Here is a 55,551-nt window from a genome sequence, read left to right as displayed (position 1 = left end):
CCATTGCCGCCGTTGTGCGCAAGCTGGAAGAACACGACGCCATGGACCACACCATTGTTGTGGCCGCCGGTGCCGCTGATCCGGCCGCCATGCAGTTCCTGGCCCCGTACGCCGGTACCTCCATGGGTGAATACTTCCGCGACCGCGGCGAAGACGCCCTGATCGTGTTCGACGACCTGTCCAAGCAGGCCGTGGCGTATCGCCAGATCTCCCTGCTGCTGCGTCGTCCGCCGGGCCGTGAAGCCTACCCGGGTGACGTGTTCTACCTGCACTCACGTCTGCTGGAGCGCGCTTCCCGCGTGAACGCGGAATACGTCGAGCAGCTGACCAACGGCGAAGTGAAAGGCCAGACCGGTTCCCTGACGGCGCTGCCGATCATCGAGACCCAGGCGGGTGACGTATCGGCGTTCGTACCGACCAACGTCATCTCCATCACCGACGGTCAGATCTTCCTGGAAACCAACCTGTTCAACTCCGGCATCCGTCCGGCGATGAACGCGGGTATCTCGGTTTCCCGGGTCGGTGGTTCCGCCCAGACCAAGATCATGAAGAAGCTGGGTGGCGGTATCCGTCTGGCCCTGGCCCAGTACCGCGAACTGGCGGCTTTCGCCCAGTTTGCGTCGGACCTGGACGAGGCGACCCGCAAGCAGCTTGAGCATGGTCAGCGGGTAACCGAACTCATGAAGCAGAACCAGTACAGCCCGATGTCCGTGGCTGAAATGGGTACGGTTCTGTATGCAGCGAACGAAGGTTTCCTCGACGACGTTGATGTCAACAAGGTGGTTGCATTCGAAGCCGCCCTGCTGGACTGGATGCGCAGCGAACAGGCTGAGCTCCTGGCCAAGATCAACGAGAAGGGCGATTACAACGACGAGATCGCCTCAGGCCTGAAAGCTGCAATCGAGAAATTCAAGACCACTCAGACCTGGTAAGACGCCGGCCCGCCCCAAGGCGGGCCCAGTCAGTTCAGGCTCGAGTGTCTAACTTGAAAAGGCAGTGAGTTATGGCCGTCGGAAAAGAAATACGTAACCAGATCTCCAGCATCAAGAGCACGCAGAAGATCACCTCCGCCATGGAAATGGTGGCGGCGTCCAAGATGCGTAAGGCTCAGGAACGCATGCAGGCCACGCGCCCGTATGCGGACAAGATGCGGCAGGTCATCGGGCACATCGCACGCGCGAATGCCCAGTATGTGCATCCGTTCATGGTCGAACGCGACGTCAAGCGCGTCGGCTATATCGTGGTGTCCTCAGACCGGGGCCTCTGTGGTGGTTTGAACATCAACCTGTTCAAGACCCTGGTCCGGGATATGCGGCAATGGAAGGAAAAGGGCGTGGACGCCGATCTCTGTGCCATCGGCCAGAAAGGCGCCTCCTTTTTCCGCAACTACGGCGGCAACGTCATCGCAGCACTGACCCAACTGGGGGACACCCCGGGTGCCGACCAGCTGATCGGTAACGTCAAGGTCATGCTCGATGCCTTCGCCGAAGGCAAGATCGATCGTCTGTACCTGGTGTCGAACGAGTTCGAGAACACCATGACGCAGACGCCGAAGGTTGATCAGCTGCTGCCGTTGCCGGCGACTGAAGACACTGATGAAGACGTCAAAAAGAACCAGTGGGATTACATCTACGAGCCAGATGCCCGGCCGATTCTCGATGGTCTTCTGACACGTTATATCGAATCTCAGGTTTATCAGGGTGTGATGGAGAACCTTGCCTGTGAACAGGCGGCGCGGATGATTGCGATGAAGAGCGCCACCGACAACGCGGGCAACATCATCGACGACCTGCAGCTGGCCTATAACAAGGCCCGCCAGGCAGCGATCACCCAGGAGATTTCGGAAATCGTGAGTGGTGCAGCATCGGTCTGATGACCTCACGACCCAACTGGTTTTTGTGACTTTAAGATAACGAGGAACCGAGCATGAGTAGCGGACACATCGTTCAGATCATTGGCGCGGTTATCGACGTGGAATTCCCGCGTGACTCCGTACCCAAAGTATATGACGCGCTGCTGCTTGAAGGTGGCGAAACAACCCTGGAAGTCCAGCAGCAGCTGGGTGACGGTATTGTTCGTACCATCGCCATGGGCAGCACTGAAGGCCTCAAGCGTGGCCTGAAGGCAGAAAACACTGGCAAGGCCATTTCCGTTCCGGTCGGCACCCCGACCCTGGGCCGGATCATGGACGTGCTGGGCCGTCCCATCGACGAAGCCGGCGACATCGGCGAAGAAGAGCGTTGGGAGATTCACCGCAAGGCGCCGGGCTACGCCGACCAGGCCGCTTCCGCCGACCTGCTGGAAACCGGCATCAAGGTCATCGACCTGATCTGCCCGTTCGCCAAGGGTGGTAAGGTTGGCCTCTTCGGGGGCGCGGGTGTTGGTAAGACCGTCAACATGATGGAGCTGATCAACAACATCGCCAAAGAGCACTCCGGCCTGTCCGTATTCGCCGGTGTCGGTGAGCGTACCCGGGAGGGTAACGACTTCTACTACGAAATGAAGGAGTCCAATGTTCTCGACAAGGTGGCGATGGTTTACGGCCAGATGAACGAGCCCCCCGGGAACCGTCTGCGTGTAGCTCTGACCGGCCTGACCATGGCGGAAAAATTCCGTGATGAAGGCCGTGACGTCCTGCTGTTCGTCGACAACATCTACCGTTACACCCTGGCGGGTACCGAAGTATCGGCCCTGCTGGGTCGTATGCCGTCCGCGGTAGGTTACCAGCCGACCCTGGCCGAAGAGATGGGCCAGCTGCAGGAGCGGATCACCTCCACCAAGACCGGCTCCATCACGTCAGTCCAGGCGGTCTACGTACCGGCGGATGACTTGACCGACCCGTCGCCGGCCACCACCTTCTCGCACCTGGATGCGACCGTGGTACTGAGCCGAGACATCGCCTCCAAGGGTATCTACCCGGCGATCGACCCGCTGGATTCCACTTCCCGTCAGCTGGATCCGCTGGTCATCGGTCACGAGCACTACGACGTGGCCCGTGGCGTGCAGACCGTTCTGCAGCGCTTCAAGGAGCTCAAGGACATCATCGCGATCCTGGGTATGGACGAGCTGTCAGAAGAAGACAAACTGACCGTCGCCCGCGCCCGTAAGATCGAGCGTTTCCTGTCCCAGCCGTTCCACGTGGCTGAAGTCTTCACCGGCGCACCGGGTAAATACGTGCCGCTGAAGGAGACCATCAGCAGCTTCAAGGGTATCCTGGACGGTGACTATGACGACATGCCTGAGCAGGCGTTCTACATGGTCGGTACAATTGAAGAAGCCGTTGAGAAAGCGAAGGAAATGAAGGCCAAAGAAAGCTGAGGCCCGATTTCCTAGGAGCCTCTGATTAAGTCTATTGGCGATTCTGCAAGCCTTGTGAGCCTTTCTGGCAAGGCGCGAATCGCCAACAATGGTGGTTCCATTGGCAAGATGAGCAACGCAGACCAGAAAGGCTCACAAGGCTTGCCCGTAAGGGGCTCGCCCTGAAAGCCGGACTCTGCGTTGCGCCTTTTTGAAAGGCAACCAGCCTTCCTGCAAAGCCGCGCCTTGATTCCGGCTTTCAGGGCGAGCCAGAATCACCAATAGACTTGATCAGAGGCTCCCTACTGATCAAAGAGGCTAAGAAATGGCTATGACCATACATTGCGATGTCGTCAGTGCTGAACAGAAAATCTTCTCCGGACTGGTCGAGATGCTGATCGCGGCCGGTTCCGAAGGGGACCTGGGTATTGCACCGGGACACACGCCGCTGCTGACGGCCCTGAAACCGGGGCCGGTTCGCGTGATCAAGCAGGGCGGTGAGGAGGAAATCCTCTACGTGTCCGGGGGCTACCTGGAAGTTCAGTCCAACCTGGTGACCCTTCTGGCGGACACCGCTGAGCGCGCCAAGGACGTGGATGAAGCCGCGGCCCAAGAAGCCCAGCGTGAAGCCGAGAAGGCACTGGCGAACAAGACCAGTGAGTTTGAGTACAGCCGGGCGGCTGCCGAACTGGCAGAAGCCGTGGCCAAGCTGAGAACCATCCAGCAGCTGCGCAAGAGCCGCTAAACAGCGCTCCCGCTGTACTGTAAACTCGAAAGCCGCCTTCCGCTGTAACGGCGCCTCCGGGCCTGTTGCGACGGAACGCGGCTTTTTTCATAACGGCCCGGGCCGATTTTCCCCGGCTCCAGCACAGTGGGTCGAACGCACGGATCATTGATGATGCAAGGAACCGACATTCCATGACATCCCCCCTCCACGTCGTCATTCTCGCCGCGGGTGAAGGCTCGCGCATGAAATCCAGCCTGCCCAAGGTCCTCCATCCGGTGGCCGGCAAACCCATGCTGCATCACGTCATCGATACGGCCCGCTCCCTGGACGCCGCCGGCATCCACGTGGTGATCGGTCATGGCGCGGACAAGGTGCGGGCGTCGATCAGCGACGACAACCTGCACTGGGCGCTGCAGGAACAGCAGCTGGGGACTGGTCATGCCGTGGCCCAGGCGCTGCCGGACGTGCCCGAGGACGCCCGGGTGCTGGTCCTGTACGGCGACGTACCGCTGATTCGCAGCGAAACCCTGAGCCACCTGGCCGGCCAGGTGAGTGAGACGGCGCTGGGGCTGCTGACCGTGGAACTGCCGGATCCCGACGGCTACGGCCGCATCGTGCGGGACGACGGGGGCAATGTGCAGGCGATCGTCGAGCAGAAAGACGCCAGCGACGACCAGAAGCGCATCCGTGAAGTGAACACCGGTATCCTCGGCGTTCACGCCCGCCACCTCAAGGATTGGCTGCCCCAGCTGTCGAACAGCAACGCCCAGGGCGAGTATTATCTGACCGACGTGATCGCCATGGCGGCGAGTCGCGATGTGGCGGTGAAAGTGGCCCATCCGCAAACCGCGTTCGAAGTGCAGGGCGTCAACAACCGCATCCAGCTGGCGGAGCTGGAGCGCTGGCACCAGGCGGAGGAAGCCCGTCGCCTGATGATCGAAGGCGCGACGCTGCTGGATCCGGCGCGGGTGGACGTACGCGGCCGGCTTGACGTCGGGCGCGACGTCGTCATCGACGTTAACGCCGTGTTCGAAGGCGACGTGACCCTCGCCGACGGCGTCGAGATCGGCCCCAACTGCCTGCTGCGCAACGCCCGTCTGGGCCCCGGCACCAGAGTCGAGGCCAACAGCGTGATCGACGGCGCCATCGTCGGCGCCGGTGCCCAGATCGGGCCCTTCGCCCGCCTGCGTCCCGGCACGGAGCTGGCTGATCGCACCAAGGTGGGTAACTTCGTCGAAACCAAGAAAGCCGTGGTCGGCGAAGGCTCCAAGATCAATCATCTCAGCTACGTGGGCGATGCCACGCTGGGGCGGGACGTCAACGTGGGTGCGGGGACCATCACCTGCAACTATGATGGGGTGAACAAGCACGAGACCCGCATCGGCGATGGCGTGTTCGTGGGGTCCAATACCGCGCTGGTGGCGCCGGTCAGCATTGCCGACAACGCCACCGTTGGCGCCGGTTCGACCATCACCCGCAACATCGAGGCGGACGAACTGGCGGTGGCCCGGGGCCGGCAGCGCAACATCCAGAACTGGTCACGCCCGGAAAAGTCGTAATCCGTAACAGCAGCAACATCAGGTACAGGACAGTCACATGTGTGGAATCGTAGGCGCCATATCCGAGCGGGATGTTCCCGCCATTCTCCTGGAAGGGCTCAAGCGCCTGGAATACCGGGGCTACGACTCGGCCGGCATGGCCGTGCTCAATCCGGACGGCGAGCTGCAGCGGGAGCGGGAAGTGGGCAAGGTCAGCGCCCTGGCCGAGGTTCTGGACAAGGCCCATCACCGCGGTGTGATCGGCATCGCCCACACCCGCTGGGCCACCCACGGTGAGCCTTCCCAGCGCAACGCCCACCCGCACATGTCCGGCGAGCGCCTGGCGGTGGTCCACAACGGCATCGTTGAGAACTACCAGGCCCTGCGTGAGCGTCTGAAAGGCGAAGGCTTCGAGTTCAGCTCCCAGACCGACACCGAGGTGGTCGCCCACCTGATCGAATCCTGGTTCCGCAAGCAGGGCGATTTCATCAGCGCGGTGAAAGCCGCCATCGCCGAGCTGGAGGGCGCCTTTGCCCTGGCCGTGCTGCACGCCGACGAGCCCGAACACCTGATCGTGGCCCGCCAGGGCAGCCCGCTGGTGATCGGCGTTGGCATCGGCGAGAACTTCATCGCCTCCGACCAGCTGGCGCTGCTGCCGGTCACCGACCGTTTCATGTTCCTGGAAGAAGGCGACATCGCCGAGATCCGCAAGGACCGGGTGAAGGTCTGGGACGCCGACGACAAGCCGGTGGAGCGCCCGGTCAGCCGTTTCGAGCACAGTCTGGAAGCCGCCGACAAGGGCGAGTACCGGCACTTCATGCTCAAGGAAATCTACGAGCAGCCCAAGGTCATCCAGGCCACCATGGAAGGCCGTCTGACCGAGACCAAAGTGCTGGAACAGGCCCTGGGCACCAGCGCCGGTGATCTGCTGGCCGATGTGCGCCACGTGCAGATCATCGCCTGCGGTACCAGTTACCACGCCGGCATGGTGGCGCGCTACTGGATCGAAGAGCTGGCCGGTATTCCCTGTTCCGTCGAAGTGGCGTCGGAATTCCGCTACCGCAAGCACGTGGTCCAGCCCGACACCCTGTTCCTGACCATCTCCCAGTCCGGCGAAACCGCCGACACCCTGGCGGCCCTGCGCCAGGCCAAGAAAGCCGGCTTCCGCGCCGCCCTGGCGGTGTGCAACGTGCCGGGCAGCTCGCTGGTGCGCGAATCCGACCTCGTGATCATGACCCAGGCTGGCCCGGAAATCGGCGTGGCCTCCACCAAGGCCTTCACCACCCAGCTCACCGCGCTGCTGATCTTCACCCTGGCGCTGGCCCGTCACAACGGCCTGGACGCCGAGCAGGAGGCCGACATCGTGCGTGCCCTGCGCGATGTGCCGCGTCAGACCGAGCAGGTCCTGGCCCTGGACGGCCGCATCGCCGACCTGAGCCGGGCCTTCATGGACAAGAACCACAGCCTGTTCCTGGGCCGTGGCGCCATGTTCCCGGTGGCGTTGGAAGGCGCTCTCAAGCTTAAGGAAATCTCCTACATCCACGCCGAGGCCTACCCGGCCGGTGAACTCAAGCACGGTCCGCTGGCGCTGGTGGACAGCGAAATGCCGGTGGTCACGGTGGCCCCGAACAACGCGCTGATGGAAAAGCTCAAGTCCAACCTGGAGGAAGTCCGGGCCCGGGGCGGCGAGCTGTTCGTCTTCGCCGACAACGATGCCGGCCTGAACGAGGAAGAGGCGGTGCACGTGCTGTCGATTCCGGAAGTGCATCCGATCACCGCGCCCATCGTCTACACCCTGCCGCTGCAGCTGCTGTCCTACCACGTGGCGGTGCTCAAGGGCACCGACGTCGACCAGCCCCGCAACCTGGCCAAGAGTGTGACGGTGGAATAGCGGCGGGTTAATCGCCACGTAACCCGATCCAGCCATCGAGCATAAGTGTTTTCCGAAATAGCTGTCCTTGCTACTATGCGATGAAGGGTGTCCCGCGAGGGACCCTCGTCGCAGCGGGAGAGACTGGTTCAATCCAGCGCCGAAGGAGCAACGACCCCGGAAACTCTCAGGCAAACGGACCGCTGTTACGATCACTTTCCGAAGAGCTGCCGACGCCCCCAATACAGGGCGTGCGGCACACCGAAGGAGCAAGCGGTCTCCGCCCGCGGAGAATTCGTGAATCTCTCAGGTTCCATGACGGAAGGGGTGCTTTCGCCGGAAACGGCGCAGGGAAACCCATTCGACCTGGAGATCTGCATGAAACGCATTGCAGTCATCGGTGGTGGCATTACCGGCATTACCACCGCATACAGTCTGGCCAAGCGCGGCTACGACGTGTCCGTTTTCGAGAAGAACCGTTACGCGGCGATGGAAACGTCCTTTGCCAACGGCGGCCAGCTCTCGGCCTCCAACGCCGAGGTCTGGAACAACTGGCAGACCATCATCAAGGGCCTGAAGTGGATGATGCGCGCCGACGCACCGCTGCTGGTCAACCCCAAGCCCTCCTGGCACAAGCTGAGCTGGTTCGCCGAGTTCATGGGCGCCATTCCCCAGTACGCCGACAACACCACCGAAACCGCCCGCCTGGCCATCACCGCGCGCGACTACCTGTTCCAGTGGGCGCGCGACGAAGGCATCGACTTCGATCTCAAAAAGAAGGGCATCCTGCACATCTATCGCGACAAGGCCGGCTTCGACCACGCCGCGAACGTATCAAAGCTGCTGGCGGCCGGTGGCCTGGAGCGGCGCGCGGTCACGCCGGAGGAGATGCGCTCCATCGAGCCCACCCTGGCGGGGACCTACTACGGCGGTTTCTTCACCGAGAGCGACGCCACCGGCGATATCCACAAGTTCACCTTCGGCCTGGCCCGGGCGGCGGAGCGGTTGGGGATGTCCCCGTTCTACGAGCACGACGTGAAAGATGTGGGCGCCAGCGACAGCCATGCCTGGGTCGTGGCGGACAACGGCGAAGGCGAGCGACGTCATACGTTTGATGGCATCGTGATTTGCGCGGGCACCGGCAGCCGGGCGCTGGCGGCCAAGCTGGGTGATCGCGTGAACGTCTACCCGGTAAAAGGCTACTCCATCACCGTGCAACTGGACGACGAGCGGTCACGGGCCTCTGCGCCGGAAGTGAGCCTGCTGGACGACGAAACCAAGATCGTCACCAGCCGTCTGGGGGACGACCGTTTCCGGGTGGCGGGCACCGCCGAATTCAACGGTTTCAACCGGGACATCCGCGCCGACCGCATCCGCCCGCTGACCGATTGGGTGGAACAGTGTTTCCCCGGCGTGAGCACACGTCGTGTGGTGCCCTGGGCGGGCCTGCGACCGATGCTGCCCAACATGATGCCCAAGGTGGGGCCAGGGCACCTGCCGACGGTGTTCTACAACACCGGCCATGGCCATCTCGGCTGGACCCTGTCCGCGGCCACGGCCGAGCTACTGGCCGACGCGGTGGAAGGTGCGAACGCGGCCGCATCGGTCAGCGTGTCGCACTGATCCGACGCCTGTCGATCCTCGGGGCGGGGCGAGACCGCTCCGCCGTACTTCCGGTATCCCCGTCAGGAGGAGGCCGTCGCAGAGGCGGGTCGACCGCGCGGACGACGCGGGATCGGCTGGCGTTCGTTGCGGGCCTGATTGCGCAGTTTGCGCCAGGCCTGGCACAGGGTGGTGGACGATCCTGCCATCTGGGTCACGGATTCACTCATGGGGCTGCTCCACTGATATCTTCCCACTGGTGAGTCTCTGAAAAGTCCAGACCCTGCCGACCGCACTGTTGGCGGAGTCGCCGCGGCTTGGGCTTTTCAGAAGCTCCCTAGCAGATTGGTCCAGCTCGCCGCAAAAGGCAAATGAAAATTATTATCATTTGATGAGCGGTGCAATGTTTTACCTATCAGCGCTGGCCTCCAGCCAGGAGAGGTCCGTCCGGGCTTCTGCCTTGGTGCCGAAGGGATACGTCTTTAGGCCTCTATTCCCGGCCTGATATGCCATTCATTTGGCCTGTTTGCTAAGATGCCGGACATTTTTCAGACAGGCCGTGCGGGCGATCCTCGCCGCAGCCGGCTGCAGCGAATCAATCGGCCAAGGCTGTCCATCCATGCCAAAGACACTGTTCGGCGGTTTTTCCGCCAATTTCCTGGGCAATGCGCCCAACTGGTACAAGCAGACCATCCTCTTTTTCCTGGTCGCCAACCCGTTGCTCATGCTGTCCGTGGGGCCGGTGGCGACCGGCTGGTGCCTGGTGGCGGAATTCATCTTCACCCTGGCCATGGCCCTCAAGTGCTATCCGCTGCAGCCGGGCGGCCTGCTGGCGGTGGAAGCCCTGCTGATCGGTCTGACGGATTCCGACTCGGTCTATCTGGAAGTGCTGCACAACCTGCCGGTGATCATGCTGCTGATGTTCATGGTGGCGGGGATCTATTTCATGAAGGACCTGCTGCTGGTGACCTTCACCCAGATCCTGGTGGGGGTGCGCTCGAAGACCAAGCTGGCGTTGCTGTTCTCGCTGATGGCGGCGCTGCTCTCGGCGTTCCTCGATGCCCTCACCGTCACCGCCGTGATCATCAGCGTCGCGGTTGGCTTTTACTCGGTCTACCACCGCGTGGCCTCAGGCAAGGGCTATCATCACGACGACCACGATGCCCAGAGCGACCATGAAGTCGTCGAACTGCACCGGGAAGATCTGGCCCAGTTCCGCGCCTTCCTGCGCAGTCTGTTGATGCACGGCGCGGTGGGCACGGCGCTGGGTGGTGTGGCGACCATGGTGGGCGAACCCCAGAACCTGCTGATTGCCAAGGAAGTGGGCTGGGATTTCGTCGCCTTCTTCGAGCGTATGGCGCCGGTTAGCCTGCCGGTGCTGGCGGCGGGCCTGCTGACCTGCCTGCTGCTGGAGAAGACCGGCCGCTTTGGTTACGGCGCACGGTTACCCAAACCGGTACGCCGGGTGCTGGAGGAGTTTGCCGATGACCAGCGCCGCAAGCGCACCCCTGCCGACCGGGCGGCACTCTGCGTCCAGGCGCTGGCGGCCGTGGTTCTGGTGCTGGGGCTGGCGCTGCACGTGGCGGAAGTGGGGCTGATCGGGTTGCTGGTGATCGTGCTGATCACGGCGTTTACCGGCATCACCGATGAACACCAGATTGGCAAGGCGTTTCAGGAGGCCCTGCCGTTTACCGCGCTGCTGGTGGTGTTCTTCGCGGTCGTTGCGGTGATCCACGAACAACACCTGTTCTCGCCCGTGATAAACTACGTGCTGTCGCTACCGGAAGCGCAGCAGCCGGGCATGTTCTTCGTGGCAAACGGGTTGCTGTCGATGATCAGCGACAATGTGTTCGTGGCGACGGTGTACATCGGCGAAATCAAGCAGGCCCTGGATGCGGGCGCGATTTCCCAGGCGCATTTCGAGCAGCTGGCGGTGGCCATCAACACCGGTACCAACCTGCCCAGCGTGGCCACGCCCAACGGACAGGCCGCCTTCCTGTTCCTGCTGACCTCCGCCATCGCACCACTGGTGCGGCTGTCCTACGGCCGCATGGTGATGATGGCTTTCCCCTACACGCTGGTGATGGGGAGCGTCGGGCTGTTGTGTGTCATCCACCTGACGTAATCGACTGGCACAACCAATGCTGAAAACAGACACGGTGCGCAGGCGCCGTGTCTGTTTTCGTATGACATCCCCCAAAGGTTTTTTGCATGTTGAATTCCATCAAGAAAAACTGGTTCTCCAACGCGCGCGCGGATGTGCTCTCCGGCATCGTGGTGGCGCTGGCGTTGATTCCCGAGGCCATCGCGTTCTCGATCATTGCCGGCGTGGACCCGCGGGTGGGCCTCTACGCCTCGTTCTGCATCGCCGTGGTGATTGCCTTTGCCGGCGGCCGGCCGGGCATGATTTCCGCCGCCACCGGCGCCATGGCGCTGCTGATGGTGACCCTGGTCAAGGAGCACGGACTGCAGTATTTAATGGCGGCGACGTTGCTGACCGGTGTGTTCCAGATCATCGCCGGCTACATCCGGCTGGGTTCGCTGATGCGCTTTGTGTCGCGCTCGGTGGTGACCGGCTTCGTCAATGCCCTGGCGATCCTGATCTTCATGGCGCAGTTGCCGGAGCTGACCAACGTCACCTGGCACGTCTACGCCCTGACCGCCGCCGGCCTGGGCATCATCTACCTGTTCCCGCTGATACCGAAAGTGGGCAAGGTGCTGCCGTCGCCGCTGATCTGCATCATCTCCCTGACCATCGTCTCCATCCTGCTGGGTCTGGATGTGCGCACCGTCGGCGACATGGGCGACCTGCCCGACACCCTGCCGGTTTTCCTGTGGCCGGATGTGCCGATGAACCTCGAGACCCTGTGGATCATCCTGCCGTACTCGCTGCCGCTGGCCGTGGTGGGCCTGCTGGAATCGCTGATGACCGCCACCATCGTCGACGACCTGACCGACACGCCCAGTGACCGCAACCGCGAGTGCAAGGGCCAGGGCCTGGCCAACATCGGTTCCGGCCTGTTGGGCGGCATGGCCGGTTGCGCGATGATCGGCCAGACGGTCATCAACGTGAAATCCGGCGGCCGCACCCGGCTGTCCACCCTGGTGGCCGGCTGTTTCCTGCTGTTCATGGTGCTGGTGCTGCAGGACTGGCTGGTGCAGATCCCCATGGCGGCCCTGGTGGCGGTGATGATCATGGTGTCGATCGGGACGTTCAGCTGGGATTCGGTGCGCAATCTGCGCCACTACCCGCTGTCCACCAACCTGGTGATGCTGGTCACCGTGTGTGTGGTGGTGGCCACCCACAACCTGGCGCTGGGCGTGCTGGCCGGCGTGTTGCTGGCGGCGCTGTTCTTTGCCAACAAGATCGGGCACTTCATGGCGGTCACGTCCGAGCTGGATGGCGCAGGCCGTCGCCGCGTCTACACCGTGGTGGGGCAGGTGTTCTTCAGTTCCACCGAGAAGTTCCTGGCCTCGTTCGACTTCAAGGAAGGCGTGGATAACGTGGTCATCGACCTGAGCCGGGCCCATTTCTGGGACATCACCGCCGTCGGCGCGCTGGACAAGGCGGTCATCAAGTTCCGCCGGGAAGGCGCCGATGTGGAAGTGATCGGCCTGAACGAGGCCAGCGCCACCATCGTCGACCGCTTCGGCGTGCACGACAAACCCGGTGCCGTCGACGATCTGATGGGCCACTGATGACGTGGCCCCGTCATTCGGGGCAAACTGGTCGAAACTGCTTTGATCGAACAAGAAAGCCGGACCCACAAGCGAAAGGAATACTGACATGTCCGACGTCGTCGCCTGTATCGATGGTTCCCGTGCCACCACCGCGGTGTGCGATTACGCCGCCTGGGCCAGCCAGCGTCTGGATGCGCCCGTCACCCTGTTCCACGTGCTGGATCAGGAGCGCTACCCGACCGAGCCGGACCTGGCGGGCAGCATCGGGCTGGGCAGTCGCGAGCACCTGCTCGAGGAACTGGCGGACCTGGACCAGCGCCGCAGCAAGCTGGCCCTGGAGCAGGGGCGCCACATGCTGGATGCGGCGGAGTCGCGGATCCGCGAGGACGGCGTCAGCGAGATCCGCCAGCGCCAGCGCCACGGCGACCTGGCGGAAAGCCTGCTGGACATCGAAGACGAAACCCGCCTGCTGGTGATGGGCCTGCACGGCGAGAGCAGCAACGATCGCGATGTTCACATCGGCAGCCAGCTGGAAACCGTGATCCGCACCCTGCATCGGCCCATGCTGTTGGTGCCGGACGAGTATCGCGAGCCGCGCAGCGCCATGCTCGCCTTCGACGCCAGCGAGACCATGCAGAAAGGCGTGGATCTCCTGGCCAACAGCCCGATCTTCCGCAAGGTTCCGCTGCATCTGGTGATGGTCGGCGACGAGACCGATGAACGCCGTGCAGCCCTGGATGACGCCGCGCAGAAGCTGGAAGCGGCCGGTTGCTCGGTGGAGGTGGCGGTGCGGGCTGGAGACGTGGAAAAAACCCTGCACGCCTACCAGGAAGAGCAGGGCATCGACCTGATGGTGATGGGCGCCTACGGCCATTCCCGCATCCGCCAGTTCCTGGTGGGCAGCACCACCACCAGCATGCTCAAGACCAGCGAAACGCCGCTGATCATCCTCCGATAGTAAGTGGTCGCTTACTCTGTTGGGTTCTCATGCCGGCGCCTATCCTGTCAGCGTGAGAGCCGGATGTCCCCGTAGTAGGCTGTGGCGGCCGAGCCGGTATTGTCGCCGTCCGTCATCACGGCAATGCCGGTTATGCGCGGCGGATCCTCGCCGAAGGCGGCGCGGTAGTCCGCCACCAGATCCCGGCTCTCCTCCATCCACTGTCCCGCATGGTCCGATCCGCTCTGCACCGCGATCATCCGCGTTTCCTCACTGAACGGGTTGGGCACGGATTCGCCCCGGGGCAGGCGGTTGGCCCAGATGTAGTTGAGCGCGCTGCCGGGCAGGGCGTCGCCGTGAACCAACTCCACCGCTTTGCGTTTGGCCCGCTCGAAAAAACCCGCCTTGTCCGGTTCGAAGGCAAACGCCACGTAGATCCGGGCCGGATAGTCGTCACCGTCCTTGCGGCGTGCGTCCCCCTTTGCGTAAACGCCGTCCACTTTCCAGCGCCAGTGCAGCACCAGCTTTTCACCGGGCTCGATGTCGACCCGGTGAATCAGTCCCGAGGCGCCGCCGTCGGTGTCCGCGCGCAGCACTTGGGTACCCTGGTCGTCGACCAGTCGGTAGCGGGTGTGGGTATCGATATCGGGGAAGGTCAGCGGGGTCCAGCCGTCGTCCAGGGTCTGCAGGGTGGAGAAGGGCGTCAGCGACTCGGCGGTGGCCGGAACGCTCTGCAGCGCCAGCGCCGCCGCCAGTAGGGATGTGGCCATTCGTATCAACATTGGCTTGTTCCTGTCAGGCTTCATCTATATAGTGCTCTTATCCTTGGTTAGACACCAGATCTAGTGGTTTATCGTTAACCAGCGCACTGCCAACCGGGAGTCGTAAGGCGCTCCCGGCTGCACAGCGCCGTTATCCACAACCTCTGGTGTCCGGGAATCCGGTGAGAATCCGGAACTGACGCGCAGCGGTATTGGGGCACGAGCGTGACACGATGACACTGGCATCTGCTGGGAAGTCGTTACGCGAGGCGAACCGGAACGGTTCAGACCCCTGAGTCCGAAGACCTGCCAGGGAGGTGTGGCCCCACCAATGGGACCACGCGACTGCACCTTCGCGACTCAGGGTGAGCAGCAAACGGCAATGCGACTCCACCCTCCGTGGAGGTCTGCCGTCCTGCGTACGCGAAGGTAAGTTTTTTGACCACGCGTACCCAGGAGAATCATGATGCCCAGCGCTGCTGCCGCTCCAACCGATGCCCAGGAACAGACCCTGGCCCTCCGAGTCATCAAGCGAAACGGCCAGTTGGTCGATTTCGATGCCAGCAAGATCAGTGTCGCCATCACCAAGGCGTTCCTCGCCGTGGAAGGCGAGAAAGCCGCCGGTTCCGCCCGTATCCACGACAGCGTTCGCCGCGTCAGCCGTCAGGTCATCCAGGCTTTGAGCCGGCGCCTGCAGGCTGGCGGCACCGTGCACATCGAAGACATTCAGGATCAGGTGGAACTGGCCCTGATGCGCGCCGAGGAACAGAAGGTGGCCCGGGCCTACGTGCTGTACCGCGAAGCCCACGCCCAGGAACGTGCCACCCAGGCGCCGGTGGAAGCCCATCCCACCCTGACGGTCTCCCTGGCCAACGGCCAGACCGTGCCGCTGGACGTGGGCCTGATGAAACATCAGGTGGAGCAGGCCTGCGCCGGACTGGACGCGGTGGACGCCGAAAGCGTGGTGGAAGACGCCGTGCGCAACCTCTACGACGGCATTCCCGAGAAAGACGTGCTCAACGCCCTGGTCATGACCGCCCGCGGGCGCATCGAGCAGGAGCCGGACTACAGTGCCGTCACCGCCCGCCTGCTGCTGGAACAGCTGCGTCTGGAGGCCGGTCAGGCCCTGTCCCTGCCGCTCGATCAGACCCTGGCCGAGGTTTATCCACAGGCGCTGTCCAGTTTCATCGGTTTCGGGATCGAGCGTGAGCTGCTGGACCCGGCCCTGGGCGAGTTCGACCTGGAGCGCCTGGGCGCTGAAATCAAACCCGAGCGCGACCGGCAGTTCGGCTTCCTCGGCCTGCAGACCCTGTACGACCGCTACTTCGTCCATTTCGAGGACAAGCGCCTGGAGCTGCCGCAGGTCTTCTTCATGCGTGTCGCCATGGGCCTGGCTTTGCGCGAGGACGACCGCAACGCCCGCGCCATCGAGTTCTACGATCTGCTGTCGTCGTTCGACTACATGGCTTCCACGCCGACGCTGTTCAACAGTGGCACCCGGCACTCGCAGCTGTCCTCCTGCTACCTGACCACCGTGTCCGACGACCTGGAAGGCATCTACGGCGCCATCAAGGACAACGCGCTGCTGTCCAAGTGGGCCGGCGGCCTGGGCAACGACTGGACGCCGGTGCGTTCGCTGGGCTCCCATATCAAGGGCACCAACGGCCGCAGCCAGGGCGTCGTGCCGTTCCTGAAAGTGGTCAACGACACCGCCGTGGCGGTCAACCAGGGCGGCAAGCGCAAGGGCGCGGTCTGCGCTTACCTGGAAAGCTGGCACCTGGACATCGAGGAGTTCCTGGAACTGCGCAAGAACACCGGCGACGAGCGTCGCCGCACCCACGACATGAACACCGCCAACTGGGTACCGGACTTGCTGATCGAGCGCATGCGCGCCGACGCCGACTGGACCCTGTTCTCCCCCAGCGATGTGGGCGACCTGCACGACCTCTACGGCAACGCATTCCGCGCACGCTACGAGGCATACGAGGCCATGGCCGAGCGCGGCGAGATCAAGCTATCCAAGAAGATTTCCGCCAAGCAGCTCTGGCGCAAGATGCTGACTGTGCTGTTCGAGACCGGTCACCCCTGGATCACCTTCAAGGATCCCTGCAACCTGCGTTCGCCGCAGCAGCACAGGGGCGTGGTCCACTCCTCCAACCTGTGCACCGAGATCACCCTGAACACCAGCGCCGACGAGATCGCCGTGTGCAACCTGGGCTCGGTCAACCTGGCGGCCCACATCGACAACGGCGAGCTGGACGTTCAGCGCCTGGAGAAAACCGTCAACACGGCGGTTCGGATGCTCGACAACGTCATCGACATCAACTTCTACGCCGTGCCCCAGGCGCGCAACTCCAACCTGCGCCACCGTCCGGTGGGCATGGGCATCATGGGCTTCCAGGACGCGCTCTACCGTCTGGGTCACGCCTACGCCAGCCCGGAAGCGGTGGAATTCGCCGACCTGGCGATGGAACAGATCAGCTACTTCGCCCTGCGGACCTCCGCCCTGCTGGCGAAGGAGCGTGGCGCCTATGAAAGCTACGAGGGCTCGCTCTGGTCGCAGGGCATCCTGCCCATTGACTCGCTGAACAACCTCAAGGAAGCGCGTCGCGAGGGCGACCTGAGCGTCAACACCGAGACGCGCCTGGACTGGGAGCCGGTGCGCAAACTGATCGCCGAGTATGGCATTCGCAACTCCAACGTCATGGCCATTGCCCCGACTGCGACCATCTCCAACATCGTCGGCGTTAGCCAGTCCATCGAACCGGCGTACCAGAACCTTTTCGTCAAATCGAACCTGTCCGGCGAATTCACGGTGATCAATCCGTCGCTGGTGGCGGACCTGAAAGCCGAAGGCCTGTGGGACAACGTGATGGTCAACGACCTGAAGTATTACGACGGATCGGTACAACAGATCGACCGCATTCCGCAGGCCATCAAGGCCCGCTACGCCACCGCTTTCGAGATGGACGCCCGCTGGCTGGTGGAAGCCGCCGCGCGCCGCCAGAAATGGCTGGACCAGGCCCAGAGCCTGAACCTGTACATGGCCGAGCCGTCCGGTCGCAAGCTGGACGAACTCTATCAACTGGCGTGGGAACGCGGTCTGAAGACCACCTACTACCTGCGCTCGCTGGGCGCGACCGGCGCAGAGAAGAGTACGCCGGTGGCCGCCCCGGCGCCGAAGGTGTGCTCCATCGACGAGCCGGATTGCGAGGCGTGTCAGTAGCGGGCTGCTAGAAGGGGGACGGATTTAAATCCGTCCCCTAAACCATGGGCACCTTGCGGCGCCTCAGAAGCTGAAGCGTCTGCTACATACTCGAGTCCGATGAAAAATGTAGCCGATGCTTCAGCTTCGGAGCAGCCCACAGGGCTGCCCATGTCCCGCACCGAACTCACGGATTTCCAAAGAGGAACAACCATGCTGGACTGGGACGACGAACCCAAGACGCAAAAACAATCCCGAGCTCCGGGCGAAGGCCCGGCGCCGGTCAACGTCGACGACAAGCGCGTGATCAATGGCGAGACCGACATCAACCAGCTCGCCCCGTTCAAGTATCCCTGGGCCTGGGAATACTTCATGAACGCCAACAAGAACCACTGGACGCCCCTGGACGTGAACATGTCCCAGGACATCCACGACTACCACCATCGCCTCAACGACGCCGAAAAGCACGTCTACGAGAACGTGCTGGCCTACCTGACCACGGCCGACATCCTCGCCATGCGCAACATCGGCCTGGCGGTGATGGAAAAGATGAGCGCGCCGGAACTGCAGATCTACCAGGCCCGCCAGGTCTACGAGGAATCCATGCACACCTGGGCCTACCAGCACTGCATCGAGACCCTGAACCTGGACCAGAGCGAGATCTACAACCGCTACCGTGTGGTGCCGGAAATCAACCGCAAGATCCAGCTGGCCAACCGCCGCCTGGACGCCGCCATGCGCCCGGACATGAACCTGCGCAACCCGGACGACCTGCACGAGTTCGTCATGTCCTACCTGTTCTTTGCGGCGGTTTTCGAGGGGGCCTGGTTCTACAACGGCTTCAGCCCGATCTTTGCCCTCCAGCGCCGTGGTCTGATGCGCGGTACCGGCGAGCAGCTGCAGTACATCCTGCGGGACGAGGCGATGCACTTCTCGTTCGGGCTCAAGGTGGTCAACCAGATCTTCGAGGAAGAGAACATCACCCTCGACCCGAAGGCCCTGCGCGAGATGTGGGACGAGGCCGAAGCCGCCGAGAACGACTACGCCAACTACATCCTGCGCGACCCGATCCTGGGCTACTCGGCGGAATACCACCGCGAGCAGTTCCGCTTTATCGCCAATCGCCGGGCGCGCACCGTGGGGCTGGAAGAGCCGTTCCCCGGGGCGAAGAACGTCTCGCCCTGGCTGGATGAGCAGGCGACGATGCGCAAGGAGAAGAACTTCTTCGAGACCCGTGTGATCGAGTACCAGACCGGCGCGCAGCTGGAGTGGTAACCGTCGCGCCATCGGGGCGTCCATTCCCTTCCCGGTGAGTCATCGGGACGAGGGGGAATGGACGCCCGGCCCCACGTGGAAACCGGATCGCCGCCACAACAGGGCGATCCACAGGGCGTGCAGGTTTAACAGCAGCGCCAGCCACCATTCGAAGGCGTCCTCGAAGCGCTCGTGGGTCTCGGGCGCGACGGCGTCCATGATGAGCGAGGCGATGCCCAGCGCCAGGGTGAGCTGGCACAGCCGCAGCAAGCGCCGGCCTGTCGCGGCCCAGTCGGGCAGGGTCAGCAGGCGCGCCGTCACCAGCAACTGCGCGATGAAAGTGAACGACAGGTAGGTGATCACCCCGATCCGGCGCACCAGCCAGTACCCGTCGCCGGTATGCCCCAGCGCCAGGGTATAGGCCACCAGCGCCAGCCCGCCGATCAGACCCAGCCAGAACAGCCCGCGCAGGCCTTTGGCGGAAGCGCCCAGCGAACGCAGCCAGACGCCGTTGAGCCACCAGTAGGTCATGCCCACCACCGCCGCCGGCAGCATGCCGCCCTTGAACAGGAAATAGGCCAGCCCCTTGTGGCCCGTGCGGCTGATGCTGTGGCAGTCCAGCCCGTAGGGCAGGCACCCGTGGATGTAGCCTTCCAGCGTGGCCACCGGCCAGGTGGTGTGCATGGTCACAAAGGGGAGCAGGGCCGCCACGAGGGCCAGCCACCAGAGCGGAATGTCGTGGTGTCGAAGGGATGGATCGGTCATGGCGGCACCGGTCACCGTGTCCTGCGTCCAGTATAGAAAGCTTTGCCTGCCAAGCGCAGCCTGATTACTCTGGAAGCCTGCTATCGCGCCAGGGAGGGGCAACCGATGCAATCGGGACATGAACAACGCGGCCGCACACGCCGGCGCTGGTGCTTATTGGGCCTGCTATGGCCTTTCGCACTGAGCGCCCAGGAAAGTGACACCCTGCAGACCGGGCGTGAGCTGACCGAACGGTTCTACGCCGGCCAGACCGACGCGCTTTGGGATCGCTTCAATCCGGCCATGCGCGAAGCGCTGGGGAGCCGCCAGCAGTTCGCGGCCTTCCAGCAGCAGGTCGCCGGGCAGTTGGGCGACGAGCAGGCCGTCCTGTCCGAGAACGTGGCGCCGGCCGCCCGGTACCAGGTGTATCTGCGCCAGGCCACGTTTGAGCAGGGACCCGGTCCCGTCGTGATCCAGTGGACCGTGACCGACGCCGACCAGGTGGCGGGTTTCTTTATCCAGCCGGCGCAGGCCGCCCCGAGCCCTTATACCGATTACCAGACCCATGCCCGGCTGCGTTTGCCGTTCCGCGGAGACTGGTTCGTCTACTGGGGCGGCCGCGACGTGGCCTCCAACTACCACGCCCGCGCCCGGGACCAGCGCTACGCCTACGATTTCCTGCGCCTGGAGGACGGGCGGTCCTACCGCGGCGAGGGAACGCAAAATGGCGATTACTACTGTTTCGGCGAGCCGATTCTGGCGCCGGCGCCCGGCACCGTGCTGGCGGTGGAGAACGAGCTGCCGGACAACGCGCCGGGCGCCATGGACCCGCTCCGGCCGCTGGGCAATCACGTCATTCTCGATCTGGGGCAGGGGGAATACGCGTTCTTCGCCCATTTCCGCCAGGGCAGCGTGGCCGTCGAAACGGGCGATCAGGTAGCGACCGGTGACACGCTGGGGGCGTGTGGCAACAGCGGCAATTCCAGCGAACCCCACCTGCATTTCCACCTGCAGGATTCGCCCCAACCGTTCGGCGGCGATGGCCTGCCCGCGGCGTTCATGGATTACCGGGTGGATGGCGAAACGGTCGAGCGGGGCGAGCCGGTGCGCGGCGAACGCATCCGGCCGCTGGCGAAGTGACTCAGCCGCGTTCGCCGAGGCGCGCCAGCTTGTGGGCGAGGGACTTCTTCACCGTCGGCCACTCGCTTTCCAGGATCGAGAACACCACCGTGTCCCGGTAGGCGCCGTCCGGTTCGATGTGATGGTTGCGCAGCACCCCGTCCTGCTTGGCGCCCAGCCGGGCGATGGCCTGGCGCGAGGCGTGGTTGTGCCAGTGGGTGCGGAACTCCACGGCAATGGCGTGGAGCGTTTCGAAGGCGTGGGTCAGCAGCGCCTGCTTGCACTCGGTGTTGACGCGGGTCTTCTGGAAGCGCCGGGCGTACCAGGTGTAGCCGATTTCCAGGCGGCGATGGGCGGCTTCGACGTGACAGTAGCGGGTGCTGCCGATGACGTCGCCGGAGGACTTATCCACAACCACGAAAGGCAGTGACTCGCCTGCCGCCTTCTGCGTCAGGGCACGCTCGATGTAGCCGTCGACCGTGTCGGCCGAGGGCACGCCGGTGAACCAGAGCTCCCACAGGCGGCCATCGGACGCCGCTTCGAGAAGCGCGTCGCGGTCGCGGACCGACAGCGGTCGCAGGATGACGCTGGGGGTTTCGAGCTCGACGTCCTGAATCCATTGCTGCATGCTTTTTCCCTGATTGCCGAAAGTTTGTGCGAAGGAAACCGTCCATGGAGTTGTACCTGTTTTTCCTGCTGGTGGCGACTGCCACCGCATTCAGCCCCGGCCCGGGCGTGGTGATGACCCTGTCCAACGCCTTGCGCGGTGGCTGGCGGGAAACGGCGGGCGGCATCCTGGGCATTGCTGCCGGCGCGTTGTTGGTGGCGGTGCTGTCCGCCACCGGTCTTGGCGTACTGCTGATGACGTCGGCGGCCGCCTTCACCGTGCTCAAGGTGATCGGCGCCATCTACCTGTGTTACCTGGGCATCAAGCTGTGGCGTTCGCCGTCGCTCCCGGTCCGGGTGGAGGGGGCCGAGCGCACCGTTGTCCGCCCCGGCCGGCGTTTCGTCGAAGCGATGATGCTGCAGGTCACCAACCCCAAGGTGCTGCTGTTCTTCCTGTCGGTCTTCCCCCAGTTTATCAACGACCGCAGCGCCTATCTCGAGCGTTTCCTGCTGCTGTCGCTGACCTACGCGCTGGTGGTGATGGTGGTGCACACCGTGTACGCCGGATTCGCCATGCGCGCCCGTCACTGGCTGCTGTCCGAGCGCGGCGGGCGGCTGGTGAACCGCACAGCCGGCGGACTGCTGGTGTTCTTCGGCGGCGTGCTGGCCACGGCGCATCGTTAGACGGGACACTAGGGATTGCTGGCCGTTCGCCCGTTGGGGGTGTACCAGTAGCGGGACGGAATCCGCCCCAGCGCGCTGGATTCCGGCAGCGCCAGGCGGATGAGCCGCCGGTTCTGCAGGCGGCTCTGGTCAAGGGCGGTACGAATCTGCGGGTGGGACAGGAAGTTGTCCATGAAGGCGCCGTTGCGATAGGCCGTCTGTAACCCCTGGAGCAGAATGTCGTGCAGGTCGGTTCGATCCCGGGCGACGTAGAGGAAATAGTCGTAGCGAAAGGCCAGGGCGACGCCGGGCAGAACCGCCAGGTTTTCGCGGCCGGGGCGGGCCAGCTCGGTGAAAATCTCCTGGATGCCCCGGTGGAACAGGTCAAAGCGCTCGTAGTTGAGCATCTCCCAGAGGTTGTCGTAGCTGCTGGTTTTCAGGTCGAGACCGTTCTGGCGCATGATCGTATTCTCCGGCCAGCCGGTCCCCGAACCGATGCGCCACTGGCGCAGATCGTCGAGGCTGTGGATGCCGCTCAGCTCGTCCAGGCGCGCGTTGTCCACGGCGAACAGCCGGACCCCCAGCAGCCCGCGGGTCATGGGGATGTCCACCTGGCGCAGACGCTGCTCCCGCTCCGGGCTGTAGCCGCTGAAGAAAAGGTTAATCGGGCCGGGTGTCTGATTCAGGATGGCGAAGATCCGGTTCTGCGGGACGCCGGGCATGGGCACCACTTCCAGCTCGTGCTGCCCCGGCGCATGGGCCAGGGCCAGGCGAATCACCGACAGCTCGTAGTCGAAGATCCTGGCGTCCCCGTGCAGCAGACCGACCCGAAACGTGGCGGCGCTGGCCTGCATCGCGAACAGCAGACACAGTAATCCCGGTAATACGCGAAAAAGCATGACGATCGCTCCGGTGGATCATTTCCCGCCGCGTTGGATCATGGATAGCGGTTATCCACAGGGCTGGAGGATCGTGTTGTGTCCCCAACTCTGGTAACCTGCCTGCCTTCCTGCCTCTAAGGATTTACCGCTTCCAGTGCGGTGACCCCATGCCAGACGGCCTTTCAGAGGGCAGCGCCGATGAACCGGGCGCCTGCAGTCGTTGTTTTTATCATAGCAGCCGCGCTCTGTCAGAGGGCCGTTGCGACCAAGAGAACCTGTCTATGAGTTTTGCTTCACTCGGCTTGTCCGAGGCGCTGGTGCGCGCGACCCGCGACCAGGGCTACGAAACCCCGTCCCCGATCCAGGCCCAGGCTATTCCGGCCGTGCTGTCCGGCGGTGACGTCATGGCCGCGGCCCAGACCGGCACCGGCAAGACCGCCGGTTTCACCCTGCCGTTGCTGCAGCGTCTGGCGGAAATGCCGCGTCGGGGCAAGGGCGTGCGCGCGCTGATCCTGGCGCCGACCCGTGAACTGGCGGCCCAGGTGGGCGAGAGCGTGGCCCTGTATGGACGTCACCAGTCGATCCGTTCGGCGGTGGTGTTCGGCGGCGTGAAGATCAACCCGCAGATCCGCACCCTGCGTCAGGGCGTGGACGTGCTGGTGGCAACGCCGGGCCGGTTGCTGGACCTGCACCAGCAGGGCGTGGTCAGCTTCGACGGGCTGGAAACCCTGGTGCTGGACGAAGCCGATCGCATGCTGGATATGGGCTTTATCCGCGACATCCGCAAAGTCCTGTCCCTGCTGCCGAAACAGCGTCAGAACCTGCTGTTTTCCGCCACCTTCTCGCCGGACATCCGCAAGCTGGCGGAAGGCCTGCTGAACGACCCGGTCCAGGTGGAAGTGGCCGCCCGCAACACCACGGCGGAAACCGTTCGCCAGACCGTGCATCCGGTGGACCAGACCCAGAAGTCCGCGCTCCTGAGCCGGCTGGTGCACGACAACGACTGGCAGCAGGTGCTGGTGTTCACCCGCACCAAGCACGGCGCCAACCGCCTGTCCCAGAAGCTGGAACGCGACGGCATTACCGCTGCGGCGATCCACGGCAACAAGTCCCAGAACGCTCGCACCCGGGCCCTGGCCAGCTTCAAGGACGGCGACATCCGCGTCCTGGTGGCCACCGACATCGCCGCTCGCGGTCTGGACATCAAGCAGTTGCCCCAGGTGGTCAATTTCGAGCTGCCCAATGTGCCGGAAGACTACGTGCACCGCATCGGCCGCACCGGCCGGGCCGGCGCCGATGGTCACGCGGTATCGCTGGTCAGTGCCGACGAAGGCAAACTGCTGGGCGGTATCGAGCGGCTGATCAAGAAAGAGCTGCCGCGTGAGGTCGTGGACGGTTTTGAACCCAGTGTGGAAATCACCACCAAAGGCGGCCCGGGCGGCAATGGCGGTCGTGGGCGCGGCAACGGCCAGCGTAACGGCGGCAACCGGAACGGTGGTAATGGCAACGGCCGTCGCAATAACCGTAGCCGTGGTCGCGGGCAGGGCGCCCGTTCTTCCGGGCAGCGCAACGCCGGTCGTCAGGACGGCTAAGGCGTGCCCTGAGCGCCCGTGACCGACGGCCACGGGCGCTTCCTCTTCTCCCTGACCGGTTGGTCTAGAACCGGTAGCTCAGTCCCACCATGTACACGAACGGATCGATATCCACGTCGACTTTGCCCGTGGCCACCTTGGCCCCGCTGCTGTCGTAGGCCTTGATGGTCGCTTCGGTATCGATGTCCGCATACCACACCGCCGCGTTCACGCCGACGTGATCGGTCAGCATCCAGTCCAGCCCGAGCTCCGCCGCCAGGCCCACGCTGTCGTCCAGGTCGATGTCGGTGGACGCCGCGCCCAGGGCGTTGGTCAGGGTGTCGGTGGTCTGCTCGTCGAAGAAGGTGGTGTAGTTCACACCGACGCCCACGTAGGGCTGCACGGCGCTGGCCTTGTCCAGCGGGAAATACTGCAGGGTGAGGGTGGGCGGCAGGTGCTTGATGTCCGCCAGTTTGCCCGCGCCCGCCAGCGCATCACCGGCGCCGTTGATGTCGTGCTGGAACGGCGTGGCGGCCAGCAGGCCGATGCCGACGTGGTCGGTGAACATGTAGCTGACGGTGAGGCCGAACTGGGTATCGGAATCGACGCCAACTTCCCAGCCATCCAGGCGCGTGCCGCCGACGTGGACGTCACCGCTGGATTCCTGCGGGTCCACCAGGGCCGCACCGCCGCGCACGATCAGATCGCCCGCCTGGTGGGCCAGGGCGAGCGTGGGGATTGCGGAAAGTGTGGAGAATGCGAGTGTGGGGAGCAACAGGCCGCCGGCGAGCCGGGCGTAACGGGTCTTGCGATGCATGGCTATCTCCTTGATCGGTAAGCGGGATGGCTCCCAGATTAAGGAAGGAGAGGGCCTGGGGATTGATCTGGCGCAAGGAAAGCGTCGGCGTCGCCGACCGTTCGGCAAAACCTTGATATGACTCAAAAAGTGAGAAGCTGAATGATCAGCCGGTGTGACGCTCCGGATCGTCGATGGCGTCGGTCTCGGGCATGAACACATCGCGTACCGACAGCGGGTCGCCCTGGGCGCTCTGGACGGTCATGGTGCGGATCGGCTGTCCGCTGACCCGGTCGCGCAGATCCAAAGGTGGGCAGCTCGGCGCCGGATTCCACTTGTCGCCCCATTGACGCAACGCCACCACGACCGGGAACAGGTCGCGACCTTTCTCGGTCAAGCGGTACTCCTGCCGGGAGCCGTGCTCGCCCACTTCCTCCTTGCGCAATACGCCGTTCTCCACCAGCCGCCCCAGGCGGTCGCAGAGAATATTGCGGGCGATGCCCAGTTCCTGCTGGAAATCGACGAAGCGGCGGGTACCGTACATTGCCTGCAGGACAATCAGCAGCGACCACCAGTCCCCCACCTGGTTCAGGGCCCGGGCGACGGAGCAATTGGAATCATCAAAGCGTTTTCTGGCCATGAGCCGAGTGTAGCGAATAGGGTTGCATTTTAAAACCGGATTAAATAGGGTTTCGTTATGAAACTGAATTGCCGTGTCCGTTGCCCGGCGATCCCAACTTTCAACGAACGTTGTTTTTGACGAATCCGGAGATAGCCTCATGTCGATGAATCTCGGACCCCTGTTTGAGCCATTCGAGAGCGAGAACCTGACCCTGCGCAACCGCGTCGCCATGGCGCCCATGACCCGCAACTTCTCCCCGGGCAACGTACCGGGCGACAACGTGGTGGATTACTACCGTCGTCGTGCCGAAGGCGGTGTGGGCCTGCTGATCACCGAAGGCACCACGGTTAACCACAAGGCCGCCAACGGTTATGAGAACGTACCGGCCTTCCACGGCACCGAGGCCCTGGCGGGCTGGAAGAAGGTGGTGGACGCGGTTCACGACGCCGGCGGTAAGATCTTCCCGCAGCTGTGGCACGTGGGCGCCGTGCGTAAGGAAGGCATGGAACCGGATGGGTCCGTGCCGGGCTACAGTCCTTCCGGCCTTTACGCTCCGGGTAAGCCCAACGGCAAGGCGATGACCCAGGACGACATCGCCGACGTGGTGCAGGCGTTTGCCGATGCGGCTCAGGACGCCAAGGCCATCGGCTTCGACGGTGTGGAAATCCACGGCGCCCACGGCTACCTGATCGACCAGTTTTTCTGGGAAGGCACCAACCAGCGTGACGACGAGTACGGCGGCAGCATGGCCAACCGGCAGCGCCTGGCCATCGAGATCATCGAGGCCGTGCGTCACCGCGTGGGTCCGGATTTCCCAATCATGCTGCGTTTTTCCCAGTGGAAGATGCAGGACTACGAGGCCAAGCTGGCCAGGACGCCGGCAGAGCTGGAAGCCTTCCTCAAGCCGCTGGTGGATGCGGGAGTGGATATCTTCCACGCCTCCACGCGCCGTTTCTGGGAGCCGGAGTTCGAAGGCTCCGACCTGAACCTGGCGGGCTGGACGCAGAAGCTCTCCGGCAAGCCCACCATGTCCGTGGGCAGCGTCGGTCTGACCGAGGACTTCATCAGCGGCACCTTTGCGTCCAAGAAGGAAGCGGTGGAGCAGTCCGGCATCGACGAGCTGGTGGAACGCATGAACAACCACGAGTTCGAGCTGATCGCCGTGGGCCGCGCCCTGCTGCAGGATCCGGAATGGCTGGTGAAGGTGAAGGATGGCCGCATCGGCGAGGTGGAGCCGTTCGCCAAGAAGTCGCTGGCGAAGCTTTACTGACTGGAAAGCCTGCGACAGCGGGCCGGGTTACCGGTCCGTAATCGCAGGCGTCACATCTTTCCGTATGATGGGATCATCATCCATTGCAGGGAGAGATGTTATGACAGGATTCAAGTCCATCCTGGGCGCCACCGTAGTTGCTTCCACGCTCGCGGCGACCGGCTGTGCCACCGTTGGCCACGATTTCCCCACCCACAATGTTGACCAGATCACCGTGGACCAGACCACCCGGTCCGATATCCAGGCCATGTTCGGCGATCCCTGGCGTACCGGTATCGAGGACGGCAAACCCACCTGGACCTACGGCAAATATCACTGGTCCGCGTTCAGCGAGGCGGAAACCACGGATCTGGTGGTGCGCTTCAACGGGGACGGGACCGTGGATTCTTACGTCTATAACACCACTGAGAAGTAGTCCGCCCGCCAAGAACAGGACGGCCAGCTGGTGCGGGAAGGCGATGGAAACCCTTACCTACGCTGCTATTAATGGCCGTCCCTGGCCATAATAGCGACCAGGACGTCCTTGTCCTTCCTCCGGCAAGGGTCCCCACCGCCTCCTCTCTGAGCGCCCGATATCGCCGATGTCGGGCGTTCTACCTGCCGCTTTCGATGACTCAGCGACCCCGAGCCCACCGAGCAATCGCCTCCGGCTCAACGGTCTCCACCAACGCCCCCCGAAACTGCCGGTTGATAAACCGTTCCGTCTCCAACCGGATGCGCTCGCGCTGATCCGGCTTTTCGATGTAGTCCATGGCCCGGAACAGGATGTAGCGGATGGTCATATGGGAGATTTCGTGGATGGTGGCCTCGTCGACACTCGGCACCAACTGACGCTCGATGATGTCTTCGGCCATTTCCCGGGCGCTGGCGTCCAGTTGGACTTCCAGGGCGCGGCGCAGGACCGGTGACGGGCCGTGCAGCTCGCGCACGGCGACCGTGGTGGCGGCGGCGTTGCTCTGGAAGTAGTGGTAGACGAAGGCCACGGTCTCCCGTGACGCCTGGTCGGAACTCTCCGCCATGCGGCGCAGTTCGCGGACGCCTGTCTTCATTTCCTCGGCGATGTAACCCAGTACGTGCAGGCCGAACTCGTCCAGGCTGCTGAAATGGCGGTAAAAGGTGTTGGGGTTCAGCCCCGCTTCCCGCGCCAGTTCGCGCAGGCCCAGGGAGGTCAGGCTGCGGCTCTGGGTAATCAGCCGCAGCGCCGCCTGCACCAGTTTCAGTTTGCCGCCAGTCATCACGCTCATCGGGACGCCTTCTTGTCTGCCGGGGCCAATCGCCCGTTTTTTGATCACCGGAAGTATACAGGCGTCTACTTGTGAGTGTATACATCTGTCTACTGAATTCGGTAGACGCGTGTCTACTGCGAACCTGCCGCCGGCAAGAGCCGCGGTAATAACAAGAGACTCGCACGAGCAACGACGAGGTGTGGTGGTTATGAGCAACAAGACCCCGATTGCCATCATCGGTACCGGCTTTGCCGGACTGGGTATGGGCATCAAGCTGAAGGAAGCCGGCTACGAGGATTTCGTGATCCTGGAGCAGGGCAGCGACGTGGGCGGTACCTGGCGCGACAACCATTACCCGGGGTGCGCCTGCGACGTGCAGTCGGCGCTGTACTCGTTTTCCTTCGAGCAGAACCCCGAGTGGTCGCGCATGTACGCCCAGCAGTCGGAAATCCTGGCGTACCTCAGGCATTGCGCCGAGAAATACGGGCTGATGCCGCACATCCGCTTCAACACGCACCTGACGGCGGCGCATTTTGACGAGACCCGCAACCGCTGGACCCTCGACCTGGCCGATAGCGGTCGGCTCTGGAACTACATGCAGCGACACGACCTCAAGCCCGGCGACGCGCTGGACCTGGAAGACCCCGAGCTGCCGGACATGGAGCAACTGGAAGCGGGCGTACTGGTCTCGGGCATGGGCGGGTTGAGCACGCCGGCCTACCCGAGCATCGAGGGGCTGGACCGGTTCCAGGGCAAGCTGTTCCATTCCCAGGACTGGGATCACGGCTACGACCTGACCGGCAAACGCGTGGCGGTAATCGGCACCGGCGCCAGCGCCATCCAGTTCGTACCCGAGGTCGCCCGTGAAGCGGCCCGGGTGGACCTGTACCAGCGCACGCCGCCCTGGATCATGCCCAAGCCGGACCGACCCATGAAAGGCTGGGAAAAGGCCCTGTTCCGGCGCGTACCGGCGACCCAGTCGGCGCTGCGTAACTCGATCTACTGGCAGCTGGAGTCCCGCGTGTTGGCTTTGGCGCTGAACCCGCGCCTGATGAAAATCGCCGAGCTGGAGGCGCGGCGCCATATCCGCAAGCAGATTCCGGACAAGGCCCTGCGCCGCAAGGTGACGCCGGATTACACCATTGGCTGCAAGCGCATTCTGCTCTCCAACAACTACTATCCGGCGCTGGCACAGGACCATGTGGACGTGCTGACCGACGGCATCCAGAAAGTCACCGCCAAGGGGGTTGTGGATAAAAACGGCGCCGAGCGGGAGGTGGACGCGATCATCTTCGGCACCGGCTTCAAGGCCCAGGACCCGATTCCCAAGGGGATGGTGTTCGGGCGTGGCGGTCGTGACCTGCTGGACGCCTGGCGCGACGGCGCGGAAGCCTACAAGGGCACCACGGTGCACGGTTTCCCCAATTTCTTCATGCTGGTGGGGCCCAACACCGGGCTCGGTCACAGCTCGATGGTCTACATGATCGAATCCCAGATCCAGTACGTGATGGACGCCCTGGCCAAGATGCGTCAGCAGGGCTGGGAAGCGGTGGACGTCAAGGAAAGCGTGCAGGCGGACTACAACGCCATGCTGCAATCCAAGTCCGATGGCTCCGTCTGGGACAGCGGCTGCAACAGCTGGTACGTGAACGAAAACGGCAAGAACACCACGCTGTGGCCCAGTTTCACCTGGGCCTTTCGGCAGCAGACCCACCGCTTCGACGCCCAGCACTACGAGTGCGTGACCTCGGCGCCGCTGCGGGAAGTGGCCGGGGAGGCGGTGCCGGCCTGATTGGGTTGGAGGGGGCGTAAAAATGTAGCCGACGCTTTAGCTTCGGAGGGCCCGATAGGGCCCTTGGTTTATCGGCGAGCCTGCGGCCCGCTCGGAAGCTAAAGCGTCCGCTACATGGTCTGGGGGATGAGGCTAAACTCAGGACACCAACGTCCCCCCATCCACCGCCAGGCACTGCCCGGTAATGTGCCGTCCGGCCTCTGATGCCATCAGCACCGCCGCACCTTTCAGGTCCTCGTCACCGCCAAACCGGTTCAGCGGAATCCGCTCCAGCATGGTGTCGCCCTGGGCGTCCAGCAGCCCCTGGGACATTTTCGACGGGAAGAAGCCCGGGCACAGGGCGTTGACGTTGATGTTGTGGTGGCCCCATTCCGCCGCCAGGGCGCGGGTGAAGTTCACCACGGCGCCCTTGCTGGTGTTGTAGGCGATGGTCTGCATGGCTTCCGGATTGCCGGAGAGGCCGGCGATGGACGCAATGTTGATCACCTTGCCGGTCCGGCGCGGGATAAAGCATTTTTTTCCCACCGTCTGGGTCAGGAAGAACACCGCGTTGACGTTGAGATTCATCACCTTCATCCAACCTTCCGCCGGATAGTCCTCGGCGGGCGCGCCCCAGGTGGCGCCGGCGTTGTTGACCAGGATGTCGATGTCGCCCAGTTCGGCGACGATCCTGTCCACAACGGTCGGAATACCTTCCAGGTCGGACATGTCCGCCGCCAGGGTCATCACCTCGATGCCCTGGCTCTTCAGATGGCCTTCGGCCTCGTCCAGTTCGTGCTGTTTGCGGGCGGTGAGGGCGACTTTCGCCCCCATCTCGCCCAGTGCTTCGGCCATCTGCAGGCCCAGACCCCGGGAACCACCGGTGATCAGGGCCACCTTGCCGCTCAGGTCGAGGAGTTGTTTAACGCTCACTCACATCCCCTTGTGGTTGAAGCCGGCGCTGCCGCCGTGACAGCCCCGGCCGGTGTTTCAGGCGCTTTTCAGCATCCCGTCGCTGACCTGCCCCAGGTGGTAATCGGCATCGCCGAATTGCAGGTTGATCAGGGTCAGCCGCTTGAACAGGTGGGCGGCGAACATCTCGTCGGTCACGCCCATGCCGCCGTGCAGCTGCACCGCCGTCTGGCCCACGAAGCGGGCCGACTGACCCACCAGGGCCTTGGCCATGGACACCGCCCGCCGGCGCTGGTCGCGGTCGTCAGAATCCGACTCGCTGGCGGCCAGGATGGCCATGGACCGGGCCTGCTCGGTGGCGATGAACATGTCCGCCAGCTTGTGCTGGATCACCTGGAACTTGCCGATCGGCATGCCGAACTGCTGGCGGGTCTGGACATATTCGCGGGTGGTTTCGTTGAGTGCTTCCATGGCGCCCACGGCCTCCGCGCACAGGGCGGCAATGGCCCGGTCCACGCCTTTCTCGATGATGGGCATGGCCTGGCCGCGGCCGCCGATGCGGTCGTCGTCGCTGACCATCACGCTGTCGAGGATGACATCCGCGACCCGGTGGCCGTCGTGGGTGGTGTATTCCTCGATCTCCACCCCGGACGAGTCGTGATTGACCAGGAACAGGGACACCGGTTCGGTGGGCCGTCCCTTGCGGCGCCCGGAAACGATCAGGTAGTGGGCCCCGGCGGCGTCGAAAACGGCGGTCTTGCGGCCGTTGAGGATGTAGTCGTCGCCGTGCGTCTGGATCTCGGTGCGCACGTAATCCAGGTTATGACGCCCACTCGGCTCGTAGTGGGCGAAGGCCAGGAATTCCTCGCCGGTGGCGATCTTCGGCAGGATGCGCTGCTTCTGCTCGTCGGAACCGGCTTCGCTGATGATGCTGCCGCCGAGCACCACGGTGGACAGGTAGGGCTCCACCACCAGGGCCCGGCCGAAGTTTTCCATCACCAGCATGGTGTCGAGGCCGTTGCCGCCCAGACCGTCGTACTCCTCCGGCAGGGTGTAGCCCAGCAGGCCCATTTCGGCGAAGGCGTTCCAGGTGGCCTTATCCACACCCTGGCCGCCGGCGACGATGTCCCTGCGCTTGTCGAAGCCGTATTCGTTGGCCAGGAAGCGGCGCAGGGAGTCCTGCAGCATGTGTTGTTCTTCGGTGAGATTGAAGTTCATGATGCGCGCCTCCTTACAGTCCCAGAACCCGTTGGGCGATGATGTTGCGCTGGATCTCGTTGGATCCGCCGAAGATCGACAGCTTGCGCATGTTGAAGTAGTCGCCGGCCGCCGGTGTGGCGTCGATGGAACCGACCCGCGCGCCCTCGTAGTCGAGCTCCAGGGCATCCGGAATATGGGCGAGGGCAGCGGGGCCCACCGCTTCCATGGCCAGCTCGAACAGCGCCTGGCCGATCTCGGTGCCCTTGATCTTGAGGATCGAGGTCTGCGGCCCAGGGCCGTTGTCGTCGGTCAGCACGCGCAGGACGGTCAGCTCCAGGGCCTGCAGTTCGATGTCGAGCTGCGCCAGACGGTCGCGGAAGCGGGCGTTCTCGATCAGCGCCCGGTCGCCGTCCGGCTGTTCCTCGGCGATTTCCTTGAGACGCTTCATCATGGCTTTCCACTGGCCCACGTTGGCCAGGCCGGTGCGCTCGTGGCCGAGCAGGAACTTGGCGTAGGTCCAGCCCTGGTTTTCCTCGCCCACCCGGTTCTCGACCGGCACCTTGACGTTGTCGAAGTAGACTTCGTTCACCTCGTGCTCGCCGTCGAGCATGATGATCGGGCGGACCTCCACGCCCGGGGTCTTCATGTCGATCAGCAGGAAGGAGATGCCCTGCTGCGGCTTGCCTTCGTTGCTGGTGCGTACCAGGCAGAAGATCCAGTCGGCGTGCTGGCCCAGGGTGGTCCAGGTTTTCTGGCCGTTGACCACGTAATGCTCGCCTTCGCGCACCGCTCGGGTCTTCAGCGACGCCAGGTCGGAACCGGCGCCGGGCTCGGAATAGCCCTGGCACCACCAGTCCTCGCCGCTGAGGATGCCGGGCAGGAAGCGTTCTTTCTGCTCGTCGTTGCCGTACGTCATGATCACCGGCGCGACCATGCGCAGACCAAAGTCCAGCTGGCGCGGGGCGCCGGCCAGGGCGCATTCCTCCTCGAAAATCAGCTGCTCCAGCGGCGACCAGCCCGGACCGCCGAATGCCTCGGGCCAGGTGGACGCGCCCCAGCCCTTGTCGTGGAGGATTTTCTGCCAGCGCTGGGTCATCGCCTTGTCCGGGCGCAGGCGCTTTTTCACGCGTTCGCGTATGTCTCTGGGGAGGTTCTCTTTCAGGAACCGGCGCACTTCGGTCCGGAAGGCTTCATGCTCCGGGGTGTAGTTCAGGTCCATGGCTTACCTCGCTGTCGGGTCGACGTCTGGATAAACACGGTGTTGTTGTTGGTTTTCGGACTACTCACAGTAACTGTAGTAGAAGCTCGGGCTTCGATGGGTACTTGAGTACGCCTGAATCATTGCGCTGTGTTCACGTGGCCTCTGATGCCAGCATGGCCCCGCTCCCGGCGATAGGCCGCGGGAGCGAAGCGAGCGCTGTGGGCGGCCTCAGGCCACCTCAAACAGACCGGCGGCCCCCATGCCGGTGCCCACACACATGGTCACCACCACATACTTTACGCCGCGCCGTTTGCCTTCGATCAGCGCGTGGCCGACCAGGCGGGAACCGGTGGTGCCGTAAGGGTGGCCCACGGCGATCGCGCCGCCGTTCACGTTCAGGCGATCCATCGGGATACCCAGTTTTTCCTGGCAGTACAAAACCTGGACGGCGAAGGCCTCGTTCAGTTCCCACAGACCAATGTCATCAACGGTCAGGCCGTGGCGCTTGAGCAGTTTGGGCACGGCGAACACCGGGCCAATGCCCATTTCGTCCGGCTCGCAGCCGGCTACGGCAAAGCCGCGGAAGATCCCCAGCGGCTCGACGTTGCGCTGCTCAGCCAGGGTGCCGTCCATCAGCACGCAGGCAGAGGCGCCATCGGAAAACTGGCTGGCGTTACCGGCCGTGACCACGCCGCCCGGCATGGCCGAACGGATCTTGCTGACGCCTTCCAGGTTGGTGTCCGGGCGGATGCCCTCGTCCTGGCTGACGGTGACTTCCTTCGTGCTCAGTTGACCGGTGGCCTTGTCCGCCACGCCCATGGTGGTGGTGATGGGCACGATCTCGTCGTTGAACTTACCGTCTTCACGGGCCTTGGCAGCCAGTTGTTGGGAGCGCACGCCGTACTCGTCCATGGCTTCCTTCTTGATGCCATAACGCTCGGCCACGGTTTCCGCGGTTTGCAGCATGGACCAGTAGAGTTCCGGCTTGTGCTTGGCCAGCCAGGGTTCCATCAGGTAGTTCTGGTTGACGTTGGCCTGGACGGTGGAGATGGATTCCACCCCGCCGGCGACCATCACCGGCACTTTATCCACAGCAATGTGCTGGGCGGCCATGGCGATGGCCTGAAGGCCAGACGAGCAGAAGCGGTTGATGGTGGCGCCGCCGACGGTGACCGGCAGGCCGGCGCGGATCGCGCCCATGCGGGCCACGTCGTTGCCGGTGGAGCCTTCGGGCAGGGCACAGCCCATCAGCACGTCTTCGATTTCGTTGGGGTCGACCCTGGAGCGCTCGACCGCGTGCTGTATCGCATGGCCGGCCAGGGTGGCGCCGTGGGTCATGTTCAGCCCGCCGCGCCAGGACTTGGCCAGCGGCGTACGGGCGGTGGATACGATGACGACATCATTGGACATAACCATTCTCCTGTTGGCGGGCCTGCCCGCAGGCAGCCCCGCTGAAATTCGTTGACCGGATACCCGACTTATTTGGCGCGCTCATCGAAACGCTTGCCTTCGGCGGCGCAGCGCGCCAGCAGCGGCGCCGGTTCCCAGAAGCCCGGCTGGGTGTGGGTGTCGGCGAAGGGTTCCATGGCGCGGACCACGTTGGGCAGCCCCACTTCCTCGGCGTAGTGCATGGGGCCGCCCCGGAACACCGGGAAGCCGTAGCCGGTCAGGTACACCATGTCGATATCGGAGGCGCGCTGGGCGATGCCTTCGTCCAGCAGGCGGGCGCCCTCATTGACCAGGGCGTAGACGCAGCGCTCGACGATTTCCTGGTTGCTGATCTTGCGCGGGGTGATGCCCAGCTCGGCGCGGACCTCGTCCACCACCTTGTCCACTTCCGGGTCATGCAGGGCGTTGCGGTTGCCCGGTTCATAGCGGTAGAAGCCGGCACCGGTCTTCTGGCCGTAGCGGCCCATTTCGCACAGGCGATCGGCCACCACCATCCTGGTCATGTCCGGGTGCTCGGCGTACAGGCGCTTGCGGATGGCCCAGCCGATGTCGCCGCCAGCCAGGTCCGCCATGCGCAGCGGGCCCATGGCGAACCCGAACTTCTCGATGGCCTTGTCGATCTGCTGGACGGTGGCGCCTTCTTCCAGCATCAGGATGGCTTCACGCTGGTACTGGTTGATCATGCGGTTGCCGATGAAGCCGTCGCAGACGCCGGAGACCACGGCGGTCTTCCTGATGGTCTTGGCGAGCTTCATGGCCGTGGCCAGCACGTCCTTGGCGGTCTTGTCGCCACGCACCACTTCCAGCAGCTTCATGATGTTGGCCGGGCTGAAGAAGTGCAGGCCGATGACGTCTTCCGGGCGTTTGGTGAAACTCGCGATCCTGTTCAGATCCAGGGTGGAGGTGTTGGAGGCGAGGATCGCGCCCGGCTTGCAGGTGGCGTCCAGCGTTTCGAAAACGGACTGCTTGACGCCCATTTCCTCGAACACCGCTTCGATCACCAGGTCGGCGTCCTTCAGGTCGTCGTAGGACAGGCTCGGGGTCAGCAGATTCATGCAGGCCCTGGCCTTGTCTTCGCTCATCCGGCCCTTCTTCACCCGGCCTTCGTAGACCTTCTGGATGGCGGCGACGCCCCGGTCCAGGCCTTCCTGTTTCATCTCGACCAGGGTCACCGGGATGCCGGCGTTGAGGAAGTTGATGGTGATGCCGGTGCCCATGGTGCCGCCGCCGATCACGCCCACCTGCTGAATGTCGCGGGTCGGGGTGTCGCTGGGCACGTCGGCGATCTTGCTGGTCAGGCGCTCGGCAAAGAAGGCGTGGCGCAGGGCCCTGGATTCCGGCGTCTGCAGCAGGTTGGCGAAGGCTTCGCGCTCGACCGCCATGCCCTGGTCAAACGGCTTGGTCACGGCGGCTTCCACGGCGTCCACGCACTTCAGCGGCGCCGGGTAGTTCCTGGCCACCGCGCCGACGGTATTGCGGGCAAACATGAAGAAGCCTTCCGGGTTCTCATGCTTGGCTTTCAGGTCGCGTACGCGCTTGAGCGGCAGGTTTTCGCTAACGATTTTCTTCGCGTAGGTCAGCGCGCCTTCGAGCAGCTCGCCTTCGACAATGTCATCAAACAGAGGACTGCCCTGGAACTGTTTGGCCGGCACGGCCGCGCCGGAGACGATCATGTTCAGGGCGTGCTCGACGCCGATCACCCGCGGCAGGCGCTGGGTGCCGCCGGCGCCGGGCAGGATGCCCAGCTTCACTTCCGGCAGGGAAATCTGCGCATCCGGCTTGGCGACGCGATAGTGACAGCCCAGCGCCAGTTCCAGGCCGCCGCCCATGCAGGCGCCGCTGATGGCGGCAATGACCGGCTTCTTCGCCGTCTCGATGACGTTGATCACGGTGGTCAGGATCGGTTCGGCCAGCATCCTGTCTGTACCGAACTCGCTGATGTCGGCGCCGCCGGAAAACGCCCGGTCGGAGCCGATCAGGACCACGGCCTTGATGGCGTCATCGCCTTCGGCCTGCTTGATGCCATCGACAATTCCCTGGCGCAGGGCCAGGCCCAGGCCGTTCACCGGTGGGTTATTCAGGCGGATGACGGCGGTGTCGCCGTTCACATCGTAGTGCGCGCTGCTCATCACGTTGCTCCCTGTTGGCCAGCGGGGCGGCGTGGGCGCCCCGCTGTGGGTCTGAGAAGGGTTCGGAGGTCGTCTCGCCGAATCCATACACTGGTGTATTGTTTTTCCGTACACTAATGTATGTTCAGGAAGCGGTCAACGGCTGGCGCTATGCTGTAGAATCCCCGGCCAGATTGATGGAGAGGCAGTGGACACCGAATGAGCGAAGCAACCCAACGAAGCAAACGCGGCCGCAAGAGCGACGGCGACAAGGCCCAGTTGACCCGGGACGACTGGCTCGATGCTGCGGCCGGCGAAGTGGCGGCGGGCGGGTTCGGCCAGCTGCGGGTGCTGACCCTCTCCAAGAAGCTGGGCGTCACCCGCGGCAGTTTCTACTGGCATTTCAAGGACCATGAGGATCTGGTGGTCAGCTTCCTCAATCGCTGGCGCGACCGGCGTTTCCACGAGCTGCAGTACTGGAAGCCCAAGGGGGATGATCCCGAGGCAGAATTGCGCGACATCCTGCGTCTGATGCTGACCGATTCAGCGCGCAATGTGCGGCGCCTGCAGGTGGAGCTGGCGGTCCGCGATTTTGCCCGGCGCAACGACTACGCGGCGCAACTGGTTCAGGAGGTCGACGAGTCGCGCATGAACCAGAACTGCCTGCTGTTCCAGAACCTCAACAGCGAACCCGAGCGGATTCGCGACCTGTCGATGCTGCTTTATGTGGCCACCATCGGCGCCCAGGTGGTGCTCACGGGGCATGGCAACGAGGGCGAGGATATCCGCCGCGTGGAAGATATGATCTCGCGGATTGTGATGGAGCGGCGGGAGAACCTGACCGATTAGTGCTTTACATTTTGGTAAGGGCGCCATAACGGCCGCTCGTGGTAGGTTTCTTGGCATTGGCCATTGTTAGGGAGTCATCGCCATGAAACGCTTTTTACTGGCGGCTACGCTGATGCTGGGTGCCGTTGGACTGGCCCAGGCCGGTGATCGTCACCATCACGATGATAACCTGCCGCCAGGCTTGCAGAAGAAGGTCGACCGCGGCCAGTCGCTGCCGCCGGGCTGGCAGAAGAAACTGCACCGGGGCGACCACCTGCCGCACGACTATGATCGCTATGGCGACGTCCACCATCTGGACGATCGCTATGACCGTGTGCGCATCGAAGACAGGATTTACCGCGTGATTCGCGACACTCGGGAGATCGTCGAGATCCTGTCCAACTCCTGATCGGATCCGGGGCGGCTGCCTGTCGCCGGCAGCCCCGTTCATAAAGCAGTAATTTCCCGCCGGTTGCGCTAACCTTTGCGTCCTGTTTCCAGGATTTCGCGACAAGGACGTAACCTATGCCCATCGCCGCCCATTACGCCCTGACGGTCCTGATCTGGGGCCTGACCTGGACGGCGATCCGTCTGCAGGTGGAGTCGGCGCCGGTGGACCTGTCGGTGTTCTACCGGTTCGTGCTGGCGGCGGCGGTGACCCTGGGCGTGCTCAAGCTGGCGCGCCAGCTGCCGCGACTGAGCCTGGTGCAGCACCGCTGGCTGGTGCTGCAGGGCCTGACCCTTTACAGCGTCAACTTCCTGCTGATCTATCGTGCCGCCGAAACCATGACCTCGGGCCTGCTGGCGGTGGTGTTCTCGCTGGCAGCGTTGTTCAACGCGTTCAACGGCTGGCTGCTGCTGCGCCTGACGCCCAACCGGCGTCTCTATCCGGCCGTGGCCCTGGGTGTGACCGGCGTGGCGCTGCTGTTCTGGCACGATCTGCAACTGGGTGATGCGACCCTGGCCGCCATTGGCTTCGCCCTTGCGGGCACCTACTGGTTTTCCTTCGGCAACCTGATCAGCGTGAAGGTACGGGCGGCGGAGGTGCCGCTGCTGGCGGGCAACGCCTGGGCCATGTTCTACGGCGCGGTGATCCTGGGCGTGTGGTGCCTGGTCAAGGGCGTCGACTGGCAGGTCCCCACGGCCGGAAGCTTCTGGGGCGCGACGCTGTTCCTGGCCATTCCCGGCTCCATCGTCGCCTTCTACAGTTATCTGACGGTGATTCGCGTGCTTGGCGCCGACCGCGCCGGCTACGCCACGGTGCTGTTTCCCGTCGTGGCGCTGAGCGTATCGACCTGGCTGGAGGGTTTCCAGTGGACCTGGCCGGCCATTCTGGGCGCCGGTCTGGCGTTGCTGGGCAATGTCGTGCTGTTCCGGCGCCCGGCCTCCGCGAACCGCGCCGAGGCCGTCGCGACCAAGTCGGATTAGTCGGCCAGGAAGCGATCCAGATGGCCAGCCACCTCGGCCGGCAGCTCCTCCTGCAGGAAATGCCCGGCGTCGACTTCTTCCACGTGGATGGACTCGAAGCAGTCCTCGATGTGGTTGAGGTACTGCGGCAGGATCACCTTGTCCCGGTTGCCGTAGATGTAGAGGCCGGGCATGGGCCAGACGTGGCCGGCGATGCTGGCCCAGCGCTTGGCATCGTCGCGGAAGGTGCGGTAGTAGTTGGCGCTGGCGCCCGCGGTGCCGGGAATCCGGAACATGCGCACGTATTCCTGCAGGGCCTTCTCCGGAAAGGTCCGGCCGTGGGCCGCGCGCAGGAAATGGCGCAGCCACGGTTCCTCGTTGCCGGGGATCATCGCCTCCGGCAGGTCCGGCGTCTGCAGGAAATGCTGGTACCAGTACACGCTGGCGCTGCCGGCGCGCACCGTGTCGATCACTTCCTGGTTGCCCTTGTGGTTGTTGATGATGGCGATGTTCATGATCACCAGCTTGCGCACCCGCTCTGGAGCGGCCAGCGCGATTTCCTGGGCCACCACGCCGCCCCAGTCGTGGCCGGCCAGGAAAAAGTCCTCAATTCCCAACGGGTCCAGCAGTGAGATCACGTCCCCGGCCAGGGCCTGTTTGCGGTAGTGCGCCAGTCCGTCACTGCGATCGCTGTCGCCCAGTCCGCGCAGATCCGGGGCGATGATCCGGTAGCGCGGGTCCAGGTGTTCCGCGACGGCGGCCCAGCAGTAGCTGCTTTCCGGCCAGCCGTGGATCATCACCAGCGGCTGGCCGTCGGGATCGCCGCCCTCCCGGTAGGCGAACCGGCCGCGGGGCGTGTTCAGGCTGCGGGGGCTGCTGAGGGGCATGTTCATACTCCAGCGGTTGTCTGTTGTTGGCAGGCAGCTTCCCACAGTACACCGGTGTATGGAAAGGGGCTGGTTATAACTACGCATAGTGGCCCGTCAGGGGCTAGGTTAATGTCTGCACCCTTTTGAAAAGACACTCTTTTGTTCCCTGAGGACACCATGCTGCAGACGTTTCTGGCCACCTACCTGAGCAGTGCCATCCGTTTCCTGTTCCTGCTGGCGCCCTTCTTTGTGGTGACCATGTTCCTGGCCCTGACCCGGGGGGACGACAAGGCCCACAAGACCAAGGTGATCCAGCGTTCGGTGCTGGCGGCGCTGATCCTGGGGCTGGCTTTGTTTTTTGCCGGCCCGGTGCTGTTCGAGGCCATTGGCATTACCCTGAACTCGTTCCGCATCGGCGCCGGCTCGCTGCTGTTCCTGACCGCCATCAGCCTGGTCAACAGCGGCACCCGCAACCACGCCACCAGCCTGCCGCAGGAGGACCGCGACGACATTGCCGTGGTGCCGCTGGCGATTCCCATCATCATCGGGCCGGCCACCATCGGTGCCATCCTGGTCTACGGTGCGGAGCTGACCACGGCGCCGGAGATCGCCGGTGGTGTCCTCGGGCTGGTGACGGGGCTGCTGGCGCTGGCGGTATTGCTGTACCTGTCCGGCTATCTGGAGAAGGCCCTGGGCAAGACCGGTCTGAACATCATGTCCAAGATCAGTGGCCTGATCCTGTCGGCCATGGCGGCGGAAATCGTGATGTCCGGGATTTCGGGATTTATCAGTACTTCCGGGCTGATAGGCGGGTGACAGCGGGTTCATAGACGGAGGCGATGGATTTGCGGGTGACGGATCTCCGGGGTTGTGCGTTATGATCAGGAGTTCGCCGTAAACCGATCCCGGGGCGGAGGGCTTATGGATCTCGACAATCCCGCTGCGATCCATCGCATGGTGCAGCTGTTCTACGCCAGTCTGCTGGACGATCCCGTGATGGAGCCTGTCTTCACGGAGGTGGCGGGCGTGCACCTGGCCGATCACTTGCCGCTGATCGAGGGCTACTGGTGCAAGATGCTGCTGGGCAAGGACACCTACCACCGAAACATGATCGAAAAGCACGATAAATTACACGATCATTTCCCGTTGAGCCGCGAACATTTCGAACTCTGGTTTGATCACTTCAATCACACCCTCGACACCCACTTCGAAGGCCCCTACACCGAGAAGGCGCGCAAGCTGGCGCGACGTATCCTGCGCAACCTGGCCCGCTGGCTGGCGGCCCGGGACCGGGAACTGGAGGCGGCCAATACCGGCTCCTGATCAGGAGCCGGCGGGACAGTCGGCGGTCACCGGTGCCCAGTGGGGCGGCTCGGCTACGCCGGGCATGTCGCCATTGCTGGGGCGGGTGGCGCGGTAGATCCGTCCTTCATGGGTGACCCACTGGCCCACGCTGTAGGCTTCCGAGAAGGTCCAGACCGGCGCCGGCTTGCAGTCGGTCTGCGCCGGGGTATCGCCTGTCACGCTGCTGCCACCCTCGGCTGACGTGGCCGGTGCCGCGCCATTCGCGCCGGACTCGACCGCTTTTTGCGGCGCATCGCATTCCGGCGCCTGGTCCAGCGGCTTCCAGGCAAAACCGCCGCCGTCGGGGCGCTGTCCTTCCTGCCATTCGCGGGCGGCGTACCACTGGCCGTCGTAGAACACGATCTGGCCCACGTCGTAGTAGCGCGACGGCAGCCAGGTGTTGTCCTCGGGGGTGCAATTGCGTTCCAGGGCCTGGACGGGCAGGGCGACGGCGGTGAGCAGGGCGATCAGGCAGGTCAGGGCAAGGCGCATCATGGCATTCCGTATGGTCTGGTCGGGCCGCGAACGGCCGGGCCGGAGAGTTGGCTCGTTGTTGTGGTCTCAAGACTGCCCGCTAACCGCATTTGGATCAAGCCGGGAATGACGCCGGTATGGATTCCCGCCCGACCCGCGTGGAACGACTCCGTAGTTGTCCCGCTGGCCGCCTGATAATGCCTCGGGTACCCTGTCGGGCTCCCCATTGATTTGTGTTACGGGATTGGTTTGGCGCAACGATACTGGCGCGGCGCCACTGGTTAGAGAGGAGTCTGGACCATGCAACATTGGCTCATGCTGGCCGCGGCCATCTGCTTCGAAGTGGTGGCGACGTCGGCCCTGAAGGCGTCTGAAGGGTTTTCCCGGCTCTGGCCGTCGGTGATCGTGGTGGTCGGTTACGGACTGGCCTTTTACTTCCTGGCCATCACCCTGCGCACGATTCCTGTTGGCATTGCCTACGCGGTCTGGGCCGGCGCGGGGGTGGCGTTGATCACGTTGATTGGCTGGCTGGTGTTCGGCCAGGCGATGGATCTGGCGGGAATCATCGGTATCCTGCTGATTGTCGCCGGGGTGATGGTGCTCAACATTTTCTCCAGCGCGTCGCCCCACTGAGGCAACCGGCGCCGGGACCACTGTCCCGGCGCGAACCGTTTACTCGTCTTCCAGCGGTTCTTCCGGGCCGCGCGCTTCGGTGCCCATGTGGTAGGCGGCAAAGCCGGCCATCACCACCTGGTCCACCGCCATGCCGATCACCCGGCCGTCCTGTTTCGCCCGGACCGGATGCTGGGCGTTGGTGATCGGATCGGTGACGATCCCCAGGGTTTCCCCGGCGACCACTTCCTGCCCCAGCTCCACATCGCTCACCAGGATGCCGCCGTGGGTGGCGCGGATCCAGCTGGAGTTGTAGTAGACCGGCTCGGGTTTGCCCCACACGAACAGCCGCGACATCATGCCCTGTTTCTCCAGCAGGCTGTTGATGCTGTTGACGCCCGCCTTGATCTGTTCCTCCTGGATACGCAGGGATTCGCCGGCTTCCATGGTGACCGCCGTAATGCCGTTGCGGGTGGCGGCCGTGCGCAGCATGCCCGGGCTGCCCTGGCTGTGGACCACGGCCATCTGGTCAAAGCCCTCGGTAAAGCGGGCGACGGCGTCGTTGTGCATATCCGCCCGCAACTGGGCCAGGTTACTGCGCTTGAGTGAGCCGGTGTGGATGTCCACCAGCATATCGCAGTGCTTGATCACGTCGTTGAACAGCGAGTAGGCGATGCGCGAGGCCAGGCTGCCGTTGGGGTCGCCCGGGAAATTGCGATTCAGGTCGCGACGGTCGGCCAGGTAGCGCGAGCCGCGCTGGAAGCCCTGCAGGTTGACGATGGGAATCCCGATCAGGCGGCCACTCAGCTCCTCGGCCTGGATGTCGTACATCACTCGCCGGATGATCTCGATGCCGTTCAGCTCATCGCCGTGCACGGCGCCGGTCAGGCACAGATTGGGGCCCGGCTGGGCGCCGTTGATGACCAGTACCGGGGTGGGCTGTTTGAGTCCGGCCATGGTGGTGTCCGGGGTCCAGCCCAGCCGGGTGGAGGTGCCCGGTCTGACCTCCGAACCCAGGATGACCAGCGGTTTGGCCTGGGGGGCGGGCTCGGCCGGTGCTTCGGTGCCTGTGCTCGTTCCCGTGTCGGGGGCGGTGGCCGTCTCGGGTGTCTCGGCCGCTGGTTGTTCGGTCTTCGTCGTCGGCGTGTCGTCCGCGGCGGGCTCCGGGCTGTCCGGCGATGTGGTATCGCCGGATGATTGGGAAGCGGTGTCCGACGTGGCCTTTTTCACCGGCTCCGGGGTGGGTGCGACTTCCTTGAGATCGACGTTGGGCGCAACCTGGGTAGCCTTTTCTGGCTGAGGCTCCGGGGCCGGCTCCGCCTCTGCGTCGGTTGAGTCGGCGTCGTCTGTGGCGCCCGGGTCCTGGCTGGCTTCGATGTCCTCTACGCTTTCGTCCTCGGGTACCTCCACCGGGTGAGGTTGTTCGGGGGCGGGGTCCTGGGCGTGCAGGGCGGCACTGAAGGTTAGCGCACCCAACAGGGCCAGAAAGCGGCGCGGGCGGTAAACGGTACTGCGGTCCAACGTCATGTCTGCGGGGTCTCCCGTCGTGTCGTGGCGGGTCGGTCAATGTCTTGGAAGGGCCTATTCTGCCTGCTGCCGGACGTGACGACCATTAAGATCCTGTTGTCTTTCGCCGCCTCCATATTCGCCACAGCAGCCCACCGTACACCAGCAGGTTGAAGCCGAACACGCCCGCGCCGAGCAGGATCTGTACGGGACGCGTCAGCCCGGGTGGGTAGATCAGCGGTAACAGGTAATGGGCAATGAAGCTGCCCTGGTAGCCCGCGTCGCCGGCGAGCTGGCGCAGTTCGATTTCCAGCGGCGTCAGCGGGCAGAGCCACCCGTTCAGCATGACCAGGGTGGCCCAGGCGAGCGTGGGGAGATGCAGCCACAGTAACCAGCGGCGCCAGAGCACGGCCAGCCCGCCGAATATGGCAAACAGGATGAACGCGAGATGCGCGATCAGGACCGCATCCGCGGCGAGCCGCCACCCCATGGTCGCATCACCGGACTCCCGGCCTGCCCGTAATGATCACGGGCGGGCCAGGGTCTGCTGGGTTGGTGAATGAGTTGGCACAGGACCTAGCGGGACTTGATCATCCCCTGCTGGTCGGAGATCACGATCTCCACGCGCCGGTTCTGCTGGCGTCCGCTGGAGGTGTCGTTGCTGGCCACCGGATAATCCTCACCGTGGCCGATCACCTCGACGCGACCAGAGTCGATGCCTTCCAGCATCAGCGAGTTGCGCACCGATTCCGCCCGACGCTCGGACAGCTGCTGGTTGTAGCTGGCCGCACCGGTGCTGTCGGTGTAACCCTCGACCCGCACCCGACGCTCCGGGTATTCGGCCATGAAATCGGCCAGTCGCTGGACCGTACGTTCGCCGGCCGGCTTGAGATCCGCCTTGTTCACATCGAACAGCACGTCGCCCAGGGTCAGCACCATCCCTCGCTCGGTCTGTTCGGCCTGCAGGGCCTCCATCTCCGCGCGCAGACGGTCGGCCTCGGACTGCGCCTGTTGCAGCTTGAGTTGCTCGCGGCGGCTCTGCGCCGAGGCGATCTCTTCCTGCAGGCGCGCTCTTTCGCCCTGCTGGCTTGCGATTTCAGCATGGCTGCGCGCCAGATAGGCGGCCTGTTCCACGCGATCGGTGTCGGCGCCCTCTTCGAGCAGGGAATCGGCCTCCTTCAAGGCCAGTTCAGACTGGCGCAGCTGGGTCGACCCCGCGCGGGCCACGTAGGGATCGTCCTCGATGGCCTGGTAGGCGGAGCGTGCTTCATCCACCTTGGCATTCTGGGCGGGACCGCTGGCGCAGGCTGACAGCAACAGGGCCAGGGTCGCCGCGGAACCTGACATCAATATCCGTTTAGTCATCGTAACCTCCTGGCATCCGCTCACTGTTGAGCCGCGTTGAGTTGCTGGCGCAGCTGCTCGATATTTTCGTTGATCTCATCGACGGCTTCGCGGGCTTTGGCGGTCTCGGTCCGCGCCGCCGCCAGTTCGGCGTCGACCGTGGCCTGCTCAAGCAGGTCTTCGGCCTCCCGGAACTTCTCCGCGTCGATCAGCTGTTGGGCGTCCGCCACCTTATTCTGTGCCCGGTTGAGCAATACCGGCTCGTAATCGCGGGCGTCGGACGTTTCCGCCTGCCGGATCGCGCCTTCAGCGGCGCTCTTGTCCTCACTCGGCATTGTTCCGGAACTGGCGCAGGCCGCCATGAAACCGGCCAGGCCCAGCACCAGTGCCAGTCTGGCTTTCTCGTGATGCCTGTTCATGCACCTTCTCCTTGTGTTTCTGAAGTCACGGTGTTTGAAATCACCATCTCTTGGATCACTGGCCGCGCTGGAAGCGCGGTGTCATCGTCGGGCCAGACCCCGGAAAACGGGGCCTTGTGCCCACCGAGGGTACGTTTAAAAATAGCAGGCAGGTCGTTAGTCTGTATGAAAAATGTGCAATGACACCGGTCAGGTCGCACCCATCGACGTATGAAATAATCGCCTGAAAGCGCTGATTGACGCGCTTTTTCAAAGGCTTACGAAATGGTCATCAGTCGTTCGAGCAACGCCAGGGAGGAATCATGGGGGAACGCGTTCGAGGCCCGGTGACGCTGGAATGCGTGCGGGGCGATATCACCCGGCAGGCGGATCTGGATGCCGTGGTCAACGCCGCCAACGCCGAGCTCCGGCCCGGGGGCGGCGTAGCCGGGGCCATTCATCGGGCGGCGGGGCCGGAGCTGGACCGGGCCTGCCGGCCTCTGGCGCCGATCCGGCCGGGGCAGGCGGTGATCACCGAGGCGTTCGGGTTGCCCAACGATTACGTGATCCATTGCCTGGGACCGGTCTACGGCGTGGACCAGCCCTCCGACCAGTTGCTCGCCGATTGTTACCGCAACGCGCTGCGGTTGGCGGAGTCGGAGGGGCTGGCATCAATCGGTTTTCCCGCGTTGTCCACCGGCGTGTTCGGCTACCCGATGGCGGATGCCGCCGGGGTGGCGCTGCACACGCTCTGGGACGAGTGCTTCGGGCTGGCATCGGTGCGCCGGATCCGCTTCGTGCTGTTCAGCGATGCCGATGCCGAGATGCACAATCAGGTGTTGCGGGGATTGACGGACTGAGCGTCAGCACAGGACCCAGTCGTCGCCCTCGCGGCGCGCCCGGCCGTCCTTCTCCAGCTTGAGCAGGTGGGCCAGCAGTGAGCGCTCGGCCATGCGGTGCAGGGCGGTGGCGGCGTCGGCGTAGGCTTCGCCCACCAGCGTCTCCAGCGGCGCGGGGCCAACCTTGCGCAGGGCGCGGACCACCTTGCGTTCGCGACTCAGGCGGTGGGTGACCAGCAGGTCGATCACCAGTTGCGGGTAGGCCATGAGAAAGCCGTGCCCCGGGGCGATCCACTCCATCTCTTCTTCCAGAAGGTTCATCAGGGCGTTGAGGTAGTCCGTCATGTCGCCGTCCGGCGGGTTAATCACCACCGTCGAGCCCTGCATGATGTGATCGCCGGAGAACAGCATGCCCTCGCCCTCGTGCAGGAAGCAGAGGTGGTTGGAGGCGTGTCCCGGTGTGTGCAGGATTTTCAGCCGGGTGCCATCCAGCTCGATCGTCTCGCCGTCGGCGGGGATGTGATCGGGACGGAAGGTCAGATCCTGGTGGCCGTCGGCGGGCGGCGGCAGGCCGATCAGCGGCGCGCCGGTGGCGGCCTTGAGAGCCTGGGCGCCGGGGCTGTGGTCGCCGTGGGTGTGGGTCACGAGAATCGCCCGCAGCTGGCCGCCGCACTGATCCAGCAGGCGGTGCAGGTGTTGCTCGTGGTGCGGTCCGGGATCGATCACCAGATCGCCGCCGGGATCGCGGATCAGGTAGCTGTTGGTGCCGGGGCCGGTCATTACGCTGGGGTTGGGGACGGTCAGCCGCCAGATGCTCTCGCCGACCGGCGTCCACTGGCCGGGCTCGATCCGGGCCTCAAGCTGGCCATAGGCCTGGGGATCGCGCTTGCGCACTTCCGGGTAGGCCGCGTCGCCGGGGTGGAGCAGGATCGGATCGCCGTTCTTGCGCGCCGGCCAGGGTTCCGTCGGGAACGGTTTGGGTTTGCGGCGGCGGGCGTCGTCCAGCGCGTCTGCGGCGTTGTTGAAGCGGGCCAGGCGACGCAGCACCGTCAGCGTCGGCGCGCCGAACTGGCGTTTGCCGGCGCGGTGCTGGGTCAGCGCTTCTTGCGGCGTCAGCCAGCAATGGTTGATGGTCTCGCGGCCGTCGTGGGCGGGCACCTGATCCGCCGGCGCCCGGGCCAGGAAGAAGCGGGTGTCGAAGCGGCGCGGCGCCCCCGGCGGCGTGACCCAGTGGTCGATGTAGGTCATCTCGCCCAGCGGCAGGCGCAGGCCATGGGCGTCGCACAGAGCGGCCAGCGACAGCTCGCCCCGGGTCACCGGCTCCCGCGCACTGGCCAGCACGGGGTGGGCCGGGCCCGGATGCTGACCGGCGTCGTCCCGCGCCAGCAGCAGGCCGGCTTCTTCGAAGCATTCCCGGATGGCAGCGACCAGATAACCCAGGGCATCATGTTCCACACCCAGCAGTTCCCGCGCGGAGGCTTCGTCGTGGCCGTCGGCGAAGGCGGCGAGTCCTGAATCGGCGTCGCCGGCATCCACCGCGCCGCCGGGGAAGACGTAGTATCCCGGCAGGAACGCGGCCTTGCGGCTGCGCTGCAGCATCAGCACTTCGAAGCCGTCGGCGCTGTCCCGCAGCAGGGCCAGCGTGGAGGCAGGGCGTGGTTGCATCATGGTGTTGTTGTCACGCTCAGTGGATCGGAACTGCTCTCACCATAGCGGCTCGATAACGGGATTGCGACTGCGGTCTTGGCCCGGGACCGGTACACTGGCGTTTTGACCCAATGATCAGAGTATTGCCCTATGGCCCGTGTCCAACTGTCGTTTCCCGATGATGCCTTTATCTTTTCCACTTCCCTGCCGGTGCGGATCACCGACATCAACGGCGCCAACCACCTGGGCAACGACGCCCTGATTTCCATGCTGTCCGAGGCCCGGGCGCAATTCCTGGCCCATTACGGCGTCGAGGAAACGGATCGCGACGGGGTCGGCATTATCGTCACGGACCTGGCCACCATGTACCAGGGGGAGTCCTTCTACCCGGATGAGCTGCGTTTCGAGATTGGCCTGTTGGATTTCAACCGGTACGGCGGGGACTTCGTGTTCCGGGTGACCAAGGCAGACACTGGCCAGGCGGTGGCGATGGCCAAGTACGGGTTTGTGTTCTTCGACTACCGCCAGCGCAAGGTCGCGCCCATGCCTGTGGCCTTTCGCGCGAAGTTTGATTAGGTAGCCGGAGCCGGCGTCGCCTGCAGTCGGCGCATGCCCTGGCGGTAGAACAGATAGGCTTGGGTGCCGGCCAGCAGGTTGCCGATCAGCGCGCCGCTGAGTAGCCCGTCGATACCGCCCATCTGCGAGCCCACCCAGAGGAAGGGCAGGAAGCACGCGAACAGCCGCAGCACCGAGATCAGCAGCGCCCGCATGGACAGCCCCAGCGCGTTGCACACCGACACCATTAGCATGCACACCCCCAGCCCGCTGTAGCTCAGCGGTACCCGCACCAGGTAGCTGTGCAGGATGTCGGTGACCGAGGCGTCGGCGCTGAACAATTCCGACACCAGCCCCGACAGCACCAGCCAGATCAGACCAATCGCCAGCTGCCAGACCACCACGAAGCGCACGCTGATGCGCACCAGCGCGCGGATGCGGTCGATGTCACCCGAGCCCAGCAGGCGCCCGATCATCGGCGGCAGCGACATGGTCAGCGCCAGCACCACCACGATGGAGAAGAACTCCAGCCGTGTGCCCAGCCCCCAGGCGGCCACGGCAGCGGTGCCGAAACCGGCGACCAGGGCGGTGGCCAGGCTGGCGGCGATGGGCGGCATCAACTGGCTCATCATGGCCGGCGCCATGATCCCGCCCAACTGGCGGATGGCCGGCCCCAGCGCCAGCGCCGACAGATCGAAGCGCAGCCAGCCGCGTTTGAGCAGTTTGGGATAGACCACCAGGCAACTGATGCCGAAAGCGGTGATAGTGGCCATGGCGGCGCCGGGGAGGCCCCAGCCGAAGACGAAGATATAGAGCGGATCCAGGGCGATGTTGACCAGGCTGGTGACCACCATCATATAGCCGGGCAGTTTGGTGTCGCCGTGGGAGCGGCTGACGCTGTAGCCGAAGTAGGCCATCGCACCCATCCAGGCGGCGCCGAGCCAGGGCACCCAGTAGGCCGAGATCAGTGGCATCAGGTCCGCTTCGGCGCCCAGCAGCCCCATGATCCCGTGCCGGCCCAGCCACAGGCCGACGAGCAGGAGCAGCGCCAGTGAGCCGCCGATGATCACCACCAGGCCGCCCAGGCGTTCGGCCCGCGCCACGTCGTCGGCACCGAGGGTGCGGGAGATGATCGCGGTGGTAGCGATGCCCAGACCCACCTGCAGGCCGATGATCAGCTGCTGCATGGGCACGGTGAAACCCAGCGCCGCCAGCGGATCCCGGCCCAGCTGGCCGATGAAGATACTGTCCACCAGCTGGAAACTCATCAGCGACAGCACGCCGAACAGCATGGGCCAGGTCATGACCAGCAACTGGCGGCTGAGGGGACGGTTGTCCTGGGCGGGATTCACGACGGTGTCGGTCTCCGGGGCGTTGAGCGGTAACGGATGCGTTGGGAGCGCAGTCTACCAGTCCCTGGAGACGGGGGAGAGTGGGGTTTGCCGGTACGGTCGCCGGCAAACCCCGGTGGTGAGCGTTACAGTACGGCCAGGGCCGCGTCGTAATCCGGCTCGTCCTTGATCTCGCCGACCAGTTGGCTGTGGATCACGGTGTCGTTCTCGTCCAGCACCACCACGGCTCGGGAGCACAGGCCGGCCAGCGGGCCGCTCTCGATCGCCACGCCGTAGTCCTTGCGGAACTGGTCGTTGCGGAAGGTGGACAGGGTTTCAACGTTATCCAGCCCTTCAGCGCCGCAGAAACGGCCCGCGGCGAACGGCAGGTCGGCGGAGACCACCAGCACCACGGTGTTGTCCAGGCTGCCGGCTTTCTCGTTGAACTTGCGAGTGGAGGCTGCGCACACGCCGGTATCAATGCTGGGGATGATGTTCAGAATCTTGCGCTGGCCGCTCCAGGCGCTCAGGGATTTATCTTCCAGGCCGCCGGTGGTCAGTTTGAAGTCCGGTGCCTTGTCGCCCTTGGCGGGAAACTGGCCGGCTACGTCGATCGGGTTGCTGTCGAGGGTCACCTTGCTCATTCGAACACTCCTTGGGATTTTTCCTGATAGGCCATCCGCTTTGTACCGCAGACGCGGCGGGATGGATGATGAGACTTTCGGGTGAAACCGTACTCCGGTCCCGGATGGCAGAAAGTCTAGACAGTCTAGCTCTTTTACCTGAACTGTCCTGTGGTATGGGGACGCGGGGGCCGAGAATCAACCGTGGCTGGGTGCGGCATCGAAGCCGGGCGCCGGCTGCCGTGCCGCCCGCAACAGGTAGCTGAGGCCGGCGGCGAGGGCGCAGACGGCGATCACCGTGGCCATGGTCTGGCTGGTGCCGTTGTGGAAGTGCCCCACCAGCAGGCCGGTGAGGGCGGCGGCACTCATCTGCAGACAGCCGTAGATGGCCGAAGCGGACCCGGCCATATGCGGGAAGGGCGCCAGGGCGCCGGCCAGGGTCTGAGGCAGCGTCAGGCCGACACCGATCATGAACAGCATCTGCGGCAGGATCACCGCCATCCGGGTGAACACCTCGGCCCATGCCAGTGCCGCCATCAGGCCGCTTCCCAGGACGGCGATGCCCAATCCCGCGCGCAGCAGTTGATCGGGCGAGAACCGCCGCGCCAGTCGGGCCGACAGAAAGCTGCCCGAGACGAAGCCGAACACGATCACCGAGAAATAGGCGCCGAAGGCGGACGGACTGACCCCCAGGAAATCAATCAGCACGAAGGACGACCCCGACAGGAAGGCGAACAGCCCGGAAAACACCAGCGCGTTGGTCACCGCATACCCCTGGAACGAGCGGTCGCGCAGCACCGTGCCGTAGTTGCGCAGCAGCGGCCTCGGGCGCAGCGGCTGGCGGTAATGGAGCGGCAGCGGTTCGGGCAGACGCAGGGCGATCAGCGTGACCATCAGCAGGGCATAGCCGGCCAGGGCCAGGAAGATCGCCGGCCAGCCGGAGGCGGCCAGTAGCAGCCCTCCCAGCGTCGGGGCCAGCGCCGGCGCCAGGCCCATGATCGCCGCCATCAGCCCCATGATGCGCGCGGCTTCACGGGGGCTGTGGATATCCCGCACCGCGGCGCGTCCCAGCACCGGTCCGGCGGAGCCGCCCAGGGCCTGCAGGAAACGGCACAGCATCAGGCCTTCGATGTCCGTGGCCAGGGCGCAGCCAACGCTCGCCACGGTGAACAGCAGCAGACCACCGATCATCACCGGCTTGCGTCCCAGGCTGTCCGCCAGCGGCCCGCAGATCAGTTGGGCCAGGGCGAAGCCGGCCATATACAGGCTCAGGGTCATTTGCACCTGGCCGGTGCTGGCGCCCAGCAGCTCGCCCATCTGCGGCATGGCCGGCAGGTACATGTCGGTGGCCAGCGGCCCCAGGGCGACGGTGGCCGCCAGCAACAGGGTCGTGGACAGGCTGGTCAGTGACAGCATGGTGCAGGGATTTCCGGTTGGGCCGCTGGCCGTGAAATGGGTTTGAAAGACAAAAGGTACGAAACCGAAGCATACGGGAGTCATCCAGCGGGATAACGCCCGGGGCGCTCATTCTACCTATGAACAGAATCGATCGGTATGTTGGCGATCAGGCGGGCAGACGACCGGCGACGTCCAGCAGCTGCGACCGGATCCAGCGGTGGGCGGGGTCGTCCTGGTAGCGCTGGTGCCAGAGCATGTAGAGGCTGAACGGGCGGTGGTTGAACGGCAGTGGCGCCTGGGCGAATTCCCGCATCATGCCCTGGTGCAGCCGCGCCGGCGCGCTTGCCAGCAGATCGGAACCGCGCAGGAAAGCGGCCAGCCCGGAGAAGTTGGATACGGTCACCGCGGCGTCGCGGTGGATACCCTGGGCCGCCATGGCGTCGTCCAGCCCCAGCCGCTCGCCGGTGTTGAAGACAATGGAAATGTGCCGGCTGGCCAGGTAGTCGTTCAGGTCGGCCGGGGCGTCGCGTTGCGACGGATCGTAGAAAACCACCATGCGGTCGTCCAGCAGACGCTGTTGCAGGATATCGCTGGCGGGCGGTGGATGCGGCGAAATCATCAGGTTGCACAGGTCCCGACGCAGTCGGTCCGGGGTTGGTATACCCGAGGGCACCACGTGCAGTTCGATGCCGGGCGCCTCCCGCTCCAGGACGCGCGACAGCGCCGGCAGCAGCAGGTCGCGCTGGTAATCGTTGGCGGCCACGGTCAGCGTCAGGTGGGTATCGGCCGGTGCAAACGGCGGCCCCAGCGGCAGGTTGCGCAGCTCCTGCAGGATCTGGCGCACGTGGGGGCCGGTGCGCAGGGCGTAGGGGGTGGGCGTGATGCCGCGCCCGGCCTTGACGAACAGCGGGTCGCCCAGGGTCTGGCGCAGGCGATCCAGGGTGTGGCTGACCGCTGACTGGCTGACCCCGAGGCTGACCGCCGCGGCCGACACGCTGCCGGCGTCCAGTACCGCCAGGAACACGTCGAGCGCACGGGTGTCGAGGTTCAACCGATCAATCGAGTTCATGAATCGCAGTGTAGGGCGATTCCTCCCCTGCGGCCAGGGCGTCGTCCAGGAAGTGGCGGATGCCGCCGGCGAGTTCGTCGAACCAGGGGTTGAAGGTCAGGCGGCTGGTGGGCACGTCCCGGGCGCCCTCGTGCCAGGCGCTGAACCACAGGTCTTCCGGGCCCAGCGCGTCGCAGTCGTCCAGGCTCAGGCCGTTGGGTTCGAGGCAGCGGTTGAGCGGACCGTCGAGGCCGTAGAGCGGGTTGTCCGGCGCGTTGTTCAGGGACATGTGGGACATCTCCAGAATGCGCTGGTCCGGCAGATAGCTGTTGCGCACGGTGATGCGCGGATCGTCCGGCAGTGTGGCGTCGTCGCGGGTGTCCCGATACACCAGCATACGACTGGCGGGGCTGGCGAAGCGCCGGTGGAACTGGTCAGCCAGGAAGGCCAGGTTGATCACCGAATCCGCCTCGGTGGCCACCAGCATCAGCGGCAGGTCGATCCGCTCGCGGGCGTCCAGTTCCTCCTGCACCCGGGCGCGCACGTCCGCCACCTGGGCCGCCGCGTTGATGGCCATGGACTCGTACTTGACCGGGTTCAGCTCCGGCTCCTCCTCAACAAAATCCTTGAACACCGAAGCGATGGGCGCCAGCCACAGGTAGTTGCGCAGCCCGTTGAGCTCCCAGGCCGGGGCGAGGGCCAGCAATCCGGCGGGGGCGGGCTGATTGGCGTCCAGGGCTCGCTCGGTGGCCAGCGCCCCACCCAGGGAAAAGCCGCCGATAAAGGCGTGATCCACCTCGTCGGCCAGGGCTGCGAAGTGGGTGTTCACCTGGGCGCGCCAGACCTCGGCGTCGGCCTCCACCATATCGCCGGGGCGGGTGCCGTGGCCTTGCAGCAGGAGGGTGCGGACCTGCACGCAGCGCTCGGCCAGCGCCTGGCCCAGATCGCGGAACACGTACGGCGAATCGCTCAGCCCGTGCACCAGCAGCAGGCCGATACGCTGCCTTTCGCCGCTGCAATGTGCCGCAGGGCTGGCTTCGAAAGGCATGTTCCAGGCCACCTGATCGGCGCGCGGAAAGCCGTCCACCGGCACCAGATAGTGGTCCAGGTGCTGGCGCACGTCCCGGGAATAGGCATCGAAATCGTCGATGGGCGGTGCCCCAAGCTGTTGCGGCGCGGGTTGGTACAGGGACGGCGTCGCACTGCAGGCGGACAGCCAGACCAGGGACAGGCTGACCACAAGGCGGCGGAGTCGGCGTGGTAATCGGACAGCGGGTTCAATGGCGTACACTGGGACGGCGTCTTCCTTTATAACAGGGGTGCGGGCCTTTACGTTGCCGCACCCCAAACTGGATGAAAACCGGGCACAGGAACCACCTATGACAATCCATCTTGCCTTCGATGTCTACGGGACCCTGGTCGACCCCCAGGGTATGGCCGACCACCTGCGCGACGATTGCGGCGAGCGGGCCGCCGCCGTCAGCCGGTTGTGGCGACAGAAGCAGCTGGAATTCAGCTTCCGCCGCGGCCTGATGCGGGATTACGCCGATTTCGGCACCTGCACCCGCCAGGCCCTGCGCACGGCGATGTCCAGCTACGGCATCGATCTGGCAAGGGCGCGGGAGGACAAGTTGATGCAGGCCTACCTGAGCCTGCCGGCGTTCGCCGACGCCGGGCCCGTGCTGAAGGAGCTGGCGGGGGAATACCCCTGCTTTGCCTTTTCCAACGGCACGCCGGAGGCTCTGGAACAGGTTCTGGGCGCCAACGACCTGCTGGATCATCTGGATGGTCTGGTATCGGTGGATGCCGTCCGCAGCTTCAAGCCGGACCCGGCGGTGTACGCCTACGCCCGCCGCGCCACCGGCGCCTTCGACCAGCCCCTGTGTCTGGTGTCCTCCAATGCCTGGGACGTGATCGGCGCCCGTGCCGCCGGGCTGATGGCCATCTGGGTGCAGCGTGATCTGGACCAGCCGTTTGACGACTGGGAGCTGGCGCCCTCAGCCGTGATTCACGGGTTGCAGGCGTTGCCGGAAGTGCTGGAGCAATTCGGCTAGACAGAAAGCTGGATCACTTGCCGGTGAGCAATATCTCGCCCAATCAAGCAAGATCTTGCTCGATTTGAGCAACTTGTTGCCCGGCGACCGGTGGGTGAATCGAGTGGAATGGCGTTAGAGATCTGTTTTTATTGGTCTTTCTTTTTCTGGCACAGGACTTGTCTCTCAGAGTGGACCCTTTGCGAAGGGATTCACTTATTCAATCGCCAAGAGGGGTTTTCAAGCGCCACGAACGCAGTAGCTTGACAACCCCTCCATGTCAC

General features: G+C 64.3%; 52 protein-coding genes and 2 riboswitches (1 of these 54 only partly in view). Of the genes, 27 read left to right on the top strand and 25 right to left on the bottom strand.

Annotation, left to right across the window (positions count from 1 at the left end):
* The 7 genes from atpA to DKK67_RS20410 all read left to right on the top strand — a co-directional run.
* Positions 1 to 932, top strand: partial view of a F0F1 ATP synthase subunit alpha gene (gene atpA / locus DKK67_RS20440; protein ID WP_111498382.1) — the 3' portion only. It extends 613 nt beyond the left edge of the window; the window shows 932 of its 1,545 coding nt (coding positions 614-1,545); its start codon lies off the left edge, out of view; it ends in the stop codon at positions 930 to 932.
* A 71-nt stretch (positions 933 to 1,003) separates the two neighbouring features.
* A complete protein-coding gene (gene atpG / locus DKK67_RS20435; protein WP_111498381.1) occupies positions 1,004 to 1,873 on the top strand; it encodes a F0F1 ATP synthase subunit gamma in 870 nt (289 codons plus the stop codon).
* Positions 1,874 to 1,926: 53 nt separating this feature from the next.
* Positions 1,927 to 3,318: a F0F1 ATP synthase subunit beta gene (atpD, locus tag DKK67_RS20430; RefSeq protein ID WP_111498380.1), complete on the top strand. Its 1,392-nt coding sequence runs from the start codon at positions 1,927 to 1,929 to the stop codon at positions 3,316 to 3,318.
* A gap of 304 nt (positions 3,319 to 3,622) precedes the next feature.
* A complete protein-coding gene (locus tag DKK67_RS20425) occupies positions 3,623 to 4,042 on the top strand; it encodes a F0F1 ATP synthase subunit epsilon (protein ID WP_111498379.1) in 420 nt (139 codons plus the stop codon).
* Positions 4,043 to 4,215: 173 nt separating this feature from the next.
* A complete protein-coding gene (gene glmU / locus DKK67_RS20420) occupies positions 4,216 to 5,583 on the top strand; it encodes a bifunctional UDP-N-acetylglucosamine diphosphorylase/glucosamine-1-phosphate N-acetyltransferase GlmU (RefSeq protein ID WP_111498378.1) in 1,368 nt (455 codons plus the stop codon).
* A gap of 37 nt (positions 5,584 to 5,620) precedes the next feature.
* Positions 5,621 to 7,453 (top strand): glutamine--fructose-6-phosphate transaminase (isomerizing), encoded by a 1,833-nt coding sequence (gene glmS / locus DKK67_RS20415; protein WP_111498377.1) that lies wholly within the window; start codon positions 5,621 to 5,623, stop codon positions 7,451 to 7,453.
* A gap of 104 nt (positions 7,454 to 7,557) precedes the next feature.
* Positions 7,558 to 7,645: riboswitch (glycine riboswitch) on the top strand.
* 165 nt (positions 7,646 to 7,810) lie between these two features.
* Positions 7,811 to 9,055, top strand: coding sequence for a D-amino acid dehydrogenase (locus DKK67_RS20410; protein WP_111498474.1), 1,245 nt, complete (start codon positions 7,811 to 7,813; stop codon positions 9,053 to 9,055).
* Positions 9,056 to 9,117: 62 nt separating this feature from the next.
* On the opposite strand, the gene DKK67_RS21695 is transcribed toward DKK67_RS20410, so the two are convergent.
* Positions 9,118 to 9,264, bottom strand: coding sequence for a hypothetical protein (locus DKK67_RS21695; RefSeq protein WP_162628894.1), 147 nt, complete (start codon positions 9,262 to 9,264; stop codon positions 9,118 to 9,120).
* Positions 9,265 to 9,653: 389 nt separating this feature from the next.
* Between DKK67_RS21695 and nhaB the strand changes: the two genes are divergently transcribed.
* From nhaB to DKK67_RS20395, 3 genes are all read left to right on the top strand, one after another.
* Complete coding sequence (gene nhaB / locus DKK67_RS20405) at positions 9,654 to 11,159, top strand: sodium/proton antiporter NhaB (RefSeq protein WP_111498376.1); 1,506 nt, start codon at positions 9,654 to 9,656, stop codon at positions 11,157 to 11,159.
* Between the two features lie 86 nt (positions 11,160 to 11,245).
* Positions 11,246 to 12,733, top strand: a complete 1,488-nt coding sequence (locus tag DKK67_RS20400) for a SulP family inorganic anion transporter (protein WP_111498375.1) — start codon at positions 11,246 to 11,248, stop codon at positions 12,731 to 12,733.
* Between the two features lie 88 nt (positions 12,734 to 12,821).
* A complete protein-coding gene (locus DKK67_RS20395) occupies positions 12,822 to 13,673 on the top strand; it encodes a universal stress protein (RefSeq protein WP_111498374.1) in 852 nt (283 codons plus the stop codon).
* A 47-nt stretch (positions 13,674 to 13,720) separates the two neighbouring features.
* On the opposite strand, the gene DKK67_RS20390 is transcribed toward DKK67_RS20395, so the two are convergent.
* Positions 13,721 to 14,434 (bottom strand): DUF3047 domain-containing protein, encoded by a 714-nt coding sequence (locus DKK67_RS20390; protein WP_111498373.1) that lies wholly within the window; start codon positions 14,432 to 14,434, stop codon positions 13,721 to 13,723.
* 127 nt (positions 14,435 to 14,561) lie between these two features.
* Positions 14,562 to 14,742: riboswitch (cobalamin riboswitch) on the top strand.
* A gap of 134 nt (positions 14,743 to 14,876) precedes the next feature.
* Here DKK67_RS20390 and DKK67_RS20385 point away from each other — a divergent pair.
* Both DKK67_RS20385 and DKK67_RS20380 read left to right on the top strand, forming a co-directional pair.
* Complete coding sequence (locus DKK67_RS20385; protein WP_111498372.1) at positions 14,877 to 17,639, top strand: ribonucleoside-diphosphate reductase subunit alpha; 2,763 nt, start codon at positions 14,877 to 14,879, stop codon at positions 17,637 to 17,639.
* Positions 17,640 to 17,831: 192 nt separating this feature from the next.
* Positions 17,832 to 18,893 (top strand): ribonucleotide-diphosphate reductase subunit beta, encoded by a 1,062-nt coding sequence (locus DKK67_RS20380; RefSeq protein WP_111498371.1) that lies wholly within the window; start codon positions 17,832 to 17,834, stop codon positions 18,891 to 18,893.
* Between the two features lie 39 nt (positions 18,894 to 18,932).
* Here the strand turns inward: DKK67_RS20380 and DKK67_RS20375 are convergent, their stop codons facing one another.
* Positions 18,933 to 19,637, bottom strand: a complete 705-nt coding sequence (locus tag DKK67_RS20375) for a hypothetical protein (RefSeq protein WP_111498370.1) — start codon at positions 19,635 to 19,637, stop codon at positions 18,933 to 18,935.
* Between the two features lie 105 nt (positions 19,638 to 19,742).
* Here DKK67_RS20375 and DKK67_RS20370 point away from each other — a divergent pair, with 105 nt between their 5' ends.
* Entirely contained in the window at positions 19,743 to 20,756 is a 1,014-nt protein-coding gene (locus tag DKK67_RS20370; RefSeq protein WP_111498369.1) for a M23 family metallopeptidase, read from the top strand.
* A 1-nt stretch (position 20,757) separates the two neighbouring features.
* Here the strand turns inward: DKK67_RS20370 and DKK67_RS20365 are convergent, their stop codons facing one another.
* Positions 20,758 to 21,363 (bottom strand): GNAT family N-acetyltransferase, encoded by a 606-nt coding sequence (locus tag DKK67_RS20365; protein WP_111498368.1) that lies wholly within the window; start codon positions 21,361 to 21,363, stop codon positions 20,758 to 20,760.
* Between the two features lie 44 nt (positions 21,364 to 21,407).
* On the opposite strand from DKK67_RS20365, the gene DKK67_RS20360 reads away from it, so the two are divergent.
* The gene (locus DKK67_RS20360; protein ID WP_111498367.1) at positions 21,408 to 22,025 is read left to right on the top strand and encodes a LysE family translocator; all 618 of its coding nucleotides are present in this window, start codon (positions 21,408 to 21,410) and stop codon (positions 22,023 to 22,025) included.
* Positions 22,026 to 22,033: 8 nt separating this feature from the next.
* On the opposite strand, the gene DKK67_RS20355 is transcribed toward DKK67_RS20360, so the two are convergent.
* Positions 22,034 to 22,903, bottom strand: a complete 870-nt coding sequence (locus DKK67_RS20355; RefSeq protein WP_162628893.1) for an ABC transporter substrate-binding protein — start codon at positions 22,901 to 22,903, stop codon at positions 22,034 to 22,036.
* Between the two features lie 263 nt (positions 22,904 to 23,166).
* Between DKK67_RS20355 and DKK67_RS20350 the strand changes: the two genes are divergently transcribed.
* Entirely contained in the window at positions 23,167 to 24,477 is a 1,311-nt protein-coding gene (locus tag DKK67_RS20350) for a DEAD/DEAH box helicase (RefSeq protein ID WP_111498365.1), read from the top strand.
* Between the two features lie 64 nt (positions 24,478 to 24,541).
* On the opposite strand, the gene DKK67_RS20345 is transcribed toward DKK67_RS20350, so the two are convergent.
* Entirely contained in the window at positions 24,542 to 25,273 is a 732-nt protein-coding gene (locus DKK67_RS20345; protein ID WP_111498364.1) for an OmpW/AlkL family protein, read from the bottom strand.
* A 145-nt stretch (positions 25,274 to 25,418) separates the two neighbouring features.
* Positions 25,419 to 25,892 carry a winged helix-turn-helix transcriptional regulator gene (locus tag DKK67_RS20340; protein WP_111498363.1) on the bottom strand — a complete coding sequence of 158 codons (474 nt, stop codon included), beginning with the start codon at positions 25,890 to 25,892 and terminating at the stop codon, positions 25,419 to 25,421.
* A gap of 139 nt (positions 25,893 to 26,031) precedes the next feature.
* Between DKK67_RS20340 and DKK67_RS20335 the strand changes: the two genes are divergently transcribed.
* Both DKK67_RS20335 and bamE read left to right on the top strand, forming a co-directional pair.
* Positions 26,032 to 27,144, top strand: coding sequence for an NADH:flavin oxidoreductase (locus tag DKK67_RS20335; protein ID WP_111498362.1), 1,113 nt, complete (start codon positions 26,032 to 26,034; stop codon positions 27,142 to 27,144).
* Between the two features lie 100 nt (positions 27,145 to 27,244).
* Positions 27,245 to 27,559: an outer membrane protein assembly factor BamE domain-containing protein gene (gene bamE / locus DKK67_RS20330; protein WP_111498361.1), complete on the top strand. Its 315-nt coding sequence runs from the start codon at positions 27,245 to 27,247 to the stop codon at positions 27,557 to 27,559.
* A gap of 199 nt (positions 27,560 to 27,758) precedes the next feature.
* Here the strand turns inward: bamE and DKK67_RS20325 are convergent, their stop codons facing one another.
* Entirely contained in the window at positions 27,759 to 28,388 is a 630-nt protein-coding gene (locus DKK67_RS20325; protein ID WP_111498360.1) for a TetR family transcriptional regulator, read from the bottom strand.
* Between the two features lie 190 nt (positions 28,389 to 28,578).
* Between DKK67_RS20325 and DKK67_RS20320 the strand changes: the two genes are divergently transcribed.
* Positions 28,579 to 30,162, top strand: a complete 1,584-nt coding sequence (locus DKK67_RS20320) for a flavin-containing monooxygenase (protein WP_111498359.1) — start codon at positions 28,579 to 28,581, stop codon at positions 30,160 to 30,162.
* 138 nt (positions 30,163 to 30,300) lie between these two features.
* Here the strand turns inward: DKK67_RS20320 and DKK67_RS20315 are convergent, their stop codons facing one another.
* From DKK67_RS20315 to DKK67_RS20295, 5 genes are all read right to left on the bottom strand, one after another.
* Positions 30,301 to 31,074, bottom strand: a complete 774-nt coding sequence (locus DKK67_RS20315; protein WP_111498358.1) for an SDR family oxidoreductase — start codon at positions 31,072 to 31,074, stop codon at positions 30,301 to 30,303.
* A 57-nt stretch (positions 31,075 to 31,131) separates the two neighbouring features.
* Positions 31,132 to 32,271, bottom strand: coding sequence for an acyl-CoA dehydrogenase family protein (locus DKK67_RS20310; RefSeq protein WP_111498357.1), 1,140 nt, complete (start codon positions 32,269 to 32,271; stop codon positions 31,132 to 31,134).
* 13 nt (positions 32,272 to 32,284) lie between these two features.
* Positions 32,285 to 33,472, bottom strand: coding sequence for an acyl-CoA dehydrogenase family protein (locus DKK67_RS20305; protein ID WP_111498356.1), 1,188 nt, complete (start codon positions 33,470 to 33,472; stop codon positions 32,285 to 32,287).
* Positions 33,473 to 33,682: 210 nt separating this feature from the next.
* Positions 33,683 to 34,864: an acetyl-CoA C-acyltransferase gene (locus DKK67_RS20300; RefSeq protein WP_111498355.1), complete on the bottom strand. Its 1,182-nt coding sequence runs from the start codon at positions 34,862 to 34,864 to the stop codon at positions 33,683 to 33,685.
* A 68-nt stretch (positions 34,865 to 34,932) separates the two neighbouring features.
* A complete protein-coding gene (locus DKK67_RS20295; protein ID WP_111498354.1) occupies positions 34,933 to 37,032 on the bottom strand; it encodes a 3-hydroxyacyl-CoA dehydrogenase NAD-binding domain-containing protein in 2,100 nt (699 codons plus the stop codon).
* 198 nt (positions 37,033 to 37,230) lie between these two features.
* On the opposite strand from DKK67_RS20295, the gene DKK67_RS20290 reads away from it, so the two are divergent.
* From DKK67_RS20290 to DKK67_RS20280, 3 genes are all read left to right on the top strand, one after another.
* On the top strand, positions 37,231 to 37,860 hold the full coding sequence (locus DKK67_RS20290; RefSeq protein ID WP_111498353.1) for a TetR/AcrR family transcriptional regulator: 630 nt from the start codon (positions 37,231 to 37,233) through the stop codon (positions 37,858 to 37,860).
* Positions 37,861 to 37,942: 82 nt separating this feature from the next.
* A complete protein-coding gene (locus DKK67_RS20285; protein ID WP_111498352.1) occupies positions 37,943 to 38,248 on the top strand; it encodes a hypothetical protein in 306 nt (101 codons plus the stop codon).
* Positions 38,249 to 38,364: 116 nt separating this feature from the next.
* On the top strand, positions 38,365 to 39,267 hold the full coding sequence (locus tag DKK67_RS20280; RefSeq protein ID WP_111498351.1) for a DMT family transporter: 903 nt from the start codon (positions 38,365 to 38,367) through the stop codon (positions 39,265 to 39,267).
* On the opposite strand, the gene DKK67_RS20275 is transcribed toward DKK67_RS20280, so the two are convergent.
* Positions 39,264 to 40,133, bottom strand: a complete 870-nt coding sequence (locus DKK67_RS20275; RefSeq protein ID WP_111498350.1) for an alpha/beta fold hydrolase — start codon at positions 40,131 to 40,133, stop codon at positions 39,264 to 39,266. The genes DKK67_RS20280 and DKK67_RS20275 overlap by 4 nt on opposite strands.
* A 159-nt stretch (positions 40,134 to 40,292) precedes the next feature.
* Here DKK67_RS20275 and DKK67_RS20270 point away from each other — a divergent pair, with 159 nt between their 5' ends.
* Together DKK67_RS20270 and DKK67_RS20265 are read left to right on the top strand one after the other, a co-directional pair.
* Positions 40,293 to 40,931: a MarC family protein gene (locus tag DKK67_RS20270; RefSeq protein WP_111498349.1), complete on the top strand. Its 639-nt coding sequence runs from the start codon at positions 40,293 to 40,295 to the stop codon at positions 40,929 to 40,931.
* Positions 40,932 to 41,036: 105 nt separating this feature from the next.
* Positions 41,037 to 41,438, top strand: a complete 402-nt coding sequence (locus tag DKK67_RS20265; RefSeq protein ID WP_111498348.1) for a group III truncated hemoglobin — start codon at positions 41,037 to 41,039, stop codon at positions 41,436 to 41,438.
* On the opposite strand, the gene DKK67_RS20260 is transcribed toward DKK67_RS20265, so the two are convergent.
* Positions 41,439 to 41,954 (bottom strand): carbohydrate-binding protein, encoded by a 516-nt coding sequence (locus tag DKK67_RS20260; RefSeq protein ID WP_111498347.1) that lies wholly within the window; start codon positions 41,952 to 41,954, stop codon positions 41,439 to 41,441. It abuts the gene before it with no gap.
* 279 nt (positions 41,955 to 42,233) lie between these two features.
* Between DKK67_RS20260 and DKK67_RS20255 the strand changes: the two genes are divergently transcribed.
* The gene (locus tag DKK67_RS20255; RefSeq protein ID WP_111498346.1) at positions 42,234 to 42,566 is read left to right on the top strand and encodes a DMT family transporter; all 333 of its coding nucleotides are present in this window, start codon (positions 42,234 to 42,236) and stop codon (positions 42,564 to 42,566) included.
* A gap of 39 nt (positions 42,567 to 42,605) precedes the next feature.
* Here DKK67_RS20255 and DKK67_RS20250 read toward each other — a convergent pair whose 3' ends face one another.
* From DKK67_RS20250 to DKK67_RS20235, 4 genes are all read right to left on the bottom strand, one after another.
* Positions 42,606 to 44,072 (bottom strand): succinylglutamate desuccinylase/aspartoacylase family protein, encoded by a 1,467-nt coding sequence (locus DKK67_RS20250; RefSeq protein WP_111498345.1) that lies wholly within the window; start codon positions 44,070 to 44,072, stop codon positions 42,606 to 42,608.
* An 85-nt stretch (positions 44,073 to 44,157) separates the two neighbouring features.
* Positions 44,158 to 44,541: a DUF2784 domain-containing protein gene (locus DKK67_RS20245; RefSeq protein WP_111498344.1), complete on the bottom strand. Its 384-nt coding sequence runs from the start codon at positions 44,539 to 44,541 to the stop codon at positions 44,158 to 44,160.
* Between the two features lie 86 nt (positions 44,542 to 44,627).
* A complete protein-coding gene (locus DKK67_RS20240) occupies positions 44,628 to 45,416 on the bottom strand; it encodes an OmpA family protein (RefSeq protein ID WP_111498343.1) in 789 nt (262 codons plus the stop codon).
* 20 nt (positions 45,417 to 45,436) lie between these two features.
* The gene (locus DKK67_RS20235; protein ID WP_111498342.1) at positions 45,437 to 45,814 is read right to left on the bottom strand and encodes a DUF4398 domain-containing protein; all 378 of its coding nucleotides are present in this window, start codon (positions 45,812 to 45,814) and stop codon (positions 45,437 to 45,439) included.
* Positions 45,815 to 46,116: 302 nt separating this feature from the next.
* Here DKK67_RS20235 and DKK67_RS20230 point away from each other — a divergent pair, with 302 nt between their 5' ends.
* Entirely contained in the window at positions 46,117 to 46,653 is a 537-nt protein-coding gene (locus DKK67_RS20230) for a macro domain-containing protein (protein WP_111498341.1), read from the top strand.
* Positions 46,654 to 46,656: 3 nt separating this feature from the next.
* On the opposite strand, the gene DKK67_RS20225 is transcribed toward DKK67_RS20230, so the two are convergent.
* On the bottom strand, positions 46,657 to 48,300 hold the full coding sequence (locus DKK67_RS20225; protein ID WP_322873922.1) for an MBL fold metallo-hydrolase: 1,644 nt from the start codon (positions 48,298 to 48,300) through the stop codon (positions 46,657 to 46,659).
* 129 nt (positions 48,301 to 48,429) lie between these two features.
* Between DKK67_RS20225 and DKK67_RS20220 the strand changes: the two genes are divergently transcribed.
* Positions 48,430 to 48,855: a thioesterase family protein gene (locus tag DKK67_RS20220; protein ID WP_111498340.1), complete on the top strand. Its 426-nt coding sequence runs from the start codon at positions 48,430 to 48,432 to the stop codon at positions 48,853 to 48,855.
* Here DKK67_RS20220 and DKK67_RS20215 read toward each other — a convergent pair.
* The 5 genes from DKK67_RS20215 to DKK67_RS20195 form a co-directional block, all read right to left on the bottom strand.
* Positions 48,852 to 50,138 (bottom strand): MATE family efflux transporter, encoded by a 1,287-nt coding sequence (locus DKK67_RS20215; RefSeq protein WP_265735517.1) that lies wholly within the window; start codon positions 50,136 to 50,138, stop codon positions 48,852 to 48,854. The two genes, DKK67_RS20220 and DKK67_RS20215, sit on opposite strands and share 4 nt — an antisense overlap.
* Positions 50,139 to 50,311: 173 nt before the next feature.
* Complete coding sequence (tpx, locus tag DKK67_RS20210; RefSeq protein ID WP_111498339.1) at positions 50,312 to 50,809, bottom strand: thiol peroxidase; 498 nt, start codon at positions 50,807 to 50,809, stop codon at positions 50,312 to 50,314.
* 177 nt (positions 50,810 to 50,986) lie between these two features.
* Positions 50,987 to 52,204, bottom strand: coding sequence for a multidrug effflux MFS transporter (locus tag DKK67_RS20205; protein ID WP_111498338.1), 1,218 nt, complete (start codon positions 52,202 to 52,204; stop codon positions 50,987 to 50,989).
* Positions 52,205 to 52,352: 148 nt separating this feature from the next.
* A complete protein-coding gene (locus DKK67_RS20200) occupies positions 52,353 to 53,255 on the bottom strand; it encodes a LysR family transcriptional regulator (protein WP_111498337.1) in 903 nt (300 codons plus the stop codon).
* On the bottom strand, positions 53,242 to 54,474 hold the full coding sequence (locus tag DKK67_RS20195) for an alpha/beta hydrolase (protein WP_228160724.1): 1,233 nt from the start codon (positions 54,472 to 54,474) through the stop codon (positions 53,242 to 53,244). The genes DKK67_RS20200 and DKK67_RS20195 overlap by 14 nt, the downstream gene beginning before the upstream one ends.
* A gap of 139 nt (positions 54,475 to 54,613) precedes the next feature.
* Between DKK67_RS20195 and DKK67_RS20190 the strand changes: the two genes are divergently transcribed.
* On the top strand, positions 54,614 to 55,288 hold the full coding sequence (locus DKK67_RS20190; RefSeq protein ID WP_111498336.1) for a haloacid dehalogenase type II: 675 nt from the start codon (positions 54,614 to 54,616) through the stop codon (positions 55,286 to 55,288).
* Positions 55,289 to 55,551 lie beyond the last annotated feature (263 nt).

Origin of the sequence: Marinobacter bohaiensis (genome assembly GCF_003258515.1) — a bacterium.
Taxonomy (GTDB): domain Bacteria; phylum Pseudomonadota; class Gammaproteobacteria; order Pseudomonadales; family Oleiphilaceae; genus Marinobacter_A; species Marinobacter_A bohaiensis.
Note: the sequence above shows the minus strand (reverse complement) of the source record. Positions and strands in the feature narration are given on the sequence as shown.

Bases quoted from the DNA above. Each gene is read 5' to 3' on its own strand.
- atpG (WP_111498381.1), top strand. From the start codon at position 1,004: ATGGCCGTCGGAAAAGAAATACGTAACCAGATCTCCAGCATCAAGAGC.
- atpD (WP_111498380.1), top strand. From the start codon at position 1,927: ATGAGTAGCGGACACATCGTTCAGATCATTGGCGCGGTTATCGACGTG.
- DKK67_RS20425 (WP_111498379.1), top strand. From the start codon at position 3,623: ATGGCTATGACCATACATTGCGATGTCGTCAGTGCTGAACAGAAAATC.
- glmU (WP_111498378.1), top strand. From the start codon at position 4,216: ATGACATCCCCCCTCCACGTCGTCATTCTCGCCGCGGGTGAAGGCTCG.
- glmS (WP_111498377.1), top strand. From the start codon at position 5,621: ATGTGTGGAATCGTAGGCGCCATATCCGAGCGGGATGTTCCCGCCATT.
- DKK67_RS20410 (WP_111498474.1), top strand. From the start codon at position 7,811: ATGAAACGCATTGCAGTCATCGGTGGTGGCATTACCGGCATTACCACC.
- DKK67_RS21695 (WP_162628894.1), bottom strand. From the start codon at position 9,264: ATGAGTGAATCCGTGACCCAGATGGCAGGATCGTCCACCACCCTGTGC.
- nhaB (WP_111498376.1), top strand. From the start codon at position 9,654: ATGCCAAAGACACTGTTCGGCGGTTTTTCCGCCAATTTCCTGGGCAAT.
- DKK67_RS20400 (WP_111498375.1), top strand. From the start codon at position 11,246: ATGTTGAATTCCATCAAGAAAAACTGGTTCTCCAACGCGCGCGCGGAT.
- DKK67_RS20395 (WP_111498374.1), top strand. From the start codon at position 12,822: ATGTCCGACGTCGTCGCCTGTATCGATGGTTCCCGTGCCACCACCGCG.
- DKK67_RS20390 (WP_111498373.1), bottom strand. From the start codon at position 14,434: ATGTTGATACGAATGGCCACATCCCTACTGGCGGCGGCGCTGGCGCTG.
- DKK67_RS20385 (WP_111498372.1), top strand. From the start codon at position 14,877: ATGATGCCCAGCGCTGCTGCCGCTCCAACCGATGCCCAGGAACAGACC.
- DKK67_RS20380 (WP_111498371.1), top strand. From the start codon at position 17,832: ATGCTGGACTGGGACGACGAACCCAAGACGCAAAAACAATCCCGAGCT.
- DKK67_RS20375 (WP_111498370.1), bottom strand. From the start codon at position 19,637: ATGACCGATCCATCCCTTCGACACCACGACATTCCGCTCTGGTGGCTG.
- DKK67_RS20370 (WP_111498369.1), top strand. From the start codon at position 19,743: ATGCAATCGGGACATGAACAACGCGGCCGCACACGCCGGCGCTGGTGC.
- DKK67_RS20365 (WP_111498368.1), bottom strand. From the start codon at position 21,363: ATGCAGCAATGGATTCAGGACGTCGAGCTCGAAACCCCCAGCGTCATC.
- DKK67_RS20360 (WP_111498367.1), top strand. From the start codon at position 21,408: ATGGAGTTGTACCTGTTTTTCCTGCTGGTGGCGACTGCCACCGCATTC.
- DKK67_RS20355 (WP_162628893.1), bottom strand. From the start codon at position 22,903: ATGCTTTTTCGCGTATTACCGGGATTACTGTGTCTGCTGTTCGCGATG.
- DKK67_RS20350 (WP_111498365.1), top strand. From the start codon at position 23,167: ATGAGTTTTGCTTCACTCGGCTTGTCCGAGGCGCTGGTGCGCGCGACC.
- DKK67_RS20345 (WP_111498364.1), bottom strand. From the start codon at position 25,273: ATGCATCGCAAGACCCGTTACGCCCGGCTCGCCGGCGGCCTGTTGCTC.
- DKK67_RS20340 (WP_111498363.1), bottom strand. From the start codon at position 25,892: ATGGCCAGAAAACGCTTTGATGATTCCAATTGCTCCGTCGCCCGGGCC.
- DKK67_RS20335 (WP_111498362.1), top strand. From the start codon at position 26,032: ATGTCGATGAATCTCGGACCCCTGTTTGAGCCATTCGAGAGCGAGAAC.
- bamE (WP_111498361.1), top strand. From the start codon at position 27,245: ATGACAGGATTCAAGTCCATCCTGGGCGCCACCGTAGTTGCTTCCACG.
- DKK67_RS20325 (WP_111498360.1), bottom strand. From the start codon at position 28,388: ATGAGCGTGATGACTGGCGGCAAACTGAAACTGGTGCAGGCGGCGCTG.
- DKK67_RS20320 (WP_111498359.1), top strand. From the start codon at position 28,579: ATGAGCAACAAGACCCCGATTGCCATCATCGGTACCGGCTTTGCCGGA.
- DKK67_RS20310 (WP_111498357.1), bottom strand. From the start codon at position 32,271: ATGAACTTCAATCTCACCGAAGAACAACACATGCTGCAGGACTCCCTG.
- DKK67_RS20305 (WP_111498356.1), bottom strand. From the start codon at position 33,472: ATGGACCTGAACTACACCCCGGAGCATGAAGCCTTCCGGACCGAAGTG.
- DKK67_RS20300 (WP_111498355.1), bottom strand. From the start codon at position 34,864: ATGTCCAATGATGTCGTCATCGTATCCACCGCCCGTACGCCGCTGGCC.
- DKK67_RS20295 (WP_111498354.1), bottom strand. From the start codon at position 37,032: ATGAGCAGCGCGCACTACGATGTGAACGGCGACACCGCCGTCATCCGC.
- DKK67_RS20290 (WP_111498353.1), top strand. From the start codon at position 37,231: ATGAGCGAAGCAACCCAACGAAGCAAACGCGGCCGCAAGAGCGACGGC.
- DKK67_RS20285 (WP_111498352.1), top strand. From the start codon at position 37,943: ATGAAACGCTTTTTACTGGCGGCTACGCTGATGCTGGGTGCCGTTGGA.
- DKK67_RS20280 (WP_111498351.1), top strand. From the start codon at position 38,365: ATGCCCATCGCCGCCCATTACGCCCTGACGGTCCTGATCTGGGGCCTG.
- DKK67_RS20275 (WP_111498350.1), bottom strand. From the start codon at position 40,133: ATGCCCCTCAGCAGCCCCCGCAGCCTGAACACGCCCCGCGGCCGGTTC.
- DKK67_RS20270 (WP_111498349.1), top strand. From the start codon at position 40,293: ATGCTGCAGACGTTTCTGGCCACCTACCTGAGCAGTGCCATCCGTTTC.
- DKK67_RS20265 (WP_111498348.1), top strand. From the start codon at position 41,037: ATGGATCTCGACAATCCCGCTGCGATCCATCGCATGGTGCAGCTGTTC.
- DKK67_RS20260 (WP_111498347.1), bottom strand. From the start codon at position 41,954: ATGATGCGCCTTGCCCTGACCTGCCTGATCGCCCTGCTCACCGCCGTC.
- DKK67_RS20255 (WP_111498346.1), top strand. From the start codon at position 42,234: ATGCAACATTGGCTCATGCTGGCCGCGGCCATCTGCTTCGAAGTGGTG.
- DKK67_RS20250 (WP_111498345.1), bottom strand. From the start codon at position 44,072: ATGACGTTGGACCGCAGTACCGTTTACCGCCCGCGCCGCTTTCTGGCC.
- DKK67_RS20245 (WP_111498344.1), bottom strand. From the start codon at position 44,541: ATGGGGTGGCGGCTCGCCGCGGATGCGGTCCTGATCGCGCATCTCGCG.
- DKK67_RS20240 (WP_111498343.1), bottom strand. From the start codon at position 45,416: ATGACTAAACGGATATTGATGTCAGGTTCCGCGGCGACCCTGGCCCTG.
- DKK67_RS20235 (WP_111498342.1), bottom strand. From the start codon at position 45,814: ATGAACAGGCATCACGAGAAAGCCAGACTGGCACTGGTGCTGGGCCTG.
- DKK67_RS20230 (WP_111498341.1), top strand. From the start codon at position 46,117: ATGGGGGAACGCGTTCGAGGCCCGGTGACGCTGGAATGCGTGCGGGGC.
- DKK67_RS20225 (WP_322873922.1), bottom strand. From the start codon at position 48,300: ATGATGCAACCACGCCCTGCCTCCACGCTGGCCCTGCTGCGGGACAGC.
- DKK67_RS20220 (WP_111498340.1), top strand. From the start codon at position 48,430: ATGGCCCGTGTCCAACTGTCGTTTCCCGATGATGCCTTTATCTTTTCC.
- DKK67_RS20215 (WP_265735517.1), bottom strand. From the start codon at position 50,138: ATGACCTGGCCCATGCTGTTCGGCGTGCTGTCGCTGATGAGTTTCCAG.
- tpx (WP_111498339.1), bottom strand. From the start codon at position 50,809: ATGAGCAAGGTGACCCTCGACAGCAACCCGATCGACGTAGCCGGCCAG.
- DKK67_RS20205 (WP_111498338.1), bottom strand. From the start codon at position 52,204: ATGCTGTCACTGACCAGCCTGTCCACGACCCTGTTGCTGGCGGCCACC.
- DKK67_RS20200 (WP_111498337.1), bottom strand. From the start codon at position 53,255: ATGAACTCGATTGATCGGTTGAACCTCGACACCCGTGCGCTCGACGTG.
- DKK67_RS20190 (WP_111498336.1), top strand. From the start codon at position 54,614: ATGACAATCCATCTTGCCTTCGATGTCTACGGGACCCTGGTCGACCCC.